The organism is Buchananella hordeovulneris (assembly GCF_001907235.1).
GTDB lineage: Bacteria > Actinomycetota > Actinomycetes > Actinomycetales > Actinomycetaceae > Buchananella > Buchananella hordeovulneris.
Genome location: NZ_MQVS01000007.1, coordinates 113,135 through 159,067, shown reverse-complemented (window position 1 = coordinate 159,067; position 45,933 = coordinate 113,135). Strand labels below are relative to the sequence as shown.

Annotated in this window: 42 protein-coding genes, 2 tRNA genes and 1 riboswitch (1 of these 45 running past the window's edge); of the genes, 20 read left to right on the top strand and 24 right to left on the bottom strand. The window is 66.5% G+C overall.

Translation table 11 applies throughout. The features are described 5' to 3' along the window. The first annotated feature begins 48 nt into the window (after nucleotides 1-48). The 7 genes from BSZ40_RS12540 (at nucleotide 49) to BSZ40_RS07895 (ending at nucleotide 4,550) form a co-directional block, all read left to right on the top strand. Nucleotides 49-327: a VldE C-terminal domain-containing protein gene (locus BSZ40_RS12540; protein ID WP_084542728.1), complete on the top strand. Its 279-nt coding sequence runs from the start codon at nucleotides 49-51 to the stop codon at nucleotides 325-327. Continuing rightward, entirely contained in the window at nucleotides 324-590 is a 267-nt protein-coding gene (locus tag BSZ40_RS07920; protein ID WP_073824988.1) for a DUF6112 family protein, read from the top strand. Before BSZ40_RS12540 ends, BSZ40_RS07920 begins: the two co-directional genes overlap by 4 nt. A 217-nt stretch (nucleotides 591-807) precedes the next feature. Further along, the gene (locus tag BSZ40_RS07915) at nucleotides 808-1,488 is read left to right on the top strand and encodes a helix-turn-helix domain-containing protein (protein WP_073824986.1); all 681 of its coding nucleotides are present in this window, start codon (nucleotides 808-810) and stop codon (nucleotides 1,486-1,488) included. 4 nt (nucleotides 1,489-1,492) lie between these two features. Continuing rightward, nucleotides 1,493-1,900 carry a VOC family protein gene (locus BSZ40_RS07910; RefSeq protein WP_073824983.1) on the top strand — a complete coding sequence of 136 codons (408 nt, stop codon included), beginning with the start codon at nucleotides 1,493-1,495 and terminating at the stop codon, nucleotides 1,898-1,900. A gap of 250 nt (nucleotides 1,901-2,150) precedes the next feature. Continuing rightward, complete coding sequence (locus BSZ40_RS07905; protein ID WP_245793967.1) at nucleotides 2,151-2,546, top strand: phosphatase domain-containing protein; 396 nt, start codon at nucleotides 2,151-2,153, stop codon at nucleotides 2,544-2,546. A gap of 333 nt (nucleotides 2,547-2,879) precedes the next feature. Then, on the top strand, nucleotides 2,880-3,203 hold the full coding sequence (locus BSZ40_RS07900; protein ID WP_073824981.1) for a DUF6112 family protein: 324 nt from the start codon (nucleotides 2,880-2,882) through the stop codon (nucleotides 3,201-3,203). 51 nt (nucleotides 3,204-3,254) lie between these two features. After that, a complete protein-coding gene (locus tag BSZ40_RS07895; protein WP_222842760.1) occupies nucleotides 3,255-4,550 on the top strand; it encodes a TrbL/VirB6 family protein in 1,296 nt (431 codons plus the stop codon). On the opposite strand, the gene BSZ40_RS12000 is transcribed toward BSZ40_RS07895, so the two are convergent. After that, entirely contained in the window at nucleotides 4,527-5,360 is an 834-nt protein-coding gene (locus BSZ40_RS12000; RefSeq protein ID WP_169832937.1) for a hypothetical protein, read from the bottom strand. The two genes, BSZ40_RS07895 and BSZ40_RS12000, sit on opposite strands and share 24 nt — an antisense overlap. Before the next feature lie 73 nt (nucleotides 5,361-5,433). Here BSZ40_RS12000 and BSZ40_RS11915 point away from each other — a divergent pair, with 73 nt between their 5' ends. After that, nucleotides 5,434-5,646, top strand: a complete 213-nt coding sequence (locus tag BSZ40_RS11915; protein ID WP_073824977.1) for a hypothetical protein — start codon at nucleotides 5,434-5,436, stop codon at nucleotides 5,644-5,646. A gap of 624 nt (nucleotides 5,647-6,270) precedes the next feature. Here BSZ40_RS11915 and BSZ40_RS07880 read toward each other — a convergent pair. The 5 genes from BSZ40_RS07880 to BSZ40_RS07865 all read right to left on the bottom strand — a co-directional run bounded on the left by BSZ40_RS07880 (nucleotide 6,271) and on the right by BSZ40_RS07865 (nucleotide 14,954). After that, entirely contained in the window at nucleotides 6,271-11,319 is a 5,049-nt protein-coding gene (locus tag BSZ40_RS07880) for an ATP-binding protein (RefSeq protein ID WP_073824974.1), read from the bottom strand. A 248-nt stretch (nucleotides 11,320-11,567) separates the two neighbouring features. Further along, entirely contained in the window at nucleotides 11,568-13,016 is a 1,449-nt protein-coding gene (locus tag BSZ40_RS11335; RefSeq protein ID WP_222842759.1) for a TrwC relaxase, read from the bottom strand. Then, entirely contained in the window at nucleotides 12,932-13,369 is a 438-nt protein-coding gene (locus tag BSZ40_RS12080) for an AAA family ATPase (RefSeq protein ID WP_222842758.1), read from the bottom strand. Before BSZ40_RS12080 ends, BSZ40_RS11335 begins: the two co-directional genes overlap by 85 nt. A gap of 132 nt (nucleotides 13,370-13,501) precedes the next feature. Next, nucleotides 13,502-13,807: a hypothetical protein gene (locus BSZ40_RS11330; RefSeq protein WP_084542725.1), complete on the bottom strand. Its 306-nt coding sequence runs from the start codon at nucleotides 13,805-13,807 to the stop codon at nucleotides 13,502-13,504. A gap of 226 nt (nucleotides 13,808-14,033) precedes the next feature. Continuing rightward, nucleotides 14,034-14,954, bottom strand: a complete 921-nt coding sequence (locus BSZ40_RS07865; protein ID WP_073824969.1) for a LysR substrate-binding domain-containing protein — start codon at nucleotides 14,952-14,954, stop codon at nucleotides 14,034-14,036. 70 nt (nucleotides 14,955-15,024) lie between these two features. Here BSZ40_RS07865 and BSZ40_RS07860 point away from each other — a divergent pair, with 70 nt between their 5' ends. Then, nucleotides 15,025-15,951, top strand: a complete 927-nt coding sequence (locus BSZ40_RS07860) for an EamA family transporter (RefSeq protein ID WP_169832938.1) — start codon at nucleotides 15,025-15,027, stop codon at nucleotides 15,949-15,951. Then, nucleotides 15,948-16,616, top strand: coding sequence for an NAD(P)-dependent oxidoreductase (locus BSZ40_RS07855; protein ID WP_073824965.1), 669 nt, complete (start codon nucleotides 15,948-15,950; stop codon nucleotides 16,614-16,616). The genes BSZ40_RS07860 and BSZ40_RS07855 overlap by 4 nt, the downstream gene beginning before the upstream one ends. Before the next feature lie 96 nt (nucleotides 16,617-16,712). Here the strand turns inward: BSZ40_RS07855 and BSZ40_RS07850 are convergent. The 5 genes from BSZ40_RS07850 to BSZ40_RS07830 form a co-directional block, all read right to left on the bottom strand. After that, nucleotides 16,713-16,788: transfer RNA gene (locus BSZ40_RS07850), tRNA-Ala, on the bottom strand. A 177-nt stretch (nucleotides 16,789-16,965) separates the two neighbouring features. Continuing rightward, complete coding sequence (locus BSZ40_RS07845; protein WP_073824962.1) at nucleotides 16,966-18,633, bottom strand: hypothetical protein; 1,668 nt, start codon at nucleotides 18,631-18,633, stop codon at nucleotides 16,966-16,968. 101 nt (nucleotides 18,634-18,734) lie between these two features. Beyond that, nucleotides 18,735-19,421 carry a GNAT family N-acetyltransferase gene (locus BSZ40_RS07840; RefSeq protein ID WP_084542723.1) on the bottom strand — a complete coding sequence of 229 codons (687 nt, stop codon included), beginning with the start codon at nucleotides 19,419-19,421 and terminating at the stop codon, nucleotides 18,735-18,737. Beyond that, nucleotides 19,422-20,639, bottom strand: coding sequence for a molybdopterin molybdotransferase MoeA (locus tag BSZ40_RS07835; RefSeq protein WP_073824961.1), 1,218 nt, complete (start codon nucleotides 20,637-20,639; stop codon nucleotides 19,422-19,424). Then, entirely contained in the window at nucleotides 20,636-21,529 is an 894-nt protein-coding gene (locus BSZ40_RS07830; protein ID WP_073825011.1) for a UTP--glucose-1-phosphate uridylyltransferase, read from the bottom strand. Before BSZ40_RS07830 ends, BSZ40_RS07835 begins: the two co-directional genes overlap by 4 nt. Nucleotides 21,530-21,599: 70 nt before the next feature. Between BSZ40_RS07830 and BSZ40_RS07825 the strand changes: the two genes are divergently transcribed. The 3 genes from BSZ40_RS07825 to mscL all read left to right on the top strand — a co-directional run bounded on the left by BSZ40_RS07825 (nucleotide 21,600) and on the right by mscL (nucleotide 23,317). After that, nucleotides 21,600-22,220 (top strand): 5-formyltetrahydrofolate cyclo-ligase, encoded by a 621-nt coding sequence (locus BSZ40_RS07825; protein ID WP_073824958.1) that lies wholly within the window; start codon nucleotides 21,600-21,602, stop codon nucleotides 22,218-22,220. An 89-nt stretch (nucleotides 22,221-22,309) separates the two neighbouring features. Next, complete coding sequence (locus BSZ40_RS07820; RefSeq protein ID WP_073824955.1) at nucleotides 22,310-22,906, top strand: SAF domain-containing protein; 597 nt, start codon at nucleotides 22,310-22,312, stop codon at nucleotides 22,904-22,906. Nucleotides 22,907-22,930: 24 nt separating this feature from the next. Further along, nucleotides 22,931-23,317: a large conductance mechanosensitive channel protein MscL gene (gene mscL / locus BSZ40_RS07815; protein WP_073824951.1), complete on the top strand. Its 387-nt coding sequence runs from the start codon at nucleotides 22,931-22,933 to the stop codon at nucleotides 23,315-23,317. Nucleotides 23,318-23,488: 171 nt separating this feature from the next. On the opposite strand, the gene BSZ40_RS07810 is transcribed toward mscL, so the two are convergent. Together BSZ40_RS07810 and BSZ40_RS07805 are read right to left on the bottom strand one after the other, a co-directional pair. Continuing rightward, nucleotides 23,489-23,797 carry a hypothetical protein gene (locus BSZ40_RS07810; RefSeq protein WP_073824947.1) on the bottom strand — a complete coding sequence of 103 codons (309 nt, stop codon included), beginning with the start codon at nucleotides 23,795-23,797 and terminating at the stop codon, nucleotides 23,489-23,491. Further along, a complete protein-coding gene (locus tag BSZ40_RS07805) occupies nucleotides 23,797-27,948 on the bottom strand; it encodes a hypothetical protein (protein ID WP_073824944.1) in 4,152 nt (1,383 codons plus the stop codon). Before BSZ40_RS07805 ends, BSZ40_RS07810 begins: the two co-directional genes overlap by 1 nt. A gap of 122 nt (nucleotides 27,949-28,070) precedes the next feature. Between BSZ40_RS07805 and glpK the strand changes: the two genes are divergently transcribed. Continuing rightward, nucleotides 28,071-29,582 (top strand): glycerol kinase GlpK, encoded by a 1,512-nt coding sequence (gene glpK / locus BSZ40_RS07800; RefSeq protein ID WP_073824940.1) that lies wholly within the window; start codon nucleotides 28,071-28,073, stop codon nucleotides 29,580-29,582. 36 nt (nucleotides 29,583-29,618) lie between these two features. On the opposite strand, the gene BSZ40_RS07795 is transcribed toward glpK, so the two are convergent. The 4 genes from BSZ40_RS07795 to BSZ40_RS07780 form a co-directional block, all read right to left on the bottom strand. Continuing rightward, nucleotides 29,619-29,694 (bottom strand) — tRNA-Arg (locus BSZ40_RS07795). 40 nt (nucleotides 29,695-29,734) lie between these two features. Next, nucleotides 29,735-30,661 (bottom strand): universal stress protein, encoded by a 927-nt coding sequence (locus BSZ40_RS07790; RefSeq protein WP_073824936.1) that lies wholly within the window; start codon nucleotides 30,659-30,661, stop codon nucleotides 29,735-29,737. 152 nt (nucleotides 30,662-30,813) lie between these two features. Further along, nucleotides 30,814-31,503, bottom strand: a complete 690-nt coding sequence (locus BSZ40_RS11910) for a C40 family peptidase (RefSeq protein ID WP_124851269.1) — start codon at nucleotides 31,501-31,503, stop codon at nucleotides 30,814-30,816. A gap of 115 nt (nucleotides 31,504-31,618) precedes the next feature. Further along, nucleotides 31,619-31,749, bottom strand: a riboswitch (cyclic di-AMP (ydaO/yuaA leader). A gap of 480 nt (nucleotides 31,750-32,229) precedes the next feature. Next, the gene (locus BSZ40_RS07780; RefSeq protein ID WP_073824929.1) at nucleotides 32,230-32,898 is read right to left on the bottom strand and encodes a metal-dependent transcriptional regulator; all 669 of its coding nucleotides are present in this window, start codon (nucleotides 32,896-32,898) and stop codon (nucleotides 32,230-32,232) included. Between the two features lie 103 nt (nucleotides 32,899-33,001). Here BSZ40_RS07780 and serC point away from each other — a divergent pair, with 103 nt between their 5' ends. Then, complete coding sequence (gene serC / locus BSZ40_RS07775; protein ID WP_073825009.1) at nucleotides 33,002-34,117, top strand: phosphoserine transaminase; 1,116 nt, start codon at nucleotides 33,002-33,004, stop codon at nucleotides 34,115-34,117. Here serC and BSZ40_RS07770 read toward each other — a convergent pair. The 4 genes from BSZ40_RS07770 to BSZ40_RS07755 all read right to left on the bottom strand — a co-directional run bounded on the left by BSZ40_RS07770 (nucleotide 34,114) and on the right by BSZ40_RS07755 (nucleotide 38,230). Next, entirely contained in the window at nucleotides 34,114-35,400 is a 1,287-nt protein-coding gene (locus BSZ40_RS07770; protein ID WP_073824926.1) for an MFS transporter, read from the bottom strand. The two genes, serC and BSZ40_RS07770, sit on opposite strands and share 4 nt — an antisense overlap. A gap of 129 nt (nucleotides 35,401-35,529) precedes the next feature. Then, complete coding sequence (locus tag BSZ40_RS07765; RefSeq protein ID WP_073824923.1) at nucleotides 35,530-37,011, bottom strand: NCS2 family permease; 1,482 nt, start codon at nucleotides 37,009-37,011, stop codon at nucleotides 35,530-35,532. A gap of 64 nt (nucleotides 37,012-37,075) precedes the next feature. Beyond that, nucleotides 37,076-37,846: a DUF3027 domain-containing protein gene (locus tag BSZ40_RS07760; protein WP_073824919.1), complete on the bottom strand. Its 771-nt coding sequence runs from the start codon at nucleotides 37,844-37,846 to the stop codon at nucleotides 37,076-37,078. A gap of 9 nt (nucleotides 37,847-37,855) precedes the next feature. Next, a complete protein-coding gene (locus BSZ40_RS07755; protein WP_073824916.1) occupies nucleotides 37,856-38,230 on the bottom strand; it encodes a cold-shock protein in 375 nt (124 codons plus the stop codon). 143 nt (nucleotides 38,231-38,373) lie between these two features. Between BSZ40_RS07755 and BSZ40_RS12380 the strand changes: the two genes are divergently transcribed. The 4 genes from BSZ40_RS12380 (at nucleotide 38,374) to BSZ40_RS07735 (ending at nucleotide 42,555) form a co-directional block, all read left to right on the top strand. Then, on the top strand, nucleotides 38,374-40,434 hold the full coding sequence (locus tag BSZ40_RS12380; RefSeq protein WP_084542717.1) for a TPM domain-containing protein: 2,061 nt from the start codon (nucleotides 38,374-38,376) through the stop codon (nucleotides 40,432-40,434). A 162-nt stretch (nucleotides 40,435-40,596) separates the two neighbouring features. Beyond that, nucleotides 40,597-41,313, top strand: coding sequence for a PspA/IM30 family protein (locus BSZ40_RS07745; protein WP_073824910.1), 717 nt, complete (start codon nucleotides 40,597-40,599; stop codon nucleotides 41,311-41,313). A gap of 146 nt (nucleotides 41,314-41,459) precedes the next feature. Further along, nucleotides 41,460-42,044 carry an NYN domain-containing protein gene (locus BSZ40_RS07740; RefSeq protein WP_073824907.1) on the top strand — a complete coding sequence of 195 codons (585 nt, stop codon included), beginning with the start codon at nucleotides 41,460-41,462 and terminating at the stop codon, nucleotides 42,042-42,044. A 109-nt stretch (nucleotides 42,045-42,153) separates the two neighbouring features. Beyond that, entirely contained in the window at nucleotides 42,154-42,555 is a 402-nt protein-coding gene (locus BSZ40_RS07735; RefSeq protein WP_073824905.1) for a hypothetical protein, read from the top strand. A 61-nt stretch (nucleotides 42,556-42,616) separates the two neighbouring features. On the opposite strand, the gene BSZ40_RS07730 is transcribed toward BSZ40_RS07735, so the two are convergent. Further along, nucleotides 42,617-43,150, bottom strand: a complete 534-nt coding sequence (locus tag BSZ40_RS07730) for an amino-acid N-acetyltransferase (protein WP_073824902.1) — start codon at nucleotides 43,148-43,150, stop codon at nucleotides 42,617-42,619. Between the two features lie 103 nt (nucleotides 43,151-43,253). Between BSZ40_RS07730 and BSZ40_RS07725 the strand changes: the two genes are divergently transcribed. After that, a complete protein-coding gene (locus tag BSZ40_RS07725; protein WP_073824901.1) occupies nucleotides 43,254-43,898 on the top strand; it encodes an ATP-binding protein in 645 nt (214 codons plus the stop codon). A 42-nt stretch (nucleotides 43,899-43,940) separates the two neighbouring features. Here BSZ40_RS07725 and lysS read toward each other — a convergent pair whose 3' ends face one another. Together lysS and panD are read right to left on the bottom strand one after the other, a co-directional pair. Then, nucleotides 43,941-45,476 (bottom strand): lysine--tRNA ligase, encoded by a 1,536-nt coding sequence (lysS, locus tag BSZ40_RS07720; protein ID WP_124851255.1) that lies wholly within the window; start codon nucleotides 45,474-45,476, stop codon nucleotides 43,941-43,943. A 31-nt stretch (nucleotides 45,477-45,507) separates the two neighbouring features. Next, nucleotides 45,508-45,933: the 3' portion of an aspartate 1-decarboxylase gene (gene panD, locus BSZ40_RS07715; protein WP_073824898.1), read on the bottom strand. It continues 42 nt past the right edge of the window; only the last 426 of its 468 coding nucleotides appear in the window; its start codon lies beyond the right edge, outside the window — the gene reads right to left on this strand; it ends in the stop codon at nucleotides 45,508-45,510.

The following is a 45,933-nucleotide window of genomic DNA, read 5'->3' as shown; positions in this document are numbered from 1 at the left end:
CGATGGGCTGGGTCCACTGGTGGAACATGACCCGGATCCACGAAGCTCTTGACTACCCCACCCCAGCGGCGGTCGAAGCGTCCTACACTCACACCACAACGACCGCGCCCGCGACCGTCTAACCACAGAACAAAACCCAGGGCGCTTCACAACGCCGAAACCCTCGGCGTCGAGTACCTCATCTGGCAAGGCCAGATCTGGTCCCTTGCCCGCTACGAAGAAGGCTGGCACCTCTACAAAGGAGGCATGCACGACCCCAACGACGTCACCGGCGGCCACTACGCCCACGCCCACATCACCGTAAAGGAAGGCAACCGATACCCGTGAACATCTACCCCGACTTCGGCGCCTTCAGCGACAACACCACCCTTCACAGCGTGAACGGCACCCTGCTCACATTCGTCCTCGTCACCACCGTCCTCACCATGCTCATCTCCGCCATCACCTGGGCCATCGCCACAGCGAACGGCAACCACACCACTGCGACCAAAGCCCGCACCGGACTCCTCGTCGCCCTCGGCGCAGCCACCCTCGCCGGCGCCGGCATCACCTGGCTCAACTGGCTCATCCACCTCGGCGACCAGATCTAGTCGCACCAAGGCAGCTGCACCATCTCGCTGATGTCCGGGGCATTCTCGTCCGCAGGGGAAGAGCGTGTGGTCTCTAGCTAGATTTGAGACATGGCGACTGTGACGCGGGCGGTTCATCCCGCACTTCAGGGCTGCCTGGCTGCGCCCATGGTGGCCTACGACATGGTGCTACCGGTCGACGCCGTCCACGTGGGAGTGCCCAGCACGGGCCGCCACGGTGATCATCGCAGTGGACGAGCCTCTCGATGTGGGGTGGCTCCACGAACCCAGCGAATCCACGGCGCGCTGGTGCTCGATCTCCGGCCTTCATCTGCGGCCGACGCTGATCCACACGCACGGGCTGCAACGAGGTATCCATCTGGCTGTCACACCGATCGGATGCAGAGCAATCTTCGGCGCACCGATCGGCTCTGTGGCAGAACACACCGTCGACATAGACGACCTGCCACGAGGACTGACCAGTGACGAGCATGAAGCCATTGCCAATCGCACCTCGTGGACAGACCGACTTGCGGTCGCGGAAGCAATCCTGTTGGCCCGGCTGAATAGGTGGACCCCCGACCCCACGGTGACAGCGGCGTGGCGTCTCCTTGGGGGTGGCCTTCCCGTTGCTCAGGTGGCCGCCGAGGTGGGGTACTCCCGACGCCACCTGAATAACCGTGTCCGGGCAGAGTTTGGCCTGTCGCCCAAAGAGATCAGCCGTCTGGCGCGCTTCGAGAACGCCCAGCGACTCGTCGCATCAGGAGCATCCCTGACCGAAGCGGCCAGCAGGTGCGGCTTTGCCGACCAGTCGCACCTCTCACGGGAATGGAAGGGATTCGTCGGAGGCAGTCCCAAATCTCGAACCGAAGACTTCCCAAACCTTCAAGACCTGGCACTTGTCGCCAACTATGATTGACCACATGACGACAACCAAACCCCAGCTGTTTCACTCCCTCACCTACGCCGATGCCGACAAGGGTCTGGCATTCCTCGCCGCGCTCGGTTTCGAGCAAATCCTCGTTGTCCGCAACGACGACGACCCCAGCCGGGTCGAGCATGCCGAACTGCGCTGGCGTGATTCGGGCGGTATCATGCTTGGCTCAATCCGACATGCAGGCCCCCACAAAATCCCGGACACGGCGGGCCAGGCCCGCTGCTACCTCGTGGTCGAGACAGACGCTGACGTCGACGCAATCTATGACAAGGCTCTGGCAAACGGCGCCACGACCATCGAAGACCCCGCCGATCAGCCCTACGGCGGTCGTGTCGCCACCGTCGCAGATCCAGAAGGTAATCACTGGTCTGTGGGCTCGTACTCCGGCGAGTGAGAACACGAGAGTTGCACCCCTTTACGCCGAGCGGGCGACCTAGCCTCCGAATGAAGCAGGGACGTTGGATGGATCATGAGATAGAGATGACAACCACCACAGGCGGCGCGCGGCCTGTGGTGGTTGTCGCAGTACAGCCAGCCGTCACCCAAGACCTGGGAGTCTGTCAACTTGCTGTTGCCCTGCGGGCGAGATGGGCACACACTTCTGCTTGATCCCACGTGAGGCCTCCCAGGGGACAAGGGACATCGTGCTGTGGGATGCGAGCGCGGCCGGAGTGATGCCGTTGCCGAGCGGACGTCTTGTCAGAGGACGCCGCTGGTCGGCGGTACCCGAGACCCTTCCTGAACGTGGTCTCTACGCCATGTGGCGCGACCCGGCCCCCGTGTGGCCGTACGCCTGGCTCCGCTGGCCGGATTTCGGGCTGCCGCTGTCTCGCGAGCGGGCCTGGAGCGTCATTGAGGATATGTGGCGAGCCGCTGAGGTCGAGCGTGTCGAAGTTGCCTGCGGTGGCGGACGCGGCCGCACCGGCACGGTCTTGGCGGCCATGACGATCCTCGACGGCCTCGACCCGGACGCTGCTGTCGCATGGGTGCGACAGCACTACGACCGTCACGCCGTCGAGACACCGTGGCAACGCCACTAGCTACATCAACACTGAGCTAGAAGCAAGAGGTGGCATCGGCGTGAGTGCTCAGCCACGTGGTTCAAAGTCTCCGACGCCCGCAATCTGGCCGACCAGTTCGATGTGGCACCGCAGCTCATTCGCAGCGGCTGGGCCATTGAGATCCGGGATCCCTGGGGCAACACCATCGGCCTGACCGACTACAGCGCGTCTTCCTGACCGACGCCCAGCCCGGCAGCAGCTTTCAACTCCTGACGGCCCGGACCACCGCGCGCACCTGACTGGCAGACCTTTCTGGTTTCCTGCTGGTCCGGGGTTTCCGGTGGCAGGACTTCTGCTTGTGAGGAGCTTGTCGTGATTGATCTTGTTACTGCTGTGGTGCCGAACCTGCCGTTGCTGGTGCCGCTGGATGTGAACATCACCCCGAACGACAACGGGCTGCCGGGTATCTCGCAGCTGCGCACGATCGTGGGGGCGGTGATGATGATCGGGCTGATCCTGTCGGTGCTGGCGCTGATCACCTCGGCGATCGTGTGGGGGTTCGGCGCGAACTCGTCCAACCCGCACCTGGCCGGCCGCGGCAAGGTCGGTGTCCTGGTCTCGTGCGGAGCAGCGATCATCTGCGGCGCTGCGGTCACGCTGATCAACTTCTTCTGGAACGTCGGCCAGTCCGTCTAACCCCTACCCAACCGTTCCAACCCGCGTGTGTGAGGAGTGATTGCGGTGGGTGTGTGCGATCTGCCCGTCATCTCAGGTGTCTGCGAAACTGCTGGTGAGGCCGCCGCGTCGTTGGTGTCGGCCCCGTTCGACTGGCTGGCCCAGGCCATGGGCTCTGCGGCGGGCTGGTTGTTCGAGGCGGTGTGGAACGTCTTCGACGCCACCACGCTGGTCGACATCACCAGTACTGGCTACCTGTCGGTCTACAACCTGATGTTCGGCATCGCGGTGTTCGTGATGCTGCTGTTCTTCTGCCTCCAACTGATCACCGGCCTCATCCGTCGTGACCCGACGGCCCTGAGCCGCGCCGCTCTTGGCCTCGCCAAGAGCGTGTTGGGGTCGTTCGTGGTGATCACGCTGACTGGGCTGCTGTTGGAGGTGGTCGACCAGCTGTGTATCGGGATCGTCCAAGCCGCCGGGGAGACCACCGAATCGATGGGCGAGAAGATCACGATCCTCGCCGGTGGGCTGACCGCGATCAATATCGCCGTCCCGGGGGTGGGGGCGATCATGACGATATTCCTCGCCGGGCTTGCGATCACCTCCGCGGCGATCGTGTGGCTCTCGCTGCTGGTGCGCAAGGCGCTGCTGCTGGTCGCGATCGTGTTCGCACCCCTGGCCCTGTCGGGGTCGTCGTGGGACGTCACGCGGGGGTGGATCAGTAAGTGGGCGATGTTCGTGGTCGCGCTGATCTGTTCCAAGCTCGTGCTGGTGGTGATGTTCCTGGTCGCGATCACCCAGGTCGCCGCGCCGATCGATGGGGACCTGTCCTCGATCAGTGACCCGCTGGCCGGGGTCGTACTGATGGCGATGACCGCGTTCTCCCCATATCTGACGTACCGGTTAATCAGCTTCGTCGGCTTCGTACCACGCGATCGGTGCCGAGCAAGACGCCAAGAACTCCCTCAACCGCCCCATCTCGCTACCGGACCGGCAACCAGGCAACCCCCAGCAATTCCGCGACGGCAACAACAGCGGCAACGGCGGTGGAGGCGGGAAGCAGCCGAGGAAACCCAGCACCCCGAACCCCTCAGTCTCCCAGGGCGGAACCGAAGCCGGAGCTGGCGCTGGTGGGAGGGCCGGGGCTTCCGGGCCGGGTGCGGCGTCGGGCGGGTCTGCTGCCGCTGCGGGTCCTGCTGCGGCTGCGGTGGTCAGAGTGCAGCTTGCCAAGGATGCCGCCACCACGATCGAAGACCTCGACGCCCTCAAACAAGCCGCCATCCAAGCCAACTGCGAAACCCGACTCCTCGCCGAAAACGAGCACAAGCCTTCACCGCCACAGTCCTACCCCCATGCCGCCAAGTCTGACGCGTCTAGTTGCGACGACAACCGGAGCCCTCCGGTTGGCTGCTGCGAACGGGCGAGTTCTTGTGCGACCCGTCGCTTGGCCTCTGAGTACACATCAGATTCTGTTGTGAAGAGCCAGGATGCGGCATCTAAGACTGGCCCGATAACGGCGAACGCCAAGGCGAATCCCGTCATGATCACGACTGCGCCTGCGCTCGCCACCATGTGAGTGAGCCAGGCGCCAGCAGCATCGAGAAGACTGTGCATCTGGAGTCTGCGCGCAGCAACATATGCCAGTCCGAGGATCAAAGCAGTCACGACGGTAACAATCACAGCGACCAGCACTTGTGAACACAACCACTCAGCCACCCATGCTATGGACGCGAATTGAGCAGCGAACATGAGTAACACCCACGTCGTGACGGCTGCGCGCGAGCCCAAGAGGCCTCGGGCCTGAAGGTCAATAGGCCAGTCGTCACGTTTGGCGTTGAAGAACGGTTTGAACAGCATCGTCAGGACAGCCAATGCTGCCAGCGACACGAGTGTGCGGCTTGCCCCAACATGCGGCTCGGCAAGTAAGGGTGGGAGGCCGGACTCGAACCACCCTCCGATCCCCGAAGCCCCCATGGCGTGCATGGCGGCTGCAAGCACCTCATTGGGGCGTTGCTCGCGAACGTAGGCGGCAATTGTCAGCACCCCAGCGAGGCATCCGACGACTTGGTAAATCAGACCACTATTGGCCTTCCAGTCCTTGATGAGCCCGGGCAGGGCTCTGACGGCTTCGATCTCGTCTTCTCCTCTCTGCGCTATCGCCAGTCTGGCGACCACCACTGACATTTCCTGCGTGCAGCCGAGCGCACCTCCCTCGTAGGCGTACCGCCGATGCGTAGAGAGGACTGTTGGGATGGCGACGTTTGTTGATCCGGTTGCTGATGCTGCTGAGGCCTATGAAGGGTTGCGTGGGATGGCGCACGCGACTCGCGCGTTTGAGGAGCCAGCTGACACGTACCGGGTGTTGAGCGAGGTATCGGGGTCGGTGCGGTTATTGCGGCAGGTGCTGGACCAGCTGTCCCCCGCTCGTACTGATCACTGCGGCATCGGGGTTATAGGGTTATAGGACAAAGGCCCGGCGTGCACCTTGGCCCCCCACCCGCCCGGACACAACAAGGCCGAGACCGCATCAGCGGCCTCGGCCTTGTCATAATAGGTATTGGTGGACCTAGCGGGAGGCTTGTCGAAACTTGCCCCACCGGTGATACAGATGGTGCGAGTACACCAGTCGATCCGCGCTCGACGGCACGGACCGCAGCGCCGGAGACGCCAACCGCGGCGGTCACCGCGGGCATCCGAAGGCCTTCTTCAACGAGCGGAAGCCGCCTACGCTGCCGGCGGGTCCCTCAAAGCCGTGGCCCGAGAGGTCGGCCTTGGACACGAGCGACTCGCTCGCCTCCTGCGAGAACGCGGTGTCATCCTCCGCAACCACTCACCATCGACCAGCAAGATTCGGCTGATGCGTGCCATGTATGAGCAAGGGGCTTCACTGGAACGCGTGGGCGACAGGTTCGGTTACACGGCGGGGACAGTCCGCAAACACTTGATCATCGCTGACGTCACAATGCGCCACACGCACTGCCGTGGAACAGGCTCGAAGGCCCAGCAAGGCCATCATTGACGCGCAGCGGGATGGCTCAGCTCCCACGGCCTTTTCAGTCGGGATGAGGCGCCGCCACCGGATAAGCGACTAACTCTCTTCAAGCTGTTGGAGCACTACCGACGCCGAATCGCCAGCCGCGGCGAGTCCGTCCACGATACGGCGGTAGCGGGCGAGCGGCGGGCCCACCACAGCTGCGGAGGCGCGTAGCTCCTCTAGCCAGTTGGTCACGAACCATATGCGGTTTGCGAACGCGCCGAACCTTCCGTGAAGCACGCTCTCCAACCAGACGAGTCCGGTTGTTGCCTGCCAACTGGTCGGGGCCGTCCGGGCGAACTGCGCCACGGCCTCGGCGCACTTCGGCTCGCCCTTCCCAATGGCCAGCCATCGATCGACCACCCCTTCGAAGGCGTCGGGCGGTGCCCAAGAAGCTCTGCAGTTGTTCAGCGTTGCATCGGGGTCAAGGTCTTCCGGCTTGATCTGCGGTACAGGAAGTAGTGCGGAGATCGCGTAGTCGTGCCACGAGGTGGAGTCGTCGATCAGGCTCGTGTCTGAGTCGATCTCGTCGAGAACCGTCGCCATTAATGGCGGCCAGAACTCGGCGAGCAGGGGGCGCAGTTCGTCGTCGTAGCTGAACGCGGTTGCGAAGCTGTGAAGCAACAGATGAAGGGCGTGTGCGTTCGACGCGAAAAGGCGGAGGTGCGCGTTCAGCGCTTCCCTGTCTCCTTCGGTTGCAAGCTGGATGAACAGGCGTGCGATGAGCTCGTGATGGCGTTCGCCCAGGTGGTCGTAGTTCCCGCGCCAGGCGTGATCAAGGGCTCGCAGGTGAGCGTCCCAAAGCGGGTTAGCGAGGAGTTCCGCGCGTGCAGCCGTGCATTGGGACGAAAGCGCGGCGTGGTTGCAGACCACTGGCATGCGGAGACGGTTGACCAAGAGTTCGTCGCCGGGGACTGTCAGTAGTGTCTGCTCAAAGGGACCCTCAAGTGGGATAGGTTGTCGGCGTTGCGTTTCGTACTCCCACGGCCCTAGGCGAACGGTCGAAACGCAGGCCTGGATGGCCTCCCATAGCGGCTCGTGTCTCGTGCAAACCGTCCCCTCGCTGGTGGCGCAGTCTGCTGCCCAGACAGGCGCTGTCCCTTTCGCGAAGGCGGTGCGAACCTCGTCGTAGACGCTTGTCGCCAACGAGACTAAGGCTCGTTGAAGGCGACCGGCGTCCACGTCCAGGTGCTCGAAGACCGGCAGGAGTAGAAGCGGCACCGCGATGGCCGCGGCACGGTCGGCTCCCATGGAGAAGAGACTGGAGGAGGAGCTGAAACTATCTATCCATGGCTCTTCAGCTGCAGTGAGAACTATGTCGACCGCCCAGTCCAACTCGGTCAGTTCTAGTGTCGCGAGGCCCAGAGCGTGCGCGCGCAGGCCTGCGGCCGCGACCGCCACGACGGGGTTTTCGTGCCGGTTAAGCATCGCGGACGAGCTCTCATCCATGAGACGTCTCGCCTCGGCAATGTCCGCAGTGATCGAGTCAACCGGCCATGCCTCAGGTGTCTCGTTCTTCAACGCGTATGCGACCTGCAGCCGCAAGAACGCCTGCGTAGCCTTGATCTCGGCGTTGCTTGGCGCTAGTGCAGCTTCGAGTTCTGCCGGACGCCCGAACTGAACGACGACGCCGCCGTCGACGACCGATGCCTCGTAGTTCTCGGCGCTGAACTCCGCAGCCCAGCTGCCGATCATTGCCAGGTACTGCTCCGGTCCTTCTCTCGTCAGAGCTGCCTCGGCAGGGTCTGGTTCCGATGCCACTGTTTGTTCGGCGTCAACATTCCGTTGAGCCGACTCCAGTAGTCTTGAGCCGACTGCGCGAAGTTGGTCGAGACGTGCCTGGTTGCCGGCCGCGCGTGCGTTGACGACCATCCAGCCGACAGTTTCGTGAGGCGAGTATCTGCGCTTGTCTTGGCCTACCAGCATGTCGGCGTCACGGTCTCGCACGGTGTACGCCCCTTCAGTCGTAACGCGCCCAATCTCCAAGTGCCAGACGGTCACGTCGGCGAGAAACGGGTCGAGGAGGTCTCCCACCTCGTCGAGGTGTCGGGTCAAGAACCCGTGGAGCAGCCCGGGAATCGCGAGATTGTGGCAGTCCTCCAGGAGGAGATCGACGATGGTGGCCAACGGGATCTCAGCTTCGCTGTGCAAGTGGTCGATGAAGCGTTCGAGCGCAAGGAGGGCGCTCATGCACGAGTAGGGACCGACACTGGTGCCGCGGTACCAACTCCACACGTGGGAGTCTCCGACGTAATGCCGCTGCCCGCTCTTGGCAGTCAGATGCAGCGACGCGCCCGGATAGCTGCTCCAGTCAACGCCGGCGGTCAGAGTCTGAGTCTCGTCTGTGACGCGATAGAAAGCCGCCTGGTTGAGCATCCGGTTTATGAACGCGATGGTCTTGAGCGGCCTTAGGTTCAGCAGCCTGAAGAAGGGCCCGAAGTACCAGGCGGCACTAGGCGGCCCGAACCCGAATTTGTTGCCATGTCCGAAGTCGCGGATCCCGTCGTCGAGATGGCTGCGGCCCTTCAGACCGGCCCACCCGAGTTCAGTGTCTTCTGGTTGGGGCTGCTCGATGTAGTAGGCCTCGGTGAGTTCAAGGAGGAGGTCGGGGTCGATTGACGCCAAAGCGAGCGCCGAGGACGGTGACTCGGGGATCTCGTGAAGTGAATTCGGCCGCTCGCGCGCGACTGTGCGCAGCCACGAGGCAGCGGCATCGTTGAGATCTTCACCCAGTGCGGCTAGAGCTTGGATTGCGAACTCGTCATACAGGGGCCGGTCCTGTCCGAGGATCGTTTCACGCACTCGCTGACGGAGAGGGTCAGGACCTGTGCCGGCGTGAGCCATGCCGCGCAACCACGCGAGTACCAGTTCCTGGACACGTTTGTGCTGAGTGTCGCGCGTGCCAGCCTGCGGCCGCCCGAGGTCTCTACCTTCACAGAAGGCAACCTCAACAATGGGAGCCAATGCGAACCGGTCACCGAACACGCCTCCGTATCGCGAAGCCGCGAGGCGCAACAGCGCGTCGAGATCCTCTCCTCGTTGGAGTACGTCCCAGAGCTCCCCGATCGCTTGGCGTGCATCGCCGACGGTTAGGAGGGCTTCGACGGGGACCTCTCTCCATCGGATCCCTTCGCCAGCGGCTATGGCGTTGAACTCCTCGGCCAGCTCATCCCAGACTTGACGGCGTGTTCGATCACCTAGGTTCGCCAGGCGCGCTTCGCACGCCAACCTCGCTGCCCGAATCGTCCAGCGGGGAGCCGCGTTCTCGGTGAGTGGCGTCCATCCGACTTTCAGGAAGAGTCTGCATAACGCGAAGTCGCGGTACAGGTCTGTCGAGAAGTCAGGCCCTTGAGAGAGGGCAGGGTTTACGTCGGCACGGAAGACCCCGTCGGAACGCAGCTCCCTGACGGCGGCGGAAGTAGGATTTGCCTCCTGCGCGCCGAGACGCCGCCGAGCGACCGTGAGGGTTGCGTCTTCGCGCTCCTCGGGCGGCGCAGTACCCGGTCTATGCGTCCCATCGCGGAGCACGAGGCCGTTCCAAACGGCGACGTAGACGTCCGCCTCGCAGAGGAGACGATCGGGCTCGATGGGCCGGCCGGAACGCAGTAAGGCGTCGACCAGCCCCGGGCGCCCAAGCAACCAGTTGGATTTGGCGTTTTCGTTGACTCGGGTTAGCCCGGGGATGCGTTCGGCGAGGAGCGCGCGTTCTGCCTGGGTGAGTTCCTGGACCACATGGGTCTGCACCTTCTGGAGGGGATCCACCGTATCGGCCACCCGCTGCAATACAGCCTCCACGAACTTCGCCCCGTCGGACCGCGTCACTGCCACGACGCCGATGGATTGTTTCATTGCGGACGCAGCCAGCTCCGTGAAGAGCGACTCGTGGCCCTCCAAGACTGCTTCGCACCCGTCGACCACGAGCAGCCGCGCCGTGGCGGTCGGCGCGCCGCCGAAAAGGTCGGCCAGAGCCACTCCGCCGAGTTGACCCTCGAACTCAAGGACACTGCCGCGAACGTCTCGGAGGCTCATACCCGCGACGAACGCTCCGTTGGCGCGCAGCAAGTCCCCGACTGCGACCGAGAGCGCAGACTTGCCGACGTCTGGCTCGCCCGTCACTATGAGCAGCCCGCCTGCATCGGCACAGGCCTCCATCGACCGCCGGAGCGCTTCGACAGCTTCGTCGCGCTGAAGATGAACCGACTCGGTCCCAGCAGAAATGGTCGAACGGGTCTGCTGGCGTAGGAGACCATCGAGTCGTTCGACGATCGCCCAGGCGCGTTGGTGAGGCCCGAACTGCTTCAGCGGATAGGTAGTAAGGCGGCGGCGCAACATCGCACCCGTCACCTGCGCGCCAGACGGGGCGTACTCGTCGACGAGTTCAGCAAGCCGGTGCAGTACGGCCTCCGCCGTTGCCGACGTTCCATTAAGGACGGCCCCCTGGAGGACTGCGACAGCAGACGATCGGTCAGATGTGTCGGTTCCTTCAAGCCTCAAGGTGCGAACGGACAGGCTCGACAGCAGTCTCCAAACGAGCTCGTCCGCGCCGAGGTCGGCTAGGTCGATGCCCTCGGCTGCGGCGGCGACAACCAGCTCCTTCAGGTGCGCCAGGCGTTGCCGTGTACCAGCGTTGGCGGCTCCGGTGCGATTCACGGCGGCGTCGAAGTCGTCGGCGTTGGAAACCGACCGGGCAATCACCGAGAGCGCCGCTACCTGCCCGAACGCCTGTCTCGACCCGGCCACCGCCAGCACCAGCGACCATCGCCCAGCTGACACTTCGTCCCAGTGCTCCGTGACAACCGCCAAGAAGGCGCGAATGAGAGGAACTGAGGCTGTGTCGCTGGAGTTGAGGGCTGGATCACGACGAACTCCGATAGAGGCTCGATGGAGCGCCCCGTCGGGCGCTTTACCCTCGAGGACGATGTCGTCAACGGCGCTGATGTCACTCGCCTGAAGGCGTACCTTGATCAGTTCGATGTTGTCGCCGATCTCTGCGCAAGGGGCTCCGACGAGCAATCGCGCGAGGAGCGTCGCAGCGTAGCGGTGCTCCAGGACGACGCCTCCACCACCCGTGGAGTAGGAACTCGCCGCACGATCTGTCGTCATGACTCAAGGATATTTCTGCCGGATACAAACGCTAGCCGCCGACGAGGCAGTCTGCGACTGGCCTCTGGGAAGAACTGGAGTGACGGCGTAGGTGCGGTTGAGAAGCGCAGTCGCCGCGTTGGGCGGCCCGGCCCTGGCCATCTGACGAGCCCGCCGCAAGCAATCCCAAGCCGTGCTGTCCAGCCTCGACGTTCACGCACGGTCGCCGCCTTGGCTGCTGGGAGACCCCCACTTCAAATGCCGCGTGATTACAGGTCGAGGTGCTGCGTCGCCTGATTGGCGGGCCGCCGGCGCTCGTCGTGGAAGGTCGGGCGGGTCAGCGTTCGGAGCGCGGTTTCTGCGCGGGCGCGGTCGATCCTCTGCGCTGTGCCTTCGGGCTGGGCGCCGAGCGGGGCCGAGTCGGTGATCTGGTACCGGTCACGGTAGGCGGCCACAACCAGGGCGCGGCGACGCCACTGCTGCCGCTCCCGCCCGCTGGCGGGGATCGGACCGAGTGCTGTAACCCATAGCTCGTGGGTGTGGAGGGCGGTGTCGAGGACGGCTTCTGCTCGGGTTTCGATGAGGTGGCGACGCTCGGTCAGGGCCCGTTGCATGTCGGGGGTCATGGGGCCGCCGGCTTCGGGAATCAGCCCAGCGATGAGACGCGGCGTCCGTCGTGTGCGGCCGGAGCCGGCGGGTCGAGCGGTGGCGTTCGCCAAGCGGTGGTGGATGACGGAGGCGATGTCGTCGGCGTCGGCAAACCCACGAGCCCGAATGAGGCGTGGCAGGAGGGTGACACCGCTGTGGTGGTTGGCTTCGGCCCGGCGCAGTTCTGCCGCCAGGGCGCCGAAAGCGTCTGAGTCGATGACGGCTAGCGCTTGGTCGATGGTGAGGCCGCTGGTGGTGATGAGGTTTGCCCAGCGATCGTGTTGGGCGGCGGCGATGGTCCCATATTCGGCGGTAAGTTGGGCGATCAAGCCCCACCGGTCCTGCTCGGCGGTGGTAGTCTCGCACACCGACAACTCAGCACCCGAATGCTGCAGCATGCCGTATAGGACCGTACGGGCGGTGGCGTCGGGATTGTCGCCCGGATACGCCGTGGCATGATCATCCGGCTGGTCAAGGACGACGTAGGCACGGTTCGACTCCCACCCACGTGTCATCGCCATGCACATGTTCTCCCGCGTTGTCGTGAGTTCAACCAGAACGTGGGCGGTGTCGGTGGTGATGCCTTGGACGCGGTGGGCAGTGACAGCGTAGCCGAGGTCGACGTGCTCAGCCACATAATCGGCGGACAAGACGATGCTGTTGCCGAACCGGCTACCGGGTGGGCGGATCGTGACCGACCCATCGTCCCGAACTGCGGTGATAGTCCAGGTTTGGCCGTTGCAGACCCAGCCGTGCCAGTTCCGCAGCCGCCGATCGTTGCGGCGGGCGATGATCGTGTCCCCCACGCTCGCTGCCGATCCGTCGGACAGGGTGATTTCGGGGCCAGGCTTCAACGTGCCGTCCAGGATGGGGTCGGCGCGGGCGTGGACGTTGAGGGCGGTGATGTTCTCGCGGGTTTCGGTGATCAGCACCGACGCCAAACCCGACTGTCGGTCGTGGCGCCAGGCGGTGTAGGCGGCATCGGTCATGGCCTCGGCGTCACCATCGTGGATGCGATCGTGTGCCAGGTAGGTGTCGATGATCGGGGTGCGGCCGTGCCGCAACTCCAAGGACGCGGTCTTCTCCCAGCGAGGGTGAAGCGATGGACAGCGACCAGCTCGGGGGCATCGTCACGGTCGTGGATCAACAGGCTGAACGCACTGTCGGCATCGCCGGACTGGAGCTGCGCGTAGTCACCCACCAGCAGCACCTTCGCCCCTGCCTCCTGTGCAGCCTGCGTGATGCGGTCTAGGGAGAGGGCGTCGGCGAGGGAGGCTTCGTCGATGATGACCAGCTGCCCGGCCTGGAAGGTGGCGCCGGTGTGTTGGTGGGTGGTCCACCACGTCGCCGTGTTCTCTATGACGATCCCCAGATCGTCGGCCAGCACCTGCGCCGCCACCGCCGACGGGACCAACCCCACCACTCACCCGGCACCATGCGAGGTCTCCCACGCCCGGCGCAGCGAATTCATTGCCGTTCTTTTCCCAGCCCTCGTCGCCCTCACCCACACACCAACAGTCCGGCTAGACACCGCGATCGACACCAAGGTTGCTGACTAGTCAAGACCGGGCATCCGCCCCTCGGCGTAAAGCTTGCTCGTGACCGTTTCGACGGTGGCCAGGTCGGCACTTGGGCCGGTGGTGGCCCGGGCCCGCTGCAGGAGGAGATCTTCGGCAGCCAGAAGGGGCTGGGAGGAGAAGATGGCCGAGTGTTTCGGTCCGAACACACTAGTCCTGCCGAGGCAACGGAACTTCACCGGGCTAACCGCTAGCTCGAATGGGGTCAGATGCAAGAAAGCCTGTTCAGCAACGTAGACAACCATGGCCGTGAAGGCTTGACGCTCCTGCGCGGTGGCATCCACTCCGAGCTGCTGACTGTCTCAGGTGCGCCACTCGACGGTCAGTTCCGCTGTCCAACTGCTCGGCGACCAGCCGGTTCTGGTCCCGTCCCAACTTCAGCGCCTCCCATGTCACGCCGAAGGCGCGGAGCCCCTGCGCGGGAATCGAAGTGCAGAAACGACGTCGGGATCAAACCTGTCACGTCGACCCGTACAACCGCACCATCCACAGTGGTTGCGCAGGTAGATGTCAGGTTGGCGACTCAAAGTCATGGACTGCGCAATGCTCGGCGCGCGCTGATAGGTGGAGGGCGACGGCATCAAGGAACGCAGTGGTGGCGGGACTGGGGTTGAAGTCGTTCCAGGCAAGGTATTCCACTCGCCTCGGGGCATCCTTCACGGTGATTGCCGCCAGCGTGTGGTCTGCGGGGACAACGTGGGCGGACAGGAGACCGGCTGCCATTCCGTTGCGGATTAGCCCGAGGATGAGGTCGATACTCATCGCTTCGAACGCTACCTCGCGTTGCAAGCCGACGGCACTGAAGGCAAGGTCGGTCTGTGCCCGGCCAGCAGTTCCGCTGGGAAAGTCGACGAAGCGTTCATTCGCAAGGTCCTCCAGCGTCACGCGTGTGCTCGACGCCAGTGGGTGTGCCGCTGGCAATACCGCGACCAGGGCTTCTCGCGAAAGCTCCTGAGTGGCTACCCGTTGCGGAGGTGTACATTCGGCCAGCCCAAGGAAGGCGACGTCGAGCTGACCGGCGCGAATATCGCTCAAGAACTTCTCACTACCTCCGGTGCGTAGCGCGATGCGAACCGCAGGGTGTTTAGAGTGAAAGGCCGCGAGCAGGTGCGGTACGTCGACGGCCGTAACGGTGGGAATCACTCCGATGTTCAGTGCGCCTTGGATCTGGCCAGTTGCGGCGGCAGCGTCGGTGACGGCACGTTCGGCAGCAACCAAGCTTTGCCGTGCCGCCCGCACGAAGGCCTCACCCGCCGGGGTCAGTTCCACACGGCGTGACGTGCGCGCGAAGAGCTGGATCCCGATTTCCCTTTCAAGTGCCTTGATCTGGTGGCTGAGCGCCGACTGGACCACGAAGCATCGCTCAGCTGCTCGGGTGAAATTCCGCTCCTCTGCGACTGCCACGGCATAACGCATCTGCTGCAACTCCATCTATTCATGATCCATGTGCATGCCAGGAATGACAAGCATGTGTTGGACTCATGGTTTCGCTGGAGTGAGGATGGAACACATGACCACCGCGACAACACTTGATACGGACAGCGTGCCAAACCCTGCAGCGCCTACTGGTTGGATCGCTGCGACGGCGCTTGCGCCGACGGTCTGGGGAACGACCTATATTGTCACCACCCACTTGCTCCCACCGGGGCATCAATTGTTTGCCGCCCTGATGCGCACCCTGCCGGCCGGGCTGATCGCCCTGGCGATTGCCCGCCAGCTCCCCCGCGACGACTGGTGGTGGAAGAGCATGATGCTCGGCGGACTGAACATGGGGGCGTTCTTTCCCTTGTTGTTCGTGGCAGCTCAGCGTCTGCCCGGTGGAGTCGCTGCCACCTTGGGTGCCGTGCAGCCGATCGTGATTGCGCTCCTCGCCGTCGTGCTCCTGCACGAGCGGCTTTCTGGTTGGCGGCTGCTGTGGGGCGTGGTCGGCATGACGGGAGTGGGCCTTGTGGTCCTCGGTCCGGAGGCCGCGCTGGATCCGCTCGGGGTAATGGCCGGTCTCATGGGTGCTGTATCGATGGGGACCGGCGTCGTACTCACCAAGAAGTGGGGACGTCCAGTGCACGTGAGCGCCGTCGGACTGGCTGGATGGCAACTCACCGGAGCCGGGCTGATCTTGCTGCTGCCCGCGCTGGTGATCGATGGCATCCCAGCCGACATCGACGCCGCCGCGCTCGCCGGATACGCGTGGCTTGGGCTCGTTGGGGCGCTGCTGACGTACACGATCTGGTTCGCGGGTATCCGTCATCTACCCGTCACGCCGACCGCCTTGCTCGGACTGCTCTCGCCCCTGACCGCTGCGGCATTGGGGGCACTCATCGCGGGTGAAACGCTCACCAAGGTCCAGGTTCTCGGCTTCGCTACGGCGCTTGCCGCACTGGTGTCGGGGCAACTTCCCCCACCCAATCGACGAAAGGACAACACATGAAGATCGTAATATTCGGAGCAACTGGCATGGCAGGTTCGGCCATCACCGAAGAAGCCGCACGACGCGGGCACCGGGTCCTCGCCGTGTCCCGCCACCCGCGCGAGGACGGAGCACCCCGCGTCGAATACCGAGCCGTCGACGTCGCAGACACTGCCTCAGTAGCCGCAGCTCTGAGTGACACCGACGCGGCCGTTGTCGCTGTCCGCCCCGCGCCGGGCAAAGAGAGCACTCTGCCTGCCCTGACTCAGAACGTGCTTGATACCGCCCGGCTCCACGATGTTCGCGTGATCGTGGTGGGCGGGGCGGCACCCCTGTGGTCCCCCACTGTGCCAGGCCACCGAGTCTTCGACGACCCCGCCTACATTCCTGCAGCTTGGCGCACCATCGCGCAGGCGAGCTTGGACCAGTTCGCCGCTTGTCAGAAGTACCCGTATGACCTGTGGACGTACGTCAGCCCACCAGCGATCTTTGAACAGGGACCTCGCACGGGACAGTACAAACGAGGCGCGCAGACACTACTCGTGGACGAGCACGGAACTTCTCGGATCAGTGCTGCGGACTTCGCTATTGCCGTCATCGACGAATTGGAGACCCCCGGCGAGGACAACCACTTCACCATGGCGACGTTCTGCTCCGACAACACGACGATGGCGGCCCGCGCATGAAAACCAGTGCCCCTGCCACCCGCCTCGGTCCCCGCCCGCCCAGACGCGACAATGCCGAGACCGCATCAGCGGCCTCGGCCTTGTCACAATAGGTATTGGTGGAGCTAGGGGGATTCGAACCCCCGACCTTCTCATTGCGAACGAGACGCGCTACCAACTGCGCCATAGCCCCAAGTGCCCACACAGCATAGCAGCTCTCCCGGACCTCACGCCAATGCGCCCAACGCGGCACTAGTCACACCCGCCTGCGTCGCCTCCCGGCCCCGGCACTCGCCTACCGCCCCACCCCGCCCACAAAACAAACAGCGGGGGCCCGAGCACACCGCTCGGACCCCCGCCACGTGTCTGTTCAGGCCGAGTCGCGGCGCCGCTCCAGGATGTCCTCCACGGAGCGCCGGGTGGCCTCCTCCAGCTGCGAGTGGCCGGTCAAGGCCCGCTCGACCTCGGCCAACTCGTGCGCCGAGATTTCCAGCGGTTGGTTGCCGCGGGCGGGCGTCGCAGGGGCCTGCGCCACCGACGTCGGCTCCTCGTAAGGGCTGGCGGTGCGGGGGTGCACGACGGGCTGCAGCGTGTACAGCGGCGGCGGCACCGGCCGCGGAGTCCAGGACTTGTCGTCGCCCTCCACCGCGGCGACCCCACCAGCGGGGGTTGCCGCAGCCCCAGCCACCGGCATGCCAGCGGCGGGCGTCCCCAGAGGCACCCCGGCCACTGGCGTACCGACCGTGAGACCGGCGGCGGGCGTCGGTGTGGCCCCGCCCGCGGTCAGACCGGCGGCGGGCGTCGGTGTGGCCCCGCCTACCGGGATCCCCGCGACGGGGGTCCCCAATGCCATCCCGGCTGCGGGCGTGCCAATAGAGATTCCGCCCACTGGCGTGCCCACGGTCAGGCCGACCGCGGGGGTTGGCGTCGGACCACCGACCGCGATCCCGACCACCGGCGTCCCGTTAGTCGCACTGCCGGGCCGCTCGACGTGCGGCACCTGGCGACTAAACGACCGTTCCGCCGCCGGGGTCCGAACGATGGAGGCCTGCTCGTCGGCCGCCGCGGCGCGCCGCCACCACCGACGGGCGGAACTTCCCGCCGCCCGCTTGCTGTCGCGCGGCTCCGCTGCACGCTGGTCGACCGAGGGTTGCTCGCCAGCGATGTCCCCCGCCGCCGGGGTGCCCTGGGTCTCCGTTAGCTCTGCTGCCTCGGATAGCGGGCGCCAAGTCCCGGCAGGGACCGGGGGGCGCCGCGGCCCGCCGGCAGGTGCCTGCTTGCCGCCCACGGCCCGCACCCCGGCCGCCGGGGTCGGCATCGCCGCGGCCCGCACCCCGGCCGCCGGGGTCGGGGGCGCGACAATCCGTGTCCCCGCCGCCGGGGTTGGCACAGCCCTCGCTGCCCCCTCCCGCGGGCCAGGCCCGGGGTTGGCGGCAACCACCGTCTCGCGCTCGCTGCGGTGCGGCACCCGTACCGTCACCCCCGGGGGGATGCCAGCCACTTGCCGGTGCTCGGCGATTTCGGCCCGCAGCTGGGTATCCTCGGCCCGCCAGTCGGCACGCAACTTCAAGTTGCCCCACATGACGAGGGCCGCACCGGCCACGGGGAGCAGGAGCGTCCAGGCACTCACCCCGGTGCGGGCCACCACGTAAACGAGACTGCCGAAAGTAACCACCGCCGTGAACAGCAACAGCCGGTACCGGGAGGCGGCGGTGTTCACGGCCCGCACGCGGACCTGTCGGTGCTGCAACACTTCGGCGAGGGCCTGCTTGGCTTCCGTACGGCGCTTGGCCGTGATGGTGGAACGTGACATCACGGGCCGACTCCCTTCCGGCAGCAGGCGGGGACGGCGCGCGTTCGCGGCGTCCGCGATGCGCGTCCCACGCGGTTCATCAGTCTTCAGTAGCCGCAAGCGGCTGGAGTAGCGGTCAGCTCCCCGCATATTCGCGCGCACATCGTGGCCTCGCAGCAGTGCCGGCAGCACGTACACCGCTACGAGGATCGCTAAGACCACGAAAGCAAGTGACTGCGGTTCCACTCTTGCAAGTTAATCCGCGGGCCCGGAAGATTACAACCTCGCCTGCGGCGTGTCACGAATAAATAACGGACTTCACCGGTCCGGTGTCCGGTCTGTTCCAATCACCGCTGGCGCCCGCGCCGCGCTAACTGGCGCAGCAGGCCACCTGCGGGCCATTCCTCGCGGGTTACCGCGAAGGACAGGTGATCGCGCCACCCGCCGTCTATATACATGTACCGCTGCCGGGTGCCCTCGCAGCGCAGCCCCAGTTTGTCGACCACTCGCAGGCTGGGGGCATTCTCGGGCCGAATGTTTATCTCTATCCGATGCAGATTGGTGTGTCCGAAAATGTAGTCCACGCACATGGCCACTGCCGTCGGCATGATGCCCCGCCCGGCGTGCTCCCGTGCCAGCCAATACCCGAGGACCCCGTTTTGCAGCGCCCCGTGTTGGATCGGAGAACAGGTCAACTGCCCCACCACCGCCCCGTCCAGGTCGATGAGGAAGGGCAGGGCGTAGCTGTTGCGCGCCAAACGTAGAAAGCTGCGCCGCAACTCCTTGTAGGACTTCGGCGGCCGCTCGTCGACCGACTCCGGCGGCAGGGTCGCCTCCCACCGCCCCAACCACTGGCCGTTGGTGGCCCGCAAGCGTTCGAAGGCCGGACCATCCCGCCGGGCCGGGGGCCGCAGGCACAGCACGTCGGCGGGCCCGACGACAAGGCCGCGCCGGGCCACGTCGAAAGCCAGCAGCTCGATCGGCCAGTCCAGGGGCCCGTAGCCGGGCCAGCCGCGAGCGCGGCGTACCTCCATCTAGTCGTCCTCCAGCACCAGACAGTGGAGTATGTCCCCCGCCCGCACCTGGGTGATGGCCTCGGGCACGACGGCGAAGGCGTTCGAACGTGCCAGGGCCGACAGCAGCAGTGCCTGCGGTTCGCCTTGCAGTTCGGCGGTGTAGCCGTGCGCGGGGTCGCCGGTGAGAGCCACCCGGGCGAACTCCACGCGCCCAGCGGGGGAGGTCCAACCGCGCGCGACGGTGGCCTGCACCGAGCGCCGAAATAGCTCCTGCCGCCCGGCCATTTTGCGCAGGGCGGGCCGCACGAACACCTCGAAAGCCACTTGGGCGGCCACTGGGTCCCCGGGCAGGGCGAAGAGTGCCACCCCGTCGCCGAGGGTGCCAACGCCGAGTTGCCGTCCGGGGCTGATGGCGACGTTGTCGAAGCGGACGGTTCCAAGCGGGGCGAGCACGTCCTTGACGGTGTCGCCTTCTCCGTAGGACAGCCCGCCGGTGGTGATGACCAGGTCGGCGCGCACCAGTTGATCGCGCAGCAGGTCCATCAGCGAGCCGCGTTCGTCTGGCACGGCCGAGACGCGGAAGGTAGTGGCCCCGGCGTCTTGTGCAGCGGTGGCCAGGGCGTGGACGTTGGCGTCGAAGACTTTGCCGGGCACCGCCTTGCCGCCGGGTTCCACCAGCTCGTCACCGATGGACACGATGACGACGCGGGGCCGCGGGTGCACGGCAACCCGCACTCGGCCCACCCCCGCCAGGAGTGCCACCTGCCGCGCCCCGACCCGCTCGCCGCGGGCCAGGACGACGCTGCCGGCCCGTACGTCGGCCGCCCGCGACTTGATGTTGTCGCCAACGCGCGCCCGGCTGCGGATTTGGACGCTGACGACTCCCCGGTCGGTGTCTTCCACGGGGATGACGGTGTCGGCCCCCTTGGGCAGGGGCGCGCCGGAGGCGATGGCGACGGCTGCTCCCCACACGAGGCGCACGTGTTCGGCAGACCCGGCGAGCACGGTGCACAGCACCTTCAGCTCCACGGTCCCATCCGGTCCCGGGTCCTGGAGGTCTGCGGCGTGTACGGCGTATCCGTCGAGGGCGGCGACGTCGGTGAACGGCAGATCGAAGGGGGCGAGGACGTCTTCGGCGAGGATGCAGCCGACGGCGTCGGGCAGGCCTACCTCCAGGGGCGGTTGCGGCCCGACCGCCTGCAGGCTGGCTTCGATATGCTCACCGACCGTTTTCACCCCTCCCCCTCGGCGACAAAGTCCCGCAGCCACGCCGAGAAGGCGGGGCCGAGGTCGTCGCGGCGAGCGGCGAGGCGGACGCAGGCTTTGAGGTAGCCGAGTTTGTCCCCGGTGTCGTAGCGCAGACCGGTGAAGATCACCCCGTGTACGCCTCCGCCTTGGTCGGCGGGCACGTCGATGAGTTTGGCGATGGCGTCGGTGAGCTGGATCTCGCCGCCGTGGCCCGGCTCGAGGGTTTCCAGGATGTCAAAAACGGCGGGGTCGAGGACGAAGCGGCCGACGCTGGCCAACAGCGAGGGGGCCTGCTCCGCCGGGGGTTTTTCCACCAGCTTGGTCACCTGCATGACCCGGCCTGGCTCCAGGCCTGCCGGGGAAGCAACTTCGGTGACGGCCGCCGAGCCGTACATGGAGATTTCCTCCCGGCTGACCGGCATGAGGCACAGCACCGAGCCGCCCAGGGCTTCGCGCACCCGCAACATCTCTGCCAGGATGACTTCGTTTTCGTCCATGAGGTCGTCCCCGAGCAGCACCGCGAAGGGGGCGTTGCCGACGTGGTGGCGGGCCTGTAGCACGGCGTGGCCGAGGCCGAGGGGGTCTCCTTGCCGTACCGAGTGCAGGCGGGGCAGGCCAGCGGGGTCAAGCCCCGCCGTGTTGCCGGTGGTGTCGAAGTGGTCCTCAATGGCTTGCTTACCGCGCCCGGTGATGAAGATGGCGTCGTCGATGCCCACGCGCCCGGCCTCGCGCACGACGTACTCGATGGCGGGCCGATCTACCACCGGCAGCATCTCTTTGGGGACCGCGCGGGTGGCGGGAAGGAAGCGGGTGCCGCGCCCAGCGACGGGAATTACTGCGTGTTTTACCCGGCCGCCCGGGTTGTCCTGGCTAGTCATACTGAAAGCGTACTTAAGATACGGCGCGGATTGGACCCCCATTCGGTTAGAGACTGCTTAACTTGGGGGCATGACCGGCGTTGCCCTTCCTTTTGCTTCCCTTGGCCTCGACATTGATGACTCTAAACAAGCGCTCCGCAAGACCATCCGGGCGCGGCGAGCGACCCGTCCCCGCAAGGAGCAGGCCGCCCAGGCCGCTGCCTTAGCGGAGCAGATAGGCCAGGTGTGTGCGCAGGCCAGCTGCGTGTGCCTGTACGTGTCTGTCGAGCACGAGCCCGACACTCGCTTGGCGCTGGAGGCGCTGCGCGAGCGTGGCGTGGAGGTGCTGGTACCGGTGTTGGGCCCACGTTTGAGCCGCACCTGGGGGCGTTATCAGGGCGGGGCGGACCTGGAAATCCGGAGCCCGGGCCGTCCTCCGGAACCGTCAGGACCGGTACTGGCGGCAGAGGAGATCAGCCGCTGCGAGGTCATCGTGGTGCCGGCGTTGGCGGTGGGGGCCGATGGTCGACGCCTCGGGCAGGGGGGCGGCTGGTATGACCGGGTGCTGGCCCACCGCTCCCCCTCGGCCCGGGTGCTGGCCGCCGTCTTCGACGACGAGGTCTACCCGGCGGGGGTGATCCCGGTGGAGGGACACGACGTGCCGATCCACGACATTCTCACCCCCACGCGCCTGGTGCCGCTCGCCAACTAGTTTCCCCAGGGGTGGGCGGCCCGGCGGGTCGTCCACACCCCGCCCGCTGGCGCGGTGGCTGCCCCAGCGGCGTCGCTAACGTGCGCGGCATGTTGTCGAAACTACCTCGCATCGTCGGCTTACTGTTCGTGGCCCTGGCCGCGTGGTGGGGCTGGGCCAGCCTCCGGCCCGCCACCACTGCCATTGTGGTGACTACCCGCCCGCTTTCCGCAGGCACGCTCCTGACCCCCGCCGACGTTTCGGTGCGCCACACCAGCGGCCTCGTCCCTGCCGAGGCCTTCACCGCCCCCACGCAGGCCACGGGCCGCCGCCTGCGCGTCGATTTGCCGGAGAACACCCTCCTGCACGATTCGCTGCTGACCCCCACGTCCGCCCTCGCCCCGGCCCGCGCGGGCGACGTGCTCACCCCACTGCCGATAACGGACACGGCCCTGTGGGAGCTGACGCAGGTGGGAGCTCGGCTCCGGGTCGCGGTGGCTCCCGATCCGTTTAGCGAAAGCGCCACCGGCCAGGTCGTTGCGGACGATGCCGTAGTTGTGGCACGCTTTGAGACGCCCGACACAGGGCTATTGGTCGGCGAGCCACGCCGGGCGGTTGTGGTGTCAACAACACCAAACACCGCTACCATCATCTCAACGCACAGGGGCGAGGGCCGCCTGGCTGTCCTCCTCCTGGGAAGTGATTAACCCCCAGAAACAAGGAGGAAGCCAATGCTGAAGGGCTTCAAAGAGTTCATCATGCGCGGCAACGTCATTGAGTTGGCCGTCGGTGTCATCATCGGTGCCGCGTTCAACAACATCGTCAACGCGCTGGTCGAGAAGGTCTTCAACCCGTTGATCGGCGGCATCTTCGGTCAGCCGAACTTCGATTCCCTCGGCAAGTTCAGCCTGGGGGATGCCGTGGTCATGCCGGGCGCTATCCTCACCGCTGTGGTCCAGTTCCTGCTGGTGGCCGGGGCCCTGTACTTCTGCATCGTCATGCCGATGAACAAGGCTGCGGCCCGTGCCAAGCGCACGGCTGGCGAGGAAGCCCCGCCAGCCAAGGCCGACGAGGTCGTCCTGCTGGAGGAGATCCGCGACCTGCTCTCCCGCCGCTAATCCAGTGCAGCCCCTTGTGGGGGTGGGTGCGGAAGCACCCACCCCCACAAGCTTTTTGTCTATACGCGCAGCAAGTGCAGCTTGGACTCCGCACAGCACGCGCGGCTTCGCAGCGGGCCGACCAGCGCGTTCCTGCCCCCGCCGCCGTCGGCGTGGAGGGTGCCCACCGCGCTACTTCCCCCAGTGCGGCGGCACGTCGCGAAGCAGCTCCTCCTCGCGGGCCCACCGCTCGGCACGCAGCCGCAGCACTTCGCGCAGGTTCTCCCCCGCTTCCCCGACTGCTTCGTCGACGGCCGGAACGCGCTGCTCGTCCGCTTCCGCCGCGGCCAGCTCGGCCGCAAACCGGGCACGTTGCGCACTGCCAGCGATCACTCGGCCGGGTAGTGGTTGGCCCTGCTCGGCCGGCACCCGCACGACCGCCCCGCCCCCCAGCTCGGTGGGCGCCTGCTGTCGAGCTCGGCGGGGCCGCGACCCAACCATCAGTTGGCCGCCCGCCGCACCACGTGCCGAAGCACCGCATCGACCTGCGCCCCGCGCCGCCGCAGGGCCAGCGCCTCGCGCAACTCGTCCAACAACTCGTCCTCGCTCCGCTCCACCCCATCGGATTTGATCCACACCAGCAACTCGTCAAGCTGGTCATCGCCGTAGGCCGCCAGCGGTAGTCCCTGCGCTGTGGGTGGGCGTGGGCCGCGCGGGAGCGGGGCGGGCACCGGGGAGTCAGCCTCCGGCTGGATCGCCGGTTCCTCCGCTGCCTCATCCTCGGCGGGGGTCTCGGTGTCCGCCCGCTGCTGGGCGGTGGCATCCTCGGTTTCCGGCTGGGTGGTCGGCAGCGCCACCGGCCCCGCGTGGGAGATGTGGGGCAGGGCCACTGAGCTGGCGGGGATCCGCCGCCTGTCTTCCTCCGCCCGGCGGGCCCGCAGCGACTCCAGCACGAGCTCCTTGATGCGCTCCGCTTGCGCGCCCGGGTTGAGGAAAACAGCCGCCGCGGATGCGGTATGTACGACCCAACCGCGCGACTCCAAGCGCTCAACCCAGTGCCGGTCCCGGCGCCGCTGGCTCGGTTCAGCCACGTAGGCGGCATCGTCGGTGAGCACCGCCACGATGTACTGGTCTGGCACCTGCGGGTGACCGATGGCTAACGGGATCCGGATACCGCCCTCCGTCCCGTAGTTTGGCTCCACCGTCAACCCTAGGCGGAAAAGCCGTTCGGCGAGATCCACCAACAAGCGATCCGGCCGCAGGGCTTCTTCCTGGCCCGCCCCCTCCTCTTGGCCCGCTACCTCGTCTGCTGCCGCAGAAGCCGTCGGGGTGACAATGGCCGGGACCGACAGTGGCTCTGGCGTCTGCTCGGCCATCGCCAACAGGTCCCGCAAGAGGCGCGGGCCCGGCTGATACAACCGAGCAGCTGACAGCTCCTCCGCGCCGATGCACGTCACAACGGTCAGCCGTTCGCGCACCGCATCCAGGGCGTCGACGAGGCCGGCGGCACCATCCGGCTCGGCCAGCGTCCCAAACCGATGCAGCACCCGGCCGTGCGGCGTCTTGGCGAAACCCACCGTGATGATGACGTGATCCCGGCGCAAGCCCGTGAAATCGTCGACCGCGCTCACCACGAAATGCTCCGTAGTTTCCGCGTTCAGGAAAGCCGCCAGCGCCGCCGAACCACCGGCCGCCTGCTGCAGCGCGGCCGAGACCCGCTCGGCATGCGAAGCGTTGAGGGCCACCACCGCCAGCGACTGTTCGGGGGTAGCCAAGGCGTGCTCGATGACCTTATCGACCACCGCCTGCACTTCCACCTCGACGCTCTCCACCGTCTCCGCCCCCGGGCTCGGCAGGCCCCGCCCGTCCAACCGCACCACCTGGATGCGGGAGCGCCGCTGCGGCGCAGGTACCGGTTGGATGACCTCACCGTAGCCGTGGCTGGCCAACAGCGTCGCGATCTCACTATCCCGATCACCGCGATCGGTGGGCAGCACCAGCTGCGGGAGCAAACCGCTGACCGCCGCCCCGAACCCGCCCGGCCGCCGCGCGTCACCGATGACCACCACCTGGGCGGCCCGGGCCGCCAACGCAATGGCGTGGGCCATCGGCACCGAGCCCTCCACGATCAACAGCTCGATGTCAGCGTCGTCCGGCACCACCTGCGGGGTAAGCAGGGCAGGCACAGACCACATGGGCAACAGCCGCCGCGCCAACGGGAACGTGGCCAGCACCTGGGCGACCTGCCCCGCGTGCTCCGGGGCCAAGGCCCGGTACAGCTGATTGGCCGCCTCGGCGTCCTGCTCGATCTCCAAGTTCAGTCGATGCACGACCGCCCGCAGCAGTGGCCCGGGCAAGGTCTGGACGTGCTCCTTATCAAGATGTCGCAGGGCGCGCATGCGCCCCACCAGCGCCTCGCCGTCCAGCCCCAGCAGATCGGCGTCGCCGATAAGCAACACCGACAACACCGACGCCCACCAAGCCAGGTCGAACTCTGCCTGCACAAGCTCTGGTTCCACCGCCCGCTCACGCAGGTCAGTCAGCAGCGGACTGAGACCCAGCTCCTCCATCTCCCGTTCGATCTCGGTCTGGCTCGCCAGGTCCTTCGTGAAGGTCGGATCAGCCAGGGCCAGCATGTGCTTCTCCAGGCGCCCCATCTCAATATCGAACAGGCTGACCCCGTCAGGGCTGACCACCCCCTGCAATGTTTCCAGGTCAGCCTTCACGCCGGCCGCTTCGGTGTGCAACTCTGCCAAACCGGACGGCAGCTTCGGCCAGCCGTCGCCCTCGGCGTAGCGCCGCCAAATTTCCCGCCTCTCCTGCACCTTGATCAGCTCGGCGTTTAGGTCCTCCACCGTGCGCCCCGGACGCACCAGGTCACGCGCGTGCTTGACCAGGCGCCGCCGCTGCGATCCCTTCATCGCGATCGAGTGCTCGCGTCGCCACTCCTTGCTGTGGGTGGCGATAACCATGTCAGCGGCAGACTTCTCAAAGATCACCGGCACGAAGACATCCAGGGAGTCTCGTACCCCGTCCAGCATCGTCAACTGCTCCAACCACTGCCCCACCGTCTCCGCCACGTGCAGACCGGTGTCCTGGGCGACGTCAGCAGCATCCTCCCGCATCATCTTCAACGCCCCACCCGCCAGGCGATTGGCGGCCGCGATAGCACGCGCGGCGTGATCGGCGCTCTCCAACTTCGCCCCATACCACGGGGTGGTACCCGCCCGCACCGCCAGGGCACCGTTGTCGGCCGCCCGCTGCAGCACGTCGAGGGCCTGCTGGCGGCCCGGGCCGCTCAGCTGCTGCAACACCTGCGGGGAAAACCGCACCTTGGTGCGCGGCAACGGCCGCTTAGTGGTCAGCACCCCCAAAGCCTGCAACACCTCATACACCGATACCTGATACTCGCTGCGCTGCCGGTGCAGCGCATCGGTGTAGCGGGCCAGCTCCTGCCGCACCTGCACCAGCCGCTGGCGCAGCGCCGAGATGCCCTCGTCGTCGACTGGCACCTCCGGGCGGGCCAGGGCGGCCCGCAAGGAATCCGCCAGCCCGGTCTGCCACCAATCCTCCCGGGTCAAGTCCGCGAAGATGTCCCGCAGCCCCAACGCGGAGATAGTGTCCGCCAACGCGTTGGCGGTGCGGCGGGACCCGGGCAGGAACAGGCAGGAACGGCCCGAACCGGCCGCGTCGGCCAGCAGTGCCGCCACCGTACCCGCCACGTCGGCACCCGGCGGCGCATCAATCGTCAAACAGTGCCCGGCGGCCACCGCGTCAATAATGTCGAGTTGGTCTGGATCGAGGTCGCCCGCACCCCGCTCCGTGCCCGGGTCGCGGTCATGCGCCACGGACGGCGGCAGTGTGACGGTCAACGTGTCCCGCGCCCCGACATCGCCCGCCAGGGCCGCCACCAGCACCGAGCTCTCCAGCTCCGGCCGCGCAGCCTGAAATGCAGCCAGGATGTCCTCCCCCGGCCGCACGATCAGCCCTAACGTCAACGTGTCTTGCTTGGTGTAACCAGTCAGGGTGTTGCGACCGATATCGTGCAGATAGTCCAACGCCGCCTGCGGCGAGAAACCCCGCGGCGTCAAAGACCGGTTGACCAGCGAGGTGGCATCCACCTGCACTCCCCGCTGCCGCAACGCCCGCACGAAAGCCGGAGACATCATGACGCTGGATTCCATGGTGAAAGCCACGGTGTCATCGGTGGCCCCGGTCAGCTTCACCGGGCACAGCAACAACGGCGCCGATTCACCGCCTGCCTCACTTTGCCAGCGGGCCGTACCGATGGCCAGGTGCAGCGGCGCGATCGCGTTATTGGCGCGGGCCCGTGCAATGACTCGGCGGATAGTGCGCACCACCCGCTGCGCCTCAGCGAGCGCACTCGCCTCGCGCAACAGATTAGACAGGCGGGTGGGCCGCCCCGCAAACAGTTGGGCGTGCGCGTTCGGGTTTGCGCCTTCGAGGTGCAGCACGACCTCGGATTGATTGACGTCCAGGCCCGCCTGCAGCTCCGTTTCCCAGGCTTCGATAAGACCGGCAATCGCGTCAGCGAACTCTGGCAGATAGCTCTCCACCACTTCCACCTCCACCTCCGGCTCAGGCGCGGGGGTGGGGGTGCTCCGGAACGGTCGCGAGAAAAAGGAGGCCACGGCGCCACTTTAAGTTACTTTTTCGCCAACCTGGGGTAGGGCACGGCGGGGGAGGGAAAGTGACACGCGCTGCGCCCCGCGATAGTCCCTCGTCGGCCCCCGGCAGGCACTACGCTGCCCCCATGTCACAACGTCGTTACGTGCTCGCCATCGATCAGGGCACCACCTCCTCGCGCGCCGTGGTCTTCAACTCCGCAGGCGAGGTCATCTCCTTCGGGCAGACCGAATTGCGACAGCACACTCCGCGTCCTGGCTGGCTGGAGCACGACGCCCTCGACATCTGGCGCGACGTGCGGAAAGTTGCGGGGCAAGCCTTGGCATTAGCGGAGGTGGATGCCGCCAGCATTGCCGCGGTGGGAATCACTAACCAACGGGAAACGGCAGTCATCTGGGAAAGGGACACGGGAAAACCAATTCATCCGGCCATCGTCTGGCAAGATACGCGCACCAGCGAGATCGTGCGTTCTCTCGAAAAACAGGAGGGAACCGAACACTTTGTCGCGGTGTGTGGCCTGCCGCCCGCCACCTATTTCTCGGGCCCCAAATGGGCGTGGATTTTGGATCAGATTCCCGGGGCCCGGGCACGGGCCGAGCGCGGCGAGCTGCTGGCGGGCACAATCGACTCGTGGCTGGTGTGGAACCTGACCGGGGGCCCGGACGGCGGGGTCCACATCACGGATGTCACCAATGCGTCCCGTACCCTCCTGATGGACCTGCGCACCCTCACTTGGCGCGACGACCTGTGTGCGGCCCTGCGCGTGCCTCGCCGCATGTTGCCGGCCATTCGCCCGTCCTCGCAGCTGCTAGGACACGTCGAGGCGGCGAGCCTAATTGCGGGGGTGCCCATCGCGGGGGTACTGGGCGATCAGCAGGCCGCCGCCTTTGGGCAGGGCTGCCTGACCCCCGGCAAGGCCAAGAACACCTACGGCACCGGTTCGTTCCTCCTGCTGCACACCGGCGAGGAGGTGATTCGTTCCCAGCACGGCCTGCTGTCCACGGTGGCCTATCAGCTCGGCTCCCAACCGGCTGCCTACGGCCTGGAAGGCTCGATCGCGGTCACCGGTTCCCTGGTGCAGTGGCTGCGGGACGAACTCGGCATTATCACCTCCGCCGGACAGATCGAGCAGCTGGCAGGCTCGGTGCCGGACAACGGCGGGGTCTACATCGTGCCCGCCTTTTCCGGCCTGTTTGCGCCGCACTGGCGTGCCGATGCCCGCGGTGCCATCCTCGGGCTGACTCGTTTCGCCACCCGAGCGCATCTGGCGCGCGCCGCCCTGGAGGCCACCGCGTTCCAGACACGCGAGGTAGTGACCGCCATGCAGGCAGATTCGGGGGTGCAGTTGACCGAGCTGCGGGTCGACGGCGGCATGGTCGTCAACAACATTCTCATGCAGTTCCAGGCCGACATCCTCGGGGTTGACGTGGTGCGCCCCGAGGTGGTGGAAACGACCTCCCTGGGGGCCGCCTTCGCGGCCGGGCTGGCAGTCGGGGTGTGGAATGACCCGACGGAGATCACGGCTAGCTGGCGGGAGGCACGCCGCTGGCGCCCCAACATGGACAGTCAGGTGCGACAGCGTCATCTGCGGGCCTGGGATAAGGCCGTCGAGCGCAGCCTGGGGTGGGCAGCCGATTAGCCATAGGCGGCCCGGGCACTATGCCCGGGCCGCCAGTGGTGCCCCCGAGACGATTCGAACGTCCGACACCCGCTTTAGGAGAGCGGTGCTCTATCCACTGAGCTACGAGGGCAGCGCTCCAAGCCTACCCTGTCGCCCGTAGTGCCGCTGCCCTACCGCCGGGCCCACCGTCCGTGCAGCGACTCGCCTTCTTCTTCCCGCTTACCACTCGGTACCACCATCACCGGACAGGTGGTGTGGTTGAGAACCGCCTGCGAAGTCGAGCCGAGCAAGAGTCCCGCGAAACCGCCCCGGCCGCGGGTACCGACCACCACCAAGTCCACCGCGGTGGAGAACTCGGCCAGCAGAGCGGCCGGGTTACCGTCAAGGGCATGCCGCCGCACGTTGAACTCGCGGCCCTGCAGCACCGCATCGATAGTGGCATCCAGCCCTGCGCGAGCGTCGGCGACCACAGACTCCCGATCCACCGAGGCGGGGATCCAGGCTAGCGACCCCATGCCGGTGGTCATGGGTACTGCCGCCACAGCCGTCAGCTCTGCCCCCCAAGCGATAGCCTCATCCAGCGCGTAGGACAACGCCTTGCGGGCCGCCGGGGAGCCATCAACCCCCACCACGATGCGGGTAATGGGGGTGAAGGCGGAGCCGGACTCGTGGCGGGGCACGACGACGACCGGGCAGTGCGCATGGGCGGGCACGGCCGAGGAGACCGCCCCCAGGAGCCGGTCCGCGAACCCGCCGCCGCCGCGCGTACCGACCACCACGAGCCGGGCGGTTTTCGAGCGCTCCACCAGCACCCCGGCGGGATCCCCCGTCTCCAGGTCCGCAATCGCGTTCACACCGTTGTCCTCGGCCTGGGCAATCGCCTTGGCCACCACCGCCCGCGCCCCGGATTCGATCGCGGAGTCGTCCATCATGGCAAAGCCTCCGTCCAGGGAGGCGGCCGCAAAAGACGGCAGGGAATAGGCGCACACAAGACGCAGGGTGTAATCGTGCCGTTTGGCCTGATCGATCGCCCAGGTCAGGGCATCTTCACTCTCGCGGGAACCGTCGACTCCCACGACGATCTCGTTCGCAGTCACCTTTCGCCTCCTTGCGCTCAGACAACACCTCAATTGTGCCTCACTCCACGCCAAATTAGTGCGCATGGGGCTGCACGTTTCTCCCAAAACGGTGCACGAAAAACACAAGGGCGGCCGCAGCGATAGCTGCAGCCGCCCTTAGTGCGGGAAACCTAGCCGAGTCGGTAGTAGTCGGGAGCGCCCCAGATCGACGCATACTCGACCACGCCGCCTTCGGTAGGCGCGTGAATGACCATGCCGTTACCGGCGTAGATGCCGACGTGGCCACCCCAGTTGACGAGGTCACCGGGCAGGGCCTCGGAGGCCGACACCCAGGTGCCAATGCGCTGCTCGTAGGAGGTGCGCGGCAGGTAGATGCCCAGCTGGGAGTAGACGTAGGTGGTCAGGCCGGAGCAGTCGAAGCCGACATCCGGGGACGAGGCGCCCCACACGTAGGGGCTACCTAGGTAACGTTCAGCGATGTGCACCGCACCAGGAGTGCCGACCCCACCGGTTTCGGGAACCGAGATCGACTCCTCGGCGGCCGGGGCGGCCTCGGGAGCGCTCTGCTCGACAATCTCTTCGCGCACCTCGTCGCGGCTGGCGGCCTGTTCCTCCTCGACCGGCGCCGGGGTCTCCTCCACCACCGGGGCCACCTCTTCCACTACCGGAGCAGCGGCGGTCACGGCGTGGGCGTCGAGGGAGAAAGAAGCGCTGGCCGGCACGGTGACGGTCGGGTTGACCGCGAGCGCGCGGCGGGCGTCACGAGTCAGGTTGGAAACATCGACCGGCTGCCCGTCAGCCTGGCTGGCCAGGGCCGGGACGGCGATGAGGGTGAGGGCCAGACCACCCGAGGCTGCCATCGCGACCGTAGCGCGACTCGAGCGCTGGGCCTGCTGCACAAGGGGCGTGAAAACGGTGGTCGGACGGCAAGCCGCGCGGTGTCGGGCCTTGCTGTTCTGAGTCGCAGTCACAATCAGTACCTCTCCTGGATGCCGCCGGGGTGAGCTGTCGGATTCGGACTGGAGATAGCCCGGCACCGTTTCCGGTGCTTCACCCCAAGGTCTCGGTTTCCCGGGACCAATGCGGTTCCCCCGCTCCTGCCATCGTTTTCCTGTGTTGTTTTGCCGCTGGAAGTCGGCAGGACTTGGCATCCTTCCGGCGGTAGCCCTAGACGGTGGTCTAGCGCTCGAGAGGGACATTAGTAGACCCAGAGGAGGATTGTCACGTTCAGGTAACACCATTTTGTGTGACATGGGCCACATCAACCCATTAGCTGAAAAAATCCTGGGAACTACCGGCTTGCAACTCGGCTTTTTCCGCCAAATTGCAACGTTTTTCGTTTTAGTAAACGATCAGCAAAATCACCCCAAGAACCGGCAAGGGTCGACGAGAGCCCCACCACACCCGCCTCCACCACTGCCCCCACCGCCACCAAAAGTGATCCGCGCCTCCTCCCGTAGGAGGAGGCGCCTTGGCACGCGCCGGGGCCCCGATCATCCGCCCCAGCGGAGTACAGCAAACCGGCGCAACCTGACACGCGGCGGGGCACAACTTGCGCCCCGCCCCCGGTATCCCGGCTGCTGCGCCTAACCGTCCAAGGACTCGGCAAACAGGTGCCGGGCCAGGTGAGTGTTGAGCTCCACCGTCCCCGCCGGGCTGGTGATCGCCACCCCGCCCTTGGCGTCGGCAATCGTCACCTCCGCCCCCGGCCGGACCCCCAGCGCCGCCAGCTCGGCCAACATGCCTTCCTCCGCCTGCACCGGCTCTCCGATGCGGGCAATCCGCACCCGCACCTGACCTCCGGTGGCGTCCAGGGCGTCCGGCAGCGAGATCTCCTGCCTCGACTCCCCCTGCCCGGGGATGGGATTGCCGTACGGGTCGGCGCTCGGTTCCCCCAGTAGCGTTGCCAGCCGGGCCTGTACCGCATCACTCATCACGTGCTCCCACCGGCAGGCCTCCGCGTGGACTTGTTCCCAACTGAGCCCGATGACGTCGAGCAGCAGCCGCTCGGCCACCCGATGCTTGACCATCACTTCGCGGGCAATCTCCCGGCCCGCGTCCGACAGCACGATGTGCCGGTCCTCGCGTACCACCAACAGCCCGTCCCGCTCCATGCGCGAGACCGTCTGTGACACGGTGGGCCCCGAGTGGCCGAGGCGCTCCACTATGCGGGCCCGCAAGGGTGGCACACCGTCTTCCTCCATCTCGAAGACAGTCTTGAGGTACATCTCGGTGGTGTCGATCAGGTCGCTCATTTTCAGGCCTCTGCAACTGGTGGACAAAGCCGGGTTCGGGCGGTCACTGCAAATGCTAGGCCTCAGCCCGCAGGCCCCACCGGAAAACTGGCAAGATATCGACATGACGACCCCCCAGTTGCGCCTGCCTGCTGACTTGCTGCCAACCGACGGACGCTTTGGTTCTGGGCCTGCAAAGATACCCACCGCCCACCTGCAACAGCTGGTCGCTTCCGGTCTTATGGGCACGTCTCATCGGCAGCCCCCAATCCGCAATTTGGTGGCCGAGATTCGCGCGGGTCTCGTTGACTTATTGCAGGCCCCCGCCGGGTATGAAGTCCTGCTCGGCAACGGTGGTTCTTCGGCGTTCTGGGCGCTCGCCACCGTCGGACTCGTCAAACGGCAGGCCGTGCACGCCGTCTTCGGTGAATTTGGGGCCAAGTTCGCCGCCGAAACCGACCGCGCGCCTTTCTTGGCGCCCAGCGTCGTCCACGCGGCCGCTCCGGGTCAGCTAGCGACGGTGGCGGCCCACCCGGAGGCCGACGTCTACGCCTGGCCGCACAACGAGACCTCCACCGGCGTGGTCAGCCCCGTCGGGGCCGTTGCTGGGGCCGCGGCCGATGCCCTGACCGTCGTCGACGCCACCTCGATTGCCGGGGCCGTGCAGGTGAACCTCGCGGAGGTCGACGTCTACTATTTCGCTCCCCAAAAGGCCTTGGCCTCCGACGGCGGACTCTGGCTGGCCATCTGCTCGCCCCGCGCCCTGGCACGGATAGCGGAGCTCGCACACGCGGATCGGTGGGTGCCCGAGTTTCTCAGCCTGCCGCTAGCGCTGGCCAATTCGCGGCAGAACCAGACCCTCAACACCCCGGCCCTCGCCACCCTGTTCCTGCTCCGGCAACAGCTGCGGTTCCTGGCCGACCTGGGAGGCCTGGAGGCGGCCGAGGCCCGCTGCCGGGCAGCCTCCGCGCACCTGTACCAGTGGGCCGAGGCGCGGCCGTGGGCGGCCCCATTTGTCGCCGAGGCGCATTGGCGCTCCCCCGTGGTGGCCACCATCGACCTGGAAGGAGTATCGGCGCAGGCGGTGGCGCAAGTCTTGCGGGCCAACGGCATTGTCGACATCGACCCCTACCGCAAGCTTGGTCGCAACCAGTTGCGAGTTGCTACCTTTCCGGCCACTGATCCCGCCGACGTCGCGCGCCTCACCGCGTGCCTGGACTGGGTGGCAAACCGCCTCTAGTCGGCTGCGCGGTTGCGCTCCAGACGGGAGACCACCCACCGCATGCCAAGGCCCAGGCTGCGCCGCCCCACCACCGTCGGGGTGTTGTCCTGCCGCCAGTAACCGAAGTACCACCAGGCCATCACCACCGCGATCAGCAGGCTGGAGGCTCCGCCCAGCCCGATGGCCCAGCGCGGTCCCCACTCCTCCGCTATCCACCCCACTAACGGGGCACACACCGGGGTGGAGCCTAAGAACGCCATCATGTACAGCGCCATCACCCGGCCCCGAATGCTCGGTTCGGTCCGCAACTGGATGGCCGCGTTGGCAGAGGTAATCATCGTCAGGGCACTAAACCCGATGGGAATAGATAAGGCCGCAAAAACCCAATAGGTCGGGGCAAGCGCGGATAGCAGCGAAAATGCGCCGAAGCTGAAGGCTCCAACTACCACGCCCCGCACCCGCGGCAGTGTGCGGCGGGCCGCGACCAGTGAGCCGACTAGCGCCCCGATGGCACTAATCGAGGTCAGCAGCCCGAAGGCGCCAGCCGCACGCCCGAATTCGGCGCGCGCCATCGCCGCACTCGTGAGTTGAAAGTTCATGCCCAGGCCGCACACCACCGACACGATCACCGTCATGACGATGATGTCGGGGCGTTGCCGGACATACCGCACCCCTGCCCGCAGTTGGCCCTTAACCCGCTCGGCTTGCGCCACCGGGTACAGCTCGCGCGCGCGAATCGCGAACAGCGCCGCCAACGTCACCAAAAAAGACAAGCCGTTGGCGATGAAAACCCAGCCCGGTCCAATCGCTTCGATGGCCAGTCCCGCTGCCGCCGGCCCCACTAGCCGCGCCACGTTGAAGGCGGCCGAGTTCAGTCCCACCGCGTTCGGCAGTAGCTCTCCCGGAACCAGCTCCGCAACGAACGTTTGCCTAACGGGTGCCTCGAACGCCACTATCACTCCTAAGAGGAGCGCAAATACGTAAACGTGCCACAGCTGCGCGGTGTCCGTTAGCACCAGCACGCCCAGCCCCAACGCGGTCAATGCCGCGCCGAGTTGGGTGGCAGCCAGCAGCAGGCGCCGATTAACGCGATCAGCCAGCAGCCCTGCGTACGGGCTCAGCAGCAGTATCGGGGCGAACTGCAGCGCCGTTACCACCCCGATGGCCAGCGGTGAATCTGCGGTGAGGAAGGCATAGACAAACCAGTCCTGTGCCACTCGTTGCAGCCACGTTCCGATCGATCCCACCAGCGTGGAAAAGAACCACCAGCGGTAGTTGTAGATCCGTAAGGAAGCGAACACTTACCCCTCCTTACCGATCTGTCATTTGGCTGCCCGGACGACAACGCCCCGGCCACAAGAAATATTCCCGCCCGCCTGAGCGGGGAGGGCCGGGACGAGTTGTCCTCGTCCCGGCCCTCCGCTAGCGGATCACACGTGAAAGAGTCCGCGCAGCGGCCCCATAGTGAAGTACGCCAGGAACATGGCGGAGACAACCCACAACAGCGGGTGCACCTGCCCCGCCTTGCCGCGCGCCACCCGGATGGCCACGTAGGAGAGGAAGCCCACGCCAATGCCCACGGTGATGGAGTAGGAGAACGGCATGAGGATGATCGTGAGGAAGGCGGGCAGGGCGATGTCGATGTTCTTCCAGTCGATCTCCGCCACCTGGGTCATCATCAGGAAGCCGACGATGACCAGGGCGGGAGTGGCCGCCTCGTAGGGCACCATCGCCACCAGCGGGGCGATGAACATCGAGGCCAGGAAGAGCAGCCCCGTGACCACGGAGGCCAGCCCGGTGCGGGCCCCCTCCCCTACCCCGGCGGCAGACTCGATGTAGGAGGTGTTGGACGAAACACCGCCCGCCCCACCGGCGATGGCAGCCACCGAGTCGACGACGAGGATCTTGCGGGTGCCGGGCGGGTTACCGTCCTTGTCCAGCAGGTTTGCTTCGGCCCCAATGGCCACCATCGTGCCCATGGTGTCGAAGAAGTCGGCCAGCATGAGGGAAAAGACCAGCAGCACGACGGCCACCACGCCGATCTTGTTCACCGAGCCGAGCAGCGAGAACTGGCCCAGGGTCGAGAGGTCCGGCAGCTGCACCGGCGAGCCGTCCAGGGCGGGGGTCTGCAACGCCCACCCGCTCGGGTTCTTGCCGTCCGGTTCCTGGGGGCCTAGGTGGAAGATGCTCTCCAGCACCACGGCCAGCACCGTGGCCGCCACGATGCTGATGAGGATCCCGCCGCGCACCTTGAGTACAACCAGCACGATCATCAGGAACAGACCGAAGACGAAGACCACCGCGGGCCAACCGCGCAGCGAACCACCGATGCCGAACTCGACGACGGGCTTAGCCGGGCGGACAATGCCGGCGTTGACCAGGCCGATGAAGGCAATGAACAAGCCGATACCCACCGAGATGGCAACCTTCAGCTGGCTCGGCACCGCCTTGAAGACAGCCTCCCGGAACCCGGTCAGCACGAGCAACAAAATGATGATGCCCTCCAGCACCACCAGTCCCATGGCATCCGCCCACGTCATGCTCGGGATCGTGGCAATCCCGAAGGCGACCATGGCGTTGATTCCCAGACCTGTGGCCAAGGCAATGGGGAAGTTGGCGACCACCCCCATGAGGATGGACATGAGGCCCGCCACGAGGGCAGTGCCTGCGGCAATCGCGTGCTGGTTGGCCTCCACTCCCCCACCCAGGAAGCCGCCCATGGAGTCTGGGCCCCCCATCAGCAGCGGGTTGAGGACGAGGATGTAGCACATGGCGAAGAAGGTCACCAGCCCGCCGCGTACCTCGCGGCTGATGGTTGAGCCTCTCTCCGAAATGCGGAAGAACCGGTCAAGGGCACCCACGGGGCCCGACTTTGTGGCTGCGGCAGGGCGCGCCGAAGTCTTTTTGCTCACGTGCCCCTATTCTGCCAGCAGCGAAGACCAACAACAGCTGCGGACCGGACCGAAGTGGCTAGATTCACTCCCCCGCCTGCAGCTCCACCACCTCCAGATCCAGCTCATTGACCCGGGGCGGGGTGATCGGCCAGTCGTCTTCCCCGTCGTCGTCGGCCTCGACCTGGGAGTGTGCGCCGCAACCATGATCCAAGGCCACTGCCCGCCCGTCGTCGGCCGCCCACTCGTTGCCGCACACCCCAAAAGTGCTGCCCACCGTGCCCGCCAGCGGCAGCAGGAAACCGCACGAGCCACAATTGGGGGTGCCCCGGGGCCGCCCGCTTGGACCCCGCTCGGAGTCGTACCAACGTTGCGCCACCAGCGAGCGCCCCAGCGGCGACAAGACACGCGGCCGCTCGGCTACCGCCGCCAGCTCTTCCGGCAACTGGCTGCCCAGCGACTCGCGGGCCGCGCGGGCCGCAGCCACTTCGACGGTTTCCAAGCGGGTGTCGTCCACGGCGGTTGGTAACACGTCGGCGCGGGCCAAGTCGCCCGGGCGCAAGCGTTCTTTCCACGGCACCCACTGCGGAGCCAACAGGGCGCCCTCCCCCGGCACCAGGGCCACCTCGCACACGGTGGCGGTGCGCCCCCGCGGCACGCGCGCCAGGGTCACCGCCCAGTTCCAGCCAACGTAGCCGGGCTTGAGGCAGGCAAAGCGATGGGTCACCAGCCGGTCGGCCTCCACCACCACGCCGACGTGGTCGCCGATGTCAGACGCCGGGGCCAGCTGCAGGGCTGCCTGCCGCGCAAAATCGAGAGCCCCACTGAGGACCGGATCTTTCCTTTTTGTCGCCACAGGGCCACCCTACGCGTCGAAGCCGTCTGCCACCGCCCGCAAAACGGCGGCAACCTTGCGGGAGTTTTCCGGGTAGCGCCCCCGCTGCAGGCTCGTGGAGGCGTCGTCGAGCACCTTGATGAGCGACTCCACCCGTTCCGCCATGGTCTCTGGCCGCACCCGGCGGGCACGGGGCGCCGCGCCCCCACCCAGCACCTGCAGGGTGAGCACCTGCGGCCCCCGTCGCCCGTCAGCGATCGAATATTCGACCCGCGTGCCGGCGGCGAGCGTCGTCACCCCCTGCGGCAGGCAGGAGTCGCGCAGGTAGGCCTCGACACCATCGTCCCCCGTCACAAATCCAAATCCCCGCTCCGGATCAAACCACTTGACCTTGCCTGTGGGCACGCCGACTCCTTTCCCGCTCCCGCACGCGGGACCCCTACTTTCCCAAAAATGGCAGTCGCACCAGTCTACCGGCCGCCCGAGTACGGCACGAACTCCCGCAGCCCGTTGCCACGAGCCGGGTGCCCAAGGAATGATTCACTGATATGAAGCTCGTTACCCGTCTGGCTGCTGTCGCTGCGCTTGTCTGCGTCGGCGCTGCCCTGCCCACGTCCGCTCTTGCTCTGCCACCTGCACCCACCGTCTCCTTGGAGGCGCCCGTGGCGCTGACTGACCAGCTGACCGACCTCGCCGGGGTGGTGCGTGACGAGACGGAGGTACGGCAGGCGATAGCGCAGGCCACCGATGCCGGAGTCAACCTGCACATCGTCGTCGTCAATTCCTTTGACGGCACCGAGCCGCGCAGCTGGTCCCTGCAGACGGCCCAACGGACCGGGCTGGGGGCTAACGCGGCCGTCTTCGCGCTGGCGGTGGAGGATCGCCAGTATTTCCTCATGCCCGGAGACGGGGTGCCCCTGAGCAACGAGCGGATCGACAGCCTGCTCAACAACGACGTTCGCCCCCACCTGCGGAACGCCGACTGGGACAGTGCGCTGGTGTCTTTGGGGCAGGCGCTAGCCAGCGAGCTGAGTGGGCGGCGCACTGACTACGACGACGATGACCGGGACGAGGAACGTGGCAGTGCCAGCCGGGACAGTGACAGCGACTTGGATGCGCTGGCACCCATTGCCCTGGTAGGTGCCGGGGGCGCGGCGTTGGCGGGCACCGTCTACGTCTGGCGTCGCAAGAAGAAGTCAGCGGGCGCGGGTGGGCCCAGCGGGCCGGGACGGTTGTCGTTCCCGCAGCACCTAGAGCAGGCGACGCGGGAACTGGTGGCAGCCGACGACGCCGTGCGCACTGGGAAGGAAGAGTACGAGTTTGCTCGGGCTCAATTCGGCGAATTGGACACCGACCGTTTCCTGCAGGCACTCAAGAAGGCCGAGGCACGCCTGGCGGAGGCCTACGGAATCCGGCGGCAGTTGGAGACGGTCGATCCGCTCCAAGCGGGGGCTGTGGAGGCCGGGCAGATCGAGAAGGTGCGGTCCCTGTCCCAGGAGGCGCTGGCCGAGTTGCAGCAGCACGAGGAAGAGTTTGCCCGCCTGCGGGCCCTGCACACTAACCTGCCGCAGGTCATCGAGCGCACCGCTGAGCTGGTTCGGGAGGCGCGGGCCAAGAACGGGGTGGCGCAGGCGCAGCTGAGCGAGCTGCAGGCGCAGTACTCGCCCGGCGCGCTGGTGTCTGTCAGCAGTGCCCCCGCCGAGGCTTTGGCCCGGCTGGACGCGGCGGAGCAGGCCCTGGAGCAGGCGCGGCAGGCGGCGGCCCAGCAGCAGAAAAACGAGGCCATCGAGTACGAACACATTGCCGAGCGCGCCCTCACCCAGGCCCGCACTTTGTTGGAGAGTGTGGCGGTGGCCCGCGAGCGGCTAGCCAACGCCGCCGGGGAGATGGCGCGCGCGGTCGCCTCGTTGTCTTCCGACCTGGCCGACGTCGAGCGGCTGGTGCCCGGTCAGGAGGGCTTTGCGGCGCTCACGCAGCGAGCCCGGACCGCGATTAAGGACGGGCAAGCGTCCTTGCAGGGCGGGGACCCGCTGGCGGCCTTGGCAGAGCTGGCGGCCGCTGAGGAGGCGCTTGATCTGGCGCTGGCCCCGGCGCGGCAGGCCGACGAAGTGGCGCAGCGGGCGGCAGCGCGCCTGCGCCCGCGCCTGGAGCGGTGCCGGGCCGCCCTGGAACAGCTGGAGCGCGACATCTCCACCCACCGGGGCGGGGCGACCCACGCGGTGCGCGATCTGGTGGCCCGCGCCCAAACGGAATTGGGCAGGGCGGAGCACGCTGCCAAACAGTCTCCGGATCAGGCCAGTGTCTACCTCTCCACCGCCGAGGCGCTCGTCCATCAGGCCCGTTCGCAGTTGGTCGATGACATCAACAGCTTTGGGGGGCACTCCGGTTCGTCCGGTGGGGGCATCGACCTCACCAGCCTCATCCTGGGCGGCATCCTGTCCAACATGGGGGGCTCGGGTGGCTGGCGCAGCAGCGGTAGCTGGGGCAGTTCCGGCTCGTGGGGCGGTTCACGCCGCGGCGGCGGATTTAGCGGCGGGGGCGGTTTCGGCGGCGGATTTAGCGGCGGTGGCTTCGGCGGTGGCACCCGAGGTTCGGGCGGTTCGTTCTGAGCGGCCGCGCCTGGCGCGCCCGCTCAGCCACTTCCCGGGGCCGGAGCCGTTCGCGCCAGGCGCAACAGCCGTGGCGCGAAAAATCTGGTGCGCGGCGGGGCTTTACTCCACAATTACAACCATCAGGACACTGGGTCCGTTCCAACAACGCCGGAGGTCAACATGGCGGAAAAGCAGTCCATTCTCGGCCGCATTGCGCAGCTCACGAAGGCCAACATCAACGCGCTCCTCGATCGGGCTGAGGACCCGCAAAAGATGCTCGACCAACTGGTGCGTGACTACACCAACTCGATTGCAGAGGCGGAGAACGCGGTCGCCCAGACGATCGGGAACCTGCGCCTGGCTGAGCAGGACCACGCCGCCGATGTGGCCGCCGCCGCCGAGTGGGGGGCCAAGGCACTGGCCGCCTCCCAGAAGGCTGAGGCGCTGCGGGCCCAGGGCGACACCGCGGGGGCGGAGAAGTTCGACAGCCTGGCCAAGGTGGCTTTGGGCAAGCAGATCACGTTCGAGAACGAAGCCAAGGCCTCCGAGCCGATGATTGCCTCCCAGCGGGAGGTCGTCGACAAGCTCAAGGGTGGTCTGCAGCAGATGCGCGGCAAGCTCGACGAGCTGAAGTCGAAGCGGGACCAGCTGGTGGCGCGGCAGAAGACCGCGGCCGCCCAAAAGTCGGTGCAGCAGGCCATTGGCTCCATCTCGGTGCTCGACCCGACCTCGGAAATCTCCCGTTTTGAAGAGCGGGTGCGCCGTGAGGAGGCCTTGGTGGCTGGGCAGGCGGAGTTGGCTGCCGATTCCCTGGACGCCCAGTTCGACGAGCTGCGCGACTACGGACGCGAGACCGAAATCGAGGCGCGTTTGCGGGCGCTGAAGGAACAGAGCTAAGCGCGAGTTCCCCTCGCAGGGTGGGCTGGGCCACGGCCCAGCCCACCCTTTTGCCCGCCACTGTCCAGTCTGCGGCTTGGACACTTTTTGTTCCACGGGTTACGGGAGCGGCCCGAGGACCGCAATGGGCGCTATAGAGTGGCCCCATGTCTCGCACTTATTTGCTGGTCGATGGCGAGAACATCGACGCCACGCTCGGCATGAGCGTCCTCGGGCGACGGCCCGAGCCCAGCGAACGGCCCCGGTGGGACCGGGTTCGCACCTTTATTGATGAAGAAGATGGCGTAGCGACCACCGGCGGCATGCCCGCCGAAGAATCTAAGGCTCTGTTCTTCTTGAACGCGACCTCCGGCTCGTTGCCAATGAACTTCGTGCAGGCGCTGCTAGCAATGGACTACCGGCCGGTGCCCCTGTCTGGTGTGGGGCCAGAAAAGGTCGTTGACATCGGTATTCAGCGGACACTGAACGCGATCGCGGACCTGCCGGAAGGCGATGTCCTGCTCGCCAGTCACGACGGCGATTTCATTCCCCAGCTAGAACGGCTACTGGCCTCCGGTCGCAACGTGGGGGTTATCTGTTTCCGCGAATACCTTAATTCGCACTTGGCCGCCCTCACGGAGCAGGGACTGCAGGTCTACGATATCGAGCACGATATTCACGCCTTTAAGGAACCGCTCCCGCGGGTGAAGATCATCCCGCTGGCTGACTTTGACCCAACGGAGTTCATCTAAATCCCACGCTGTCGCCACCGCGCGACAAGCCGCTTGCCCGGCTCGGCACCGGGCGGTTCGGGCGTGCCTGTTACCCTGGATCCACAAGTCCTATCGCAGAAAGTGAACTATGCGTAACGCTACTTCTCGGTTCTTTGGGGTCCTGGTCACCGGGGCCTGCTTGCTGGCAGTGGCTGCCTGCGGCGAAGACTCGTCGGCTGCCCCGACGGGCATGTCCAGCAAAGCTATCGCCGATGTGTGTGCCAAGGGGGCGGGCGACGCCTTCCAGGTGTCTGAGGACACCAAAACTCTGACCATCGACGGCATCGGCAGCGCCGAGGAGGACCCAGGCGTGGAGCCCTCGGGACTGGAGTGCGCCCTGACGATGCTGAAGGCGCCGAAGGACACCATCACCCAGATTCTGGAGTCCCGGCCGTCGGCAGAGGAACAGACCGCCGAGTGGGAGGGCGGGCAGGCCAAATGGACAGTGCAGGAAGACACTGGCCTGGCCCTGACCATCACCCGCAAGTAAACAAAGCGGCGGGGTCGGGGCCCAAAGCACCCCGACCCCGCCGCTTGCGTGCCGCAGTCCCCTACTGGGCGGGCTGCGGGGCGCGGGGAGTCGGCCGCAGGTGCGCGAGCATGCGGGTATTGCCCAGAGTATTGGGACGCAACTGTTCGAGGTCTAAGAACTGTCCCACCCCCAGGTCCGGCGACCGCGTGAGCTGAGCGAAAGTGTCGGCATCTACGGGCGGGGCGCTAATCTCCACAAACCCGTGCCGGGCAAAAAAGGCCGTTTCAAAGGTCAGGCAGAACACTTTGTCCACTTCGAGCCCGCGCGCCCGCGCCAGGAGAGCCGCCACGAGGGCGTCCCCCACCCCCCGCCCACGCCAGGCCGGATCCACCGCAAGCGTACGAATCTCCGCCAGGCCTTGCCACATGACGTGCAATGCCCCGCACCCCACTAGCTGTTCTGCGTGCAGGGCCACCAGGAACTCTTGAATCGACTCGTAGTAGGCCACCGCAGGCTTGCGCACCAGCACCCCTTGCTCCACATAGGGGGTGGTCAGGGCCAAGATGTCCGGCACGTCGCTGACCCTGGCTTGCCGCAGCCGATAGTACGCCATGCCCCGTCCTTCCTGTCGCCGCTCGGTCACTGTACCGCCCCAGCGGCGCGGTCTGGGCGGGGGCCTAACAGATAAGACGCCGCCGCCCAGCTACCATTGGGCGGTGCCTGCCCGTCAAGACGCGCTTTTCGACCTTCCCCCAACGTCTCGCACCCCCCGCGCCCGGGTGGTGCTGCTGGCGGGGCCTTCCGGCAGCGGCAAGACCTCCCTCACCCGCCGCTTGGGGCTGCCCGTAGTCAAGTTGGATGAGTTCTACCGGGACGCCTCCACCCCGCACCTGCCGCACGGGGCGGACGGGCGCATCGATTGGGACCTGCCGGAGACCTGGGACGCGCAGGCGGCCCTGGCAGCGCTCACAGAGCTCGCGTTCACGGGGGCTAGCATCATCCCCATCTATTCCATCCCCCTCTCCCGCCGCACCGGCGACACGCGCCTAGAGCTCGGGGAGCACTCCCTGTTCGTCGCTGAGGGGATCTTTGCCTCCCGCCTGGTGGCACCCGCCCGGGCCGCGGGCATCCTGGCGGACGCTATCTGCATTCGGCGCTCGCGGTGGAAAAATTACTGGTTCCGGCTGTTGCGGGATCTGGCCGAGGCCCGCAAATCTGTGCCGGAACTGCTGCGCCGGGGCCTGCGGCTGGCCCGCCGCGAACCCGGCCTGGTGCGGCAGTGGATAGCCGACGGTTGCCGCCCCTTGGACGTGCCAGCCGCTGAGGCGGCCCTGCGGGCGCTGCTGGGGTCGCAGGGCTAGGCGGAGGCGCCCCGGGCCGGGCGGCCCCGCCGCCTGCAGGGACTACAGCGGTTTTACCAATGGGAAGGTGATGGTCTCGCGAATGCCGTAGCCGGTCAGGGCCATCAGCAATCGATCGATCCCCATGCCCATTCCCCCGCTGGGCGGGAAGCCCTGCTCCATGGCCAGCAAGAACTCCTCGTCCATGACCATGGCTTCGGGGTCACCTTGCGCGGCGGCCAGGGCCTGGGCTTCGAAGCGCTGCCGTTGAATGACGGGGTCGGCCAGCTCTGAGTAGGCGGTGGCCAGCTCGAAGCCGCGCACGTACAGGTCCCACTTTTCGGTCAACCCCGGGGTGTGCCGGTGCCCGCGGGTCAGCGGGGAGGTGTCTTCCGGGAAGTCGAAAACGAAAGTGGGGCGATAGAGGTGATCCCCGACAGTCTTTTCGAAGATTTCCTCCGCGATCTTGCCGGGCAGCGCGAAGTCTGGCAGCTCGATGCCCAGCTTGGCGGCGATCGCCCGCAGCTGGGCTGCCGGGGTCTGCACGGTGACTTCCTCCCCCAGGGCCTGCGAGATGGACCCGTATAGCGTGATCGAGTCCCACTCTCCCGACAGGTCGTACTCGCTACCATCGGCGAGGCGCACGACCTCCTGCCCCGCTGGCAGGTCGAATGCATCGCGGGCCGCCCGCTGCACGAGGTTGCGGGTCAGTTCGGCCATGCCGTGATAGTCGCTGTAGGCCTCGTAGGCCTCCAGGGCCGCGAACTCTGGGGAGTGCGACGAGTCCACGCCCTCGTTGCGGAAGTTCCGGTTGATCTCGAACACTCGGTCGACCCCCCCGACCACGGCCCGCTTCAGGTACAGCTCGGTGGCGATACGCAGGTAGAGGTCCATGTCGAAGGCGTTCATGTGGGTGACGAACGGGCGGGCAGCGGCCCCCCCGTGAATCACCTGCAGCATGGGGGTCTCCAGCTCGACATAGTCCCGGTCGTAGAAGTTCTGCCGCAGCGAACGCACCACCGCGGCCCGGGTGCGCACCATGTCGCGCGCGGCGGGCCGCATGATGAGGTCGAGCTCGCGCCGCCGCACCCGTTGTTCTTCGCTGAGGGTGACCTGCTGCCCGGCGGCGTTTTCGTACGTCTTCGGCAGTGGCCGCAGGGCCTTGGAAGCCAGCAGCCAGGTGGAGGCGAAGACGCTCAACTCGCCGCGCTTGGACGAGATCACGCGCCCGGAGACGAACAGGTGATCCCCCAGGTCGACATCGGTCTTGAATTCCGCGAGGCGCTCGGCCCCGATTTCCCCGGCCGACAGCATGGCCTGCAGGGTCGTGCCGTCTCCGGCCTGCAGGGTCACGAAGCAGAGCTTGCCGGTGTTGCGCAAGAAGATCACGCGCCCCGCCAGGCCGACGACGTCGTCCGTCTCCTGCCCGGTCTCCAGCTGCCCGTAGTCGCGTCGCACCGCTTGAATGGTGGTGGTTACCGGCACACTCACCGGATAGGGCTCTACCCCCTGCGCCAACAGACGTTCGCGCTTAGCGGCGCGCACCCGCACCTGTTCGGGCACATCATCGACGGGGCTCTGAGCAGCGTTCTCGGTCATGCCGCCCAGTTTACTGGCCCGGGGTCGTCCCCTATTCCCGTCCGCTGAACGCGTCGATGCCGGAGCGGCGCAGCTGCCCGCCGTCGTTGTACGACACCGCCCCCGGCGGCACTGCTCCGGGCTCGCAACAGGCATCGACTATGCGGTTCTCCGCGTCCACGAAGACCACGCGCGGGGTGTAGGTGCGGGCGTCCGCGTCGCTGAGTTGCCCGTAGGCAATGATGATGACGAGGTCACCGGCGTGGGTCAGGTGCGCGGCCGCCCCGTTGATGCACACGACGCCCGAGCCGCGCTCCCCCGGGATGGCGTAGGTGGTCAGGCGCGAACCGTTGGTGACGTTGACGACATCCACCTGCTGCCCGGGCAGCAGGTCGGCGGCCTCCATTAGCTCCAAGTCAATGGTGATGGAACCGACGTAGTGGAGGTCAGCTTGGGTGACGGTGGCGCGGTGAATCTT

What these genes read in the sequence shown, in the direction of transcription:
- BSZ40_RS07910 (WP_073824983.1), top strand. Translation starts at nt 1,493, where the DNA reads ATGACGACAACCAAACCCCAGCTGTTTCACTCCCTCACCTACGCCGAT.
- BSZ40_RS11915 (WP_073824977.1), top strand. Translation starts at nt 5,434, where the DNA reads ATGGCGACGTTTGTTGATCCGGTTGCTGATGCTGCTGAGGCCTATGAA.
- BSZ40_RS07880 (WP_073824974.1), bottom strand. Translation starts at nt 11,319, where the DNA reads ATGACGACAGATCGTGCGGCGAGTTCCTACTCCACGGGTGGTGGAGGC.
- BSZ40_RS07865 (WP_073824969.1), bottom strand. Translation starts at nt 14,954, where the DNA reads ATGGAGTTGCAGCAGATGCGTTATGCCGTGGCAGTCGCAGAGGAGCGG.
- BSZ40_RS07860 (WP_169832938.1), top strand. Translation starts at nt 15,025, where the DNA reads ATGGAACACATGACCACCGCGACAACACTTGATACGGACAGCGTGCCA.
- BSZ40_RS07855 (WP_073824965.1), top strand. Translation starts at nt 15,948, where the DNA reads ATGAAGATCGTAATATTCGGAGCAACTGGCATGGCAGGTTCGGCCATC.
- BSZ40_RS07840 (WP_084542723.1), bottom strand. Translation starts at nt 19,421, where the DNA reads ATGGAGGTACGCCGCGCTCGCGGCTGGCCCGGCTACGGGCCCCTGGAC.
- BSZ40_RS07830 (WP_073825011.1), bottom strand. Translation starts at nt 21,529, where the DNA reads ATGACTAGCCAGGACAACCCGGGCGGCCGGGTAAAACACGCAGTAATT.
- BSZ40_RS07825 (WP_073824958.1), top strand. Translation starts at nt 21,600, where the DNA reads ATGACCGGCGTTGCCCTTCCTTTTGCTTCCCTTGGCCTCGACATTGAT.
- BSZ40_RS07820 (WP_073824955.1), top strand. Translation starts at nt 22,310, where the DNA reads ATGTTGTCGAAACTACCTCGCATCGTCGGCTTACTGTTCGTGGCCCTG.
- mscL (WP_073824951.1), top strand. Translation starts at nt 22,931, where the DNA reads ATGCTGAAGGGCTTCAAAGAGTTCATCATGCGCGGCAACGTCATTGAG.
- BSZ40_RS07810 (WP_073824947.1), bottom strand. Translation starts at nt 23,797, where the DNA reads ATGGTTGGGTCGCGGCCCCGCCGAGCTCGACAGCAGGCGCCCACCGAG.
- glpK (WP_073824940.1), top strand. Translation starts at nt 28,071, where the DNA reads ATGTCACAACGTCGTTACGTGCTCGCCATCGATCAGGGCACCACCTCC.
- BSZ40_RS11910 (WP_124851269.1), bottom strand. Translation starts at nt 31,503, where the DNA reads ATGGCAGCCTCGGGTGGTCTGGCCCTCACCCTCATCGCCGTCCCGGCC.
- BSZ40_RS07780 (WP_073824929.1), bottom strand. Translation starts at nt 32,898, where the DNA reads ATGAGCGACCTGATCGACACCACCGAGATGTACCTCAAGACTGTCTTC.
- serC (WP_073825009.1), top strand. Translation starts at nt 33,002, where the DNA reads ATGACGACCCCCCAGTTGCGCCTGCCTGCTGACTTGCTGCCAACCGAC.
- BSZ40_RS12380 (WP_084542717.1), top strand. Translation starts at nt 38,374, where the DNA reads ATGAAGCTCGTTACCCGTCTGGCTGCTGTCGCTGCGCTTGTCTGCGTC.
- BSZ40_RS07745 (WP_073824910.1), top strand. Translation starts at nt 40,597, where the DNA reads ATGGCGGAAAAGCAGTCCATTCTCGGCCGCATTGCGCAGCTCACGAAG.
- BSZ40_RS07740 (WP_073824907.1), top strand. Translation starts at nt 41,460, where the DNA reads ATGTCTCGCACTTATTTGCTGGTCGATGGCGAGAACATCGACGCCACG.
- BSZ40_RS07735 (WP_073824905.1), top strand. Translation starts at nt 42,154, where the DNA reads ATGCGTAACGCTACTTCTCGGTTCTTTGGGGTCCTGGTCACCGGGGCC.
- BSZ40_RS07730 (WP_073824902.1), bottom strand. Translation starts at nt 43,150, where the DNA reads ATGGCGTACTATCGGCTGCGGCAAGCCAGGGTCAGCGACGTGCCGGAC.
- lysS (WP_124851255.1), bottom strand. Translation starts at nt 45,476, where the DNA reads ATGACCGAGAACGCTGCTCAGAGCCCCGTCGATGATGTGCCCGAACAG.